41 protein-coding genes, 1 tRNA gene and 3 pseudogenes are annotated in these 44,939 nt (G+C 70.1%); 12 read left to right on the top strand and 33 right to left on the bottom strand.

Translation table 11 applies throughout. From position 1 onward, the window contains the following. Positions 1-205, bottom strand: a 205-nt coding sequence (locus AB0903_RS25615) for a hypothetical protein (RefSeq protein ID WP_366706586.1), incomplete at its 3' end; no start/stop codon positions are given. Positions 206-247: 42 nt separating this feature from the next. Here AB0903_RS25615 and AB0903_RS25620 point away from each other — a divergent pair. After that, positions 248-1,168: a Gfo/Idh/MocA family oxidoreductase gene (locus tag AB0903_RS25620; protein ID WP_366706588.1), complete on the top strand. Its 921-nt coding sequence runs from the start codon at positions 248-250 to the stop codon at positions 1,166-1,168. A 208-nt stretch (positions 1,169-1,376) separates the two neighbouring features. Here AB0903_RS25620 and AB0903_RS25625 read toward each other — a convergent pair whose 3' ends face one another. Then, positions 1,377-2,069, bottom strand: a complete 693-nt coding sequence (locus AB0903_RS25625) for a hypothetical protein (RefSeq protein ID WP_366706590.1) — start codon at positions 2,067-2,069, stop codon at positions 1,377-1,379. A gap of 174 nt (positions 2,070-2,243) precedes the next feature. Beyond that, positions 2,244-2,606: an arsenate reductase family protein gene (locus AB0903_RS25630; RefSeq protein ID WP_366706592.1), complete on the bottom strand. Its 363-nt coding sequence runs from the start codon at positions 2,604-2,606 to the stop codon at positions 2,244-2,246. 122 nt (positions 2,607-2,728) lie between these two features. On the opposite strand from AB0903_RS25630, the gene AB0903_RS25635 reads away from it, so the two are divergent. Then, positions 2,729-2,995 carry a hypothetical protein gene (locus tag AB0903_RS25635; RefSeq protein WP_366706594.1) on the top strand — a complete coding sequence of 89 codons (267 nt, stop codon included), beginning with the start codon at positions 2,729-2,731 and terminating at the stop codon, positions 2,993-2,995. A 27-nt stretch (positions 2,996-3,022) separates the two neighbouring features. Here AB0903_RS25635 and AB0903_RS25640 read toward each other — a convergent pair whose 3' ends face one another. Beyond that, the gene (locus AB0903_RS25640) at positions 3,023-3,916 is read right to left on the bottom strand and encodes an MOSC N-terminal beta barrel domain-containing protein (RefSeq protein ID WP_366706596.1); all 894 of its coding nucleotides are present in this window, start codon (positions 3,914-3,916) and stop codon (positions 3,023-3,025) included. 228 nt (positions 3,917-4,144) lie between these two features. Between AB0903_RS25640 and AB0903_RS25645 the strand changes: the two genes are divergently transcribed. Beyond that, a complete protein-coding gene (locus AB0903_RS25645) occupies positions 4,145-4,636 on the top strand; it encodes a YetF domain-containing protein (protein WP_366706695.1) in 492 nt (163 codons plus the stop codon). Between the two features lie 6 nt (positions 4,637-4,642). On the opposite strand, the pseudogene AB0903_RS25650 reads toward AB0903_RS25645, so the two are convergent. The 3 genes and pseudogenes from AB0903_RS25650 to AB0903_RS25660 form a co-directional block, all read right to left on the bottom strand. Continuing rightward, positions 4,643-6,369 (bottom strand): annotated as a pseudogene (locus AB0903_RS25650) (hypothetical protein); the annotation flags it as partial. Positions 6,370-6,488: 119 nt separating this feature from the next. After that, a complete protein-coding gene (locus AB0903_RS25655) occupies positions 6,489-6,692 on the bottom strand; it encodes an acyl-CoA carboxylase subunit epsilon (protein ID WP_366706598.1) in 204 nt (67 codons plus the stop codon). 71 nt (positions 6,693-6,763) lie between these two features. After that, positions 6,764-8,308 (bottom strand): acyl-CoA carboxylase subunit beta, encoded by a 1,545-nt coding sequence (locus AB0903_RS25660; protein WP_366706599.1) that lies wholly within the window; start codon positions 8,306-8,308, stop codon positions 6,764-6,766. A gap of 442 nt (positions 8,309-8,750) precedes the next feature. Here AB0903_RS25660 and AB0903_RS25665 point away from each other — a divergent pair, with 442 nt between their 5' ends. Genes AB0903_RS25665 through AB0903_RS25675 form a run of 3 tightly spaced genes read left to right on the top strand, consistent with a single transcriptional unit; the run spans position 8,751 to position 12,726 of the window. Next, positions 8,751-9,974, top strand: coding sequence for a cytochrome P450 (locus AB0903_RS25665; protein ID WP_366706601.1), 1,224 nt, complete (start codon positions 8,751-8,753; stop codon positions 9,972-9,974). After that, positions 9,968-12,217 (top strand): molybdopterin-dependent oxidoreductase, encoded by a 2,250-nt coding sequence (locus AB0903_RS25670; protein ID WP_366706603.1) that lies wholly within the window; start codon positions 9,968-9,970, stop codon positions 12,215-12,217. The genes AB0903_RS25665 and AB0903_RS25670 overlap by 7 nt, the downstream gene beginning before the upstream one ends. After that, positions 12,211-12,726 carry a sigma-70 family RNA polymerase sigma factor gene (locus AB0903_RS25675; protein ID WP_366706605.1) on the top strand — a complete coding sequence of 172 codons (516 nt, stop codon included), beginning with the start codon at positions 12,211-12,213 and terminating at the stop codon, positions 12,724-12,726. The genes AB0903_RS25670 and AB0903_RS25675 overlap by 7 nt, the downstream gene beginning before the upstream one ends. A 250-nt stretch (positions 12,727-12,976) precedes the next feature. Here the strand turns inward: AB0903_RS25675 and fabI are convergent, their stop codons facing one another. From fabI to AB0903_RS25745, 14 genes are read right to left on the bottom strand one after another with little or no spacing between them, the layout of a single operon-like run. Then, the gene (gene fabI / locus AB0903_RS25680; RefSeq protein ID WP_366706607.1) at positions 12,977-13,747 is read right to left on the bottom strand and encodes an enoyl-ACP reductase FabI; all 771 of its coding nucleotides are present in this window, start codon (positions 13,745-13,747) and stop codon (positions 12,977-12,979) included. Further along, positions 13,747-14,466, bottom strand: a complete 720-nt coding sequence (locus tag AB0903_RS25685; protein ID WP_366706609.1) for a beta-ketoacyl-ACP reductase — start codon at positions 14,464-14,466, stop codon at positions 13,747-13,749. Before AB0903_RS25685 ends, fabI begins: the two co-directional genes overlap by 1 nt. Continuing rightward, a complete protein-coding gene (gene fdxA / locus AB0903_RS25690; protein WP_366706611.1) occupies positions 14,466-14,792 on the bottom strand; it encodes a ferredoxin in 327 nt (108 codons plus the stop codon). The genes AB0903_RS25685 and fdxA overlap by 1 nt, the downstream gene beginning before the upstream one ends. Positions 14,793-14,822: 30 nt before the next feature. Further along, the gene (locus AB0903_RS25695; protein ID WP_366706613.1) at positions 14,823-16,061 is read right to left on the bottom strand and encodes a beta-ketoacyl-[acyl-carrier-protein] synthase family protein; all 1,239 of its coding nucleotides are present in this window, start codon (positions 16,059-16,061) and stop codon (positions 14,823-14,825) included. After that, complete coding sequence (locus tag AB0903_RS25700; protein ID WP_366706615.1) at positions 16,061-16,300, bottom strand: acyl carrier protein; 240 nt, start codon at positions 16,298-16,300, stop codon at positions 16,061-16,063. Before AB0903_RS25700 ends, AB0903_RS25695 begins: the two co-directional genes overlap by 1 nt. A gap of 45 nt (positions 16,301-16,345) precedes the next feature. Continuing rightward, positions 16,346-17,365: a beta-ketoacyl-ACP synthase III gene (locus tag AB0903_RS25705; protein WP_366706617.1), complete on the bottom strand. Its 1,020-nt coding sequence runs from the start codon at positions 17,363-17,365 to the stop codon at positions 16,346-16,348. Then, entirely contained in the window at positions 17,365-18,441 is a 1,077-nt protein-coding gene (locus tag AB0903_RS25710; RefSeq protein WP_366706619.1) for an acyl-CoA desaturase, read from the bottom strand. The genes AB0903_RS25705 and AB0903_RS25710 overlap by 1 nt, the downstream gene beginning before the upstream one ends. Next, positions 18,438-19,397 carry a VlmB-like protein gene (locus AB0903_RS25715; protein WP_366706621.1) on the bottom strand — a complete coding sequence of 320 codons (960 nt, stop codon included), beginning with the start codon at positions 19,395-19,397 and terminating at the stop codon, positions 18,438-18,440. The genes AB0903_RS25710 and AB0903_RS25715 overlap by 4 nt, the downstream gene beginning before the upstream one ends. Next, positions 19,397-19,960 (bottom strand): flavin reductase family protein, encoded by a 564-nt coding sequence (locus tag AB0903_RS25720; RefSeq protein ID WP_366706623.1) that lies wholly within the window; start codon positions 19,958-19,960, stop codon positions 19,397-19,399. Before AB0903_RS25720 ends, AB0903_RS25715 begins: the two co-directional genes overlap by 1 nt. Further along, a complete protein-coding gene (locus AB0903_RS25725; protein ID WP_073878923.1) occupies positions 19,957-20,439 on the bottom strand; it encodes a hypothetical protein in 483 nt (160 codons plus the stop codon). Before AB0903_RS25725 ends, AB0903_RS25720 begins: the two co-directional genes overlap by 4 nt. Before the next feature lie 3 nt (positions 20,440-20,442). Beyond that, complete coding sequence (locus tag AB0903_RS25730) at positions 20,443-20,958, bottom strand: SRPBCC family protein (protein ID WP_366706625.1); 516 nt, start codon at positions 20,956-20,958, stop codon at positions 20,443-20,445. Continuing rightward, the gene (locus tag AB0903_RS25735; protein WP_366706627.1) at positions 20,951-22,243 is read right to left on the bottom strand and encodes an aminotransferase class III-fold pyridoxal phosphate-dependent enzyme; all 1,293 of its coding nucleotides are present in this window, start codon (positions 22,241-22,243) and stop codon (positions 20,951-20,953) included. The genes AB0903_RS25730 and AB0903_RS25735 overlap by 8 nt, the downstream gene beginning before the upstream one ends. Positions 22,244-22,254: 11 nt before the next feature. Beyond that, positions 22,255-23,397 (bottom strand): acyl-CoA dehydrogenase family protein, encoded by a 1,143-nt coding sequence (locus AB0903_RS25740; RefSeq protein ID WP_366706629.1) that lies wholly within the window; start codon positions 23,395-23,397, stop codon positions 22,255-22,257. Positions 23,398-23,431: 34 nt separating this feature from the next. Then, on the bottom strand, positions 23,432-24,988 hold the full coding sequence (locus AB0903_RS25745; RefSeq protein ID WP_366706631.1) for an aldehyde dehydrogenase: 1,557 nt from the start codon (positions 24,986-24,988) through the stop codon (positions 23,432-23,434). Positions 24,989-25,287: 299 nt separating this feature from the next. Here AB0903_RS25745 and AB0903_RS25750 point away from each other — a divergent pair, with 299 nt between their 5' ends. Next, on the top strand, positions 25,288-26,301 hold the full coding sequence (locus AB0903_RS25750; protein ID WP_366706633.1) for a DUF2156 domain-containing protein: 1,014 nt from the start codon (positions 25,288-25,290) through the stop codon (positions 26,299-26,301). A gap of 378 nt (positions 26,302-26,679) precedes the next feature. Here the strand turns inward: AB0903_RS25750 and AB0903_RS25755 are convergent, their stop codons facing one another. After that, positions 26,680-27,174 (bottom strand): AfsR/SARP family transcriptional regulator, encoded by a 495-nt coding sequence (locus AB0903_RS25755; RefSeq protein WP_366706697.1) that lies wholly within the window; start codon positions 27,172-27,174, stop codon positions 26,680-26,682. 6 nt (positions 27,175-27,180) lie between these two features. Next, a pseudogene (locus tag AB0903_RS25760) lies at positions 27,181-27,453 on the bottom strand (winged helix-turn-helix domain-containing protein); the annotation flags it as partial. Between the two features lie 409 nt (positions 27,454-27,862). On the opposite strand from AB0903_RS25760, the gene AB0903_RS25765 reads away from it, so the two are divergent. Both AB0903_RS25765 and AB0903_RS25770 read left to right on the top strand, forming a co-directional pair. Beyond that, positions 27,863-28,513 carry a ScbR family autoregulator-binding transcription factor gene (locus AB0903_RS25765; RefSeq protein ID WP_366706635.1) on the top strand — a complete coding sequence of 217 codons (651 nt, stop codon included), beginning with the start codon at positions 27,863-27,865 and terminating at the stop codon, positions 28,511-28,513. 223 nt (positions 28,514-28,736) lie between these two features. Further along, positions 28,737-29,372 carry a TetR/AcrR family transcriptional regulator gene (locus AB0903_RS25770; RefSeq protein WP_366706637.1) on the top strand — a complete coding sequence of 212 codons (636 nt, stop codon included), beginning with the start codon at positions 28,737-28,739 and terminating at the stop codon, positions 29,370-29,372. A 114-nt stretch (positions 29,373-29,486) separates the two neighbouring features. On the opposite strand, the gene AB0903_RS25775 is transcribed toward AB0903_RS25770, so the two are convergent. The 6 genes from AB0903_RS25775 to AB0903_RS25800 form a co-directional block, all read right to left on the bottom strand. After that, entirely contained in the window at positions 29,487-30,179 is a 693-nt protein-coding gene (locus AB0903_RS25775) for an SGNH/GDSL hydrolase family protein (RefSeq protein ID WP_366706639.1), read from the bottom strand. Positions 30,180-30,417: 238 nt separating this feature from the next. Continuing rightward, entirely contained in the window at positions 30,418-31,119 is a 702-nt protein-coding gene (locus tag AB0903_RS25780) for an SGNH/GDSL hydrolase family protein (protein WP_366706641.1), read from the bottom strand. Between the two features lie 97 nt (positions 31,120-31,216). Next, a complete protein-coding gene (locus tag AB0903_RS25785) occupies positions 31,217-32,674 on the bottom strand; it encodes a DHA2 family efflux MFS transporter permease subunit (RefSeq protein ID WP_366706643.1) in 1,458 nt (485 codons plus the stop codon). Between the two features lie 109 nt (positions 32,675-32,783). Next, positions 32,784-34,277, bottom strand: a complete 1,494-nt coding sequence (locus tag AB0903_RS25790; protein WP_366706645.1) for a VlmK-like protein — start codon at positions 34,275-34,277, stop codon at positions 32,784-32,786. After that, positions 34,274-35,287, bottom strand: a complete 1,014-nt coding sequence (locus AB0903_RS25795) for a diacylglycerol kinase family protein (RefSeq protein ID WP_366706647.1) — start codon at positions 35,285-35,287, stop codon at positions 34,274-34,276. Before AB0903_RS25795 ends, AB0903_RS25790 begins: the two co-directional genes overlap by 4 nt. Beyond that, positions 35,277-36,188, bottom strand: a complete 912-nt coding sequence (locus AB0903_RS25800) for an SAM-dependent methyltransferase (protein WP_366706649.1) — start codon at positions 36,186-36,188, stop codon at positions 35,277-35,279. The genes AB0903_RS25795 and AB0903_RS25800 overlap by 11 nt, the downstream gene beginning before the upstream one ends. A 372-nt stretch (positions 36,189-36,560) precedes the next feature. On the opposite strand from AB0903_RS25800, the gene AB0903_RS25805 reads away from it, so the two are divergent. Beyond that, positions 36,561-38,066 carry an MmgE/PrpD family protein gene (locus AB0903_RS25805; RefSeq protein ID WP_366706651.1) on the top strand — a complete coding sequence of 502 codons (1,506 nt, stop codon included), beginning with the start codon at positions 36,561-36,563 and terminating at the stop codon, positions 38,064-38,066. A gap of 261 nt (positions 38,067-38,327) precedes the next feature. Here AB0903_RS25805 and AB0903_RS25810 read toward each other — a convergent pair whose 3' ends face one another. The 3 genes from AB0903_RS25810 to AB0903_RS25820 all read right to left on the bottom strand — a co-directional run bounded on the left by AB0903_RS25810 (position 38,328) and on the right by AB0903_RS25820 (position 40,395). Further along, the gene (locus AB0903_RS25810) at positions 38,328-39,419 is read right to left on the bottom strand and encodes a ferritin-like domain-containing protein (RefSeq protein WP_366706653.1); all 1,092 of its coding nucleotides are present in this window, start codon (positions 39,417-39,419) and stop codon (positions 38,328-38,330) included. A 100-nt stretch (positions 39,420-39,519) separates the two neighbouring features. After that, a tRNA-Gln gene (locus AB0903_RS25815) sits at positions 39,520-39,607 on the bottom strand. A 155-nt stretch (positions 39,608-39,762) separates the two neighbouring features. Continuing rightward, a complete protein-coding gene (locus tag AB0903_RS25820) occupies positions 39,763-40,395 on the bottom strand; it encodes a ScbR family autoregulator-binding transcription factor (protein WP_366706655.1) in 633 nt (210 codons plus the stop codon). Between the two features lie 669 nt (positions 40,396-41,064). Between AB0903_RS25820 and AB0903_RS25825 the strand changes: the two are divergent. After that, positions 41,065-41,933, top strand: a pseudogene (locus tag AB0903_RS25825) (hypothetical protein); the annotation flags it as partial. Between the two features lie 550 nt (positions 41,934-42,483). Here the strand turns inward: AB0903_RS25825 and glnA are convergent. Beyond that, positions 42,484-43,893, bottom strand: a complete 1,410-nt coding sequence (gene glnA, locus AB0903_RS25830; protein ID WP_366706657.1) for a type I glutamate--ammonia ligase — start codon at positions 43,891-43,893, stop codon at positions 42,484-42,486. Positions 43,894-44,100: 207 nt separating this feature from the next. On the opposite strand from glnA, the gene AB0903_RS25835 reads away from it, so the two are divergent. Beyond that, positions 44,101-44,568, top strand: a complete 468-nt coding sequence (locus AB0903_RS25835; RefSeq protein ID WP_366706659.1) for an RDD family protein — start codon at positions 44,101-44,103, stop codon at positions 44,566-44,568. Positions 44,569-44,939: the final 371 nt, after the last annotated feature.

Below are 44,939 nucleotides of genomic sequence, written 5' to 3' on the forward strand. Positions count from 1 at the left end.
GGGGCATGGCGCTCGCGGCGGGCCTGGCGCGGGGGTTCGCGGCGGGGTGCGTCTCCTGCCACGGGCCCGCCGGGACTCCGGTCGCGGAGGCGCCGGGACATGCGTCGCACGCGCCCGCCCGCGGCTTGTGGCGGGGCCCGACCTCGGGGCCGGGTGTCGCGAGTCCCGTGGCGCGGCCGGCCGGGGGCCCAACACCGTTCGTCACCGCGTTCTCCGGCATCTTCCGACGCCGTGCACACTGGTGCGCATGAAGAAGCAGACGCAGCAACCGCGTATCGGTCTCCTCGGCGCCGGGCCGTGGGCGCGGATGACGCAGGCACCGGCGCTGGCCGGGCACCCGGACGTCTTGTTCAGCGGAGTGTGGGGCAGGCGGCCCGAGGCGGCGGCGGAGCTCGCCGACGCGCACGGCACCTCGGCGTTCACGGGCGACGAGGGCGTCGACGCCCTGTTCGCGGTCAGCGACGCCGTTGCGTTCTCCGTGCCGCCGGATGTCCAGGCACCGCTCGCCGCCAGGGCCGCCGCGGCCGGATGCCATCTGCTGCTGGACAAACCGGTCGCCACGAACGTCGCCGCCGCGCGGGCCGCGGCCCGCGCGGCCGAGGAGGCCCGAGTGGCATCGGTGGTGTTCTGCACACTGCGGTTCACCGCCGAGACGGAGTCGTGGGTGGCCGAACAGGCCGCCGCCGACGGCTGGTTCACGGCGCACGCGCAGTGGCTCGGATCGCTGTACTCGGACGACTCCGACAGCCCGTTCGCGGCGTCGCCGTGGCGCCGGGAGAAGGGCGGGCTGTGGGACGTCGGCCCCCATGCGCTCTCCGCGCTCATCCCGGTCCTCGGCGACGTGACAACGGTGTCGGCGGGCCGTGGTCCCGCCGACACCGTGCATCTGGTGCTGCGGCACACCTCCGGCGCGTCCAGCACCGTGACGCTGGGCCTGAGCGCACCCGGGAAGGCGGCCGGGACGAGCCTGGTCCTGCTGGGCGAGCGGGGGAGGGCGGAGCTGCCCGAAGGATGGGGCGACCCGGTCACCTCCTTCCGCACGGCGGTGGACGCCCTCCTTGACGCCGTGCGCACGGGGCAGCCACCCGCCTGCGACATCCACTTCGGGGTGCGGCTCACGGAGATCCTGGCCGAGGCGGAGGAGCTGTTGGTCCAGGCGGCGCCGTAAGGCCGTGGCGGGGCGGGACAGGGAAAGGGTCGTAGCCGCAGGGCCGGCGGGGGCGTGTCCGGGGCCTGCGGCTACGACGGCACGGCGGCCGCCGGGATCAGGACGGTGCCGGTGCACCGCCGGGTGTCCGGCCCGGCGGCTGCTCCTCCCGGGACAGTGGAGGGGGAGCGGGATACGGCGTGCGTCCTTCGGTTCCGGCGGCGGCCCGTCAGCCGACGCGCTCGATACGCGCGTTGCGAATCAGGAACTTGCCCGCCTCACGGACCTCCTCGAAGGCCGCGTTGTTCAGCAGGGCGCAGCTGCCGGAGACCGAGGTGACCTCGACGGTCGTGGACTTGTCGTTGTCCAGGTTGGTCACCTTGAGCCGGGTGCCGAGGGGGAACTCGCCGCTGGAGGCGGCGGGCGCGCCGCCCTCGCCGGAGACCGTCACGGTGGAGCCGGCGCAGACGACCTCGCCCGTGGCGCCGCCTTCGGCGCCCGCATTGCCGCCGGCCTCCTCACCGCCGTTCCCGCCGCCCTGCCCGATGTTCTGCTCGGCACCCTCGTCGGCGGGCGGCTCCTCGGCCGGGGGCTGCTCCTCCGGGGGCTGCTCGGCCGGGGGTGCGGCTGCCTGGTCACCGCCGCCACCGTCGGCGGCGCAGCCGGCCGCCTCCTGCTGGACCTTGATCTGCGCGATCACCGCCTCCCGGTTGGCGATGCGAGCCTCCGACTGGGCGTCCGGGGCGGAGCGTTGTCCGGCGATGAAGTTCTCGTTGTTGCGGATCGCCTGGGCGAGGCCGTCGCACGCCACGGAGGCATTGCTTGTCCCGGTCATGACAATCACAGTCCCGCCGGCCATGGCCGCGGCGCCGATGAGGAGGGCGATCTTCTTCTTGCCGCTGAGGGTCTTCTTGCGTGACACGTAAGGGCTCCTGTCCCCGGCCGCGAGGGCGGCCGGATGGTTCCTTGTGCCCTTACGTACGAGTAGCCGCCGCCGAGTTCTCACCGGCCCCACCGGCCTCTTCCTTAACGTTCCTTAAGGCGCCGAGGGGCCCGCCGACCGCGCCGCCGCGACCGGCCGTCGCTCCGGATCCGGTCAGCCGCGGCCCATGGCGTCCCGTACCGCCTCCTCCGTGCGCCCCACCACCGCGGTGCCGTCCTCCGCCGTGATGATGGGCCGCTGGATGAGCTTCGGGTGCCGGGACAGCGCCGCGATCCACCGGTCGCGCGAACCGGCGTCCCTCGCCCAGTCCTTGACGCCCAGCTCCTTCGCGACCGCCTCGCCCGTGCGCGTGATGTCCCACGGCTCGAGGCCGAGGCGCGCGAGGACGGCGCGGATCTCGTCCTTCGACGGCACGTCCTCGAGGTAGCGGCGCACGGTGTATTCGGCGCCCTCCGCGTCGAGCAGGTCGATGGCGCTGCGGCACTTGGAACAGGCCGGGTTGATCCAGATCTCCATGCGCTTCACGGTACCCGCAGAAGAGTGCTCAAACGGCGTCTGGCCAGGGGAAATTGTCAGTGCCCGCCGGTAGAATGAACAGTAGTTCGGGATGGTCCCGCCACCGCGCCAGGAGGTTGCCGATGGCCGCTGCCACACTCACGACGAAGCCCCTGACCCCGCCCCAGAAGAAGCCGCTCCCGGCCGGACAGCCGCGCGAGTGGTACGTCTCCCACAACCGCCGCCTGAAGGCCATGCGCCTCGCGATCGCCCTGCTCGACTCCGGCGTCCACCACCCGGCGACCGCCGACAACCGCCGTATACGGGCGACGGCGGAGCGCATCGGCGCACATGCCCCGTCCGACACGACGTGCCGGATGGTCAGGGCCCTGATCCGCTACGGCCGCTGATCCGTCAGGGCCGCCGAACCGGCCGGCTCACGAGGCGGGGCGCCGGGGATCCGGCGCCCCGTCCTCGTACCACTCGGCGAGCACCTCGTCTCCGACGGCCAGCGTGCCGCCGCGCACCACGGCCGCCTTCGCGCCGAAGCTGACCTTGTTGTCGTAGACCGGCTCCCTGCGGTACGTGGCGAGTGTCCGCACCGGTTCGGGGCCGGCCCGCAGACCCGTGCGCTGGTCCACCAGCGGCACGGCACAGCGCATCGCCCTTACGGAGTGCGCGAGTTCGACGGTCCGGTCCACCCGCGCGCCGGCCTCCGTGCCCGCGAACCGCATCCGCCGCATCAGGTCCTCGTCGTGCGGCCGGGCGCATCCGTCCAGCACGATGTTGGCCCGGAAGCGGTCCATCGGCACCGGCTCCCTTCCGGCGGCCTCGATCCGCCTGTTCAGCCCGTCCAGCGAGGCCCGGGACACCGCGAGCACCGCGTGCGCGTCCGCGAAGGCGACCTTCCCCGCCGTGTCGCCCCAGCCGTCCCGGTCGAAGCCGTCCGGCACCCGCACCAGCCGCAACTTCTCCCCGAGCACCTCGGAGAACCACTCGGCCGCGTCCGCACCCTGGTCCACGGCCTGTCCGACCGGCTGGTCGAACAGGCTCACCGGCCGCCGCTCGCCCTCGGGGTCGACGGCCACGACCAGGCTCTCGACCCCGTCGGCGCTCAGCCGCAGCGCCCGCCCGCCGTCGACGATCCGGGGCCGGACCGCGGCCATGGCGGGCAGCTTGCGCTGGCTCCGGAAACCCCCGTCGACGGCGTCGACGACCATGAACGCCCGGTCGTGCTCCAGCCCCGTGGCACCCACCCGGACCGACTCCACACCGGTTCCGGCACAGCCCTTGACCGGGTAGTAGGTCAGTTCCCGCACAGTCATCCCCATAACGGGTGATCGTAGCGTTCGTCCCCTGCCGGAGGGACCGGCAGCGGGGGCCGGGGTTCCGGCAACGGCCCATGGCGGCTGACCGAACGCCCGAACTCGGCGGGGAACCGACGGCGGCCAGGCATCCGGCTGAATCGGGTTCTCCCCTCACATGGTCAAGGGGTGTGTCCGGGGTACCTGTCGTTCATGTTCTTCGACTCGTTCGACGACCTGGCACGCGTGCCGGTCATGGCCGGCCTTGCCTACGTACTTCTCATCACGGCCGTGCGGGCATCGGGCAAACGGGCCTTGTCCAAAATGAACGCCTTCGACCTCGTGGTCACTGTCGCCCTGGGCTCGACCTTGGCCACCATCCTGCTCAACCGCCAGGTCTCCCTCGCCGAAGGAGCGCTGGCACTTGCGTTGCTTGTCGCCCTGCAGTTCATCACCGCTTGGACATCAGTCCGCTTTGGATCCGTCCGGCGGCTGGTCAAGGCACAACCGACCCTCCTCCTGCGGGACGGGCACATGCTCCGCTCGGCCATGACCGAGCAGAGGGTCACACCGGACGAGGTGTGCCAAGCCATCCGCACACAGGGGATCGGGGCGATCGAAGACGTCGGAGCCGTCGTGCTGGAGACGGACGGCGGTTTCAGCGTCGTCCCGCGCAGCCAGTTCGGGTCGGGCAGCGCCCTGAACGGCGTCGCACGACCACAAGCAGCACCCTCTCCACCGGCGTGATCCGTGCTCGGCCAGGAGGGAGTCGAGCAGAGCGATGCGGTCCTCGACGCGGCCCAGGTCGAGGCTGAGCTGCGCCGCGTTGCTGTGGGAGCAGAAGGCGTCCGTCCGGTTGCCGCGGCGGAGCTCCAGCTCCGCGGAGCGCGTCAGGTGCCGCAGTGCCTCGTCGGGGCGGCTCAGGTGCATGCAGACCTGGGCCAGTTCACCGTGGAGGCGGGCGGTGTCGACGGTGTCGGCCGGCCAGTCGGCGGCCAGCCGCAGGGCCTCGGCCAGGTCCGCGTGTGCTGCCTGCGGGTTCTGGAGGCCGAGCTGGAGCCGGCTCCGCGGTGCGAGCGTGCGGGGCAGGTGCCAGGCGGGTCCGTGCGCCTTCAGCCGGTCGAGCAGGGCGTCGGCCTCGGTGACCGCGGTGGGCAGGTCGCCGGAGAGGGCGTAGGTGCCGGCCCGCAGCATCCCGGCGCCGGAGATCTGCTCGACGACGTCGTGCCGGGTGGCGAACGCGTGCAGCAGGTCCACCTCTGTGAACACCGGCGCGACGTGCTCCTCGCTCCCCGAGGTCTGCAGTCGCAGAGCGAGCGCGGTCGCCCGCAGCCGTATCAGGCGGACCTCGTGGTAGGGGTCAAGGCCGGGAGTCTCTTCGTCAGGCGGACGATGGACGCGTGGGCGGCGGTCAGCGCGGCGGCCTTCGCCTCGGCCTTGTCGGTGCCCTCCCCGGGCATCTCGGCGGTGGCGAGCAGGGCGCAGGCACGGGCGAGCGCCGCGTGGCCCGGCACTCTGGCGTCGTCGTACAGGCCGGCGGCCTCCTCGTGGAGGTCGGCGGCGTCGGTGTACTCGTCCTTCTCACCCGCCCGGCTCGCCTCGTCGGTCAGCAGGTCCGCGCACAGCTGTACGAGCGGCCCCACGGCAGGATCGTCGGGATGGGTGTAGTCGCGGGCGGCGACGAGCGTGCGCAGCCGCGCCCAGCAGGCGCGTGCGTCCGGGTGCCCCTGCCGGTCCAGCCTCCGTGCCCGGAGGATGAGTTCGGGCAGCGACTCGGGGACGGCGGCGGCCGTCGGCGCGGCGGGCGCGGCAACCGGGGCGGCCGGGGCCACGTCGTCGAGGCCGCGGCTACGCAGGGTCAGTTCCAGGGCGTCCAGGAGCGGGGCACGGTCGAGGCGGGCCCTGCGGCGGTCGGTGTGCGCCGTGGTCCCGTTGCGGGCGTCGAAGCGGGCGGCGAGGTCGTCCGCACGGCCTCGCACCTCGGCGCGCAGGCCGGCCACCGTCCAGGCGCGGCCCGCGTGTCCGGCGGCGGGCAGTTCGCCGTGGCCGAGGACCTCGACCCGGCGGAGGAGGACCTCCACGCCGGTGAGGAAGTCGGACAGGCCCAGCGGCGAGTCCACGTCGTCGAACAGGCTCCGGTTCTCGGCGAGCAGTTCCAGGCCGCGTGCCTCGTTGCCGGTCAGCGCGCAGAACTCCAGGTGCCGGCCGACCTCCCCGGCCATCGCCGGATTGCGGCGGCAGCTGCGGTAGCCGGCGAGGTGCAGTCCGCGGGCCCGGTCGGTGCGGCCGGTGCGCAGCAGGGGCAGCAGCGCGTACGAGACGGAGCGGGCCGGTTCCTCCTGACAGGACTCCTTCCCGGCCAGGACCGGCTCCCAGGCGCGCAGCGCCCGCTCGTCGTCGCCCGCCGCGAGGCGGTACAGGGCGCGCTCGCAGATCTCGCACGCCTCGCAGTCGCTGAGCCGGGTGCGGGTGCGGCCCGCTGAACCCTGGCTCATCCGGCTGCACCGCGACCGCTCACGCCCACACGGCAGGCGAGCACGACGGCGCCCCGCCGACGGGCCGGGCCGCGGCCGCCGTCGTCAGCGGTGCTGACCGGTTCTCAGCCCTGCCAGCTGTGGGGTGCGCGGAAGCCGGGGGTGCGCTCCAGGCGGCGCCAGCCGGCCGTGTCGCGGCCGCGGTGGGCGGGGGCGGGCGGCTGGGCGGCGGCACGGGCCATCAGGACGGCGGTGATGGCCGCCAGCTCCTCGGGGTCGGCGTGCCCCTTCTCGACGCGCAGGACGGACTCGGCGGAAGTCAGGCTCATGGTGGGGTGTCTCCGTCTTCTCGGCAGGGTGTCGTGGACCGTGCGGCGGATCGCGCCGCTGCGGAGGGCGACTACTGCGGGGGGTTGCCGTGCTTGCGGGACGGCAGGTCGGCGTGCTTGTTGCGGAGCACCGCGAGCGAGGCGATGAGCACCTCGCGGGTCTCGGTGGGGTCGATGACGTCGTCGACGAGGCCGCGCTCGGCCGCGTAGTACGGGTGCATCAGCTCGGCCTTGTACTCCTTGACCATGCGGGCGCGCATGGCCTCGGGGTCCTCGGCGTCCGCGATCTGGCGGCGGAAGATGACGTTGGCGGCACCCTCGGCGCCCATCACCGCGATCTCGTTGGTGGGCCAGGCGTAGGTGAGGTCGGCCCCGATGGGCTGGCTGTCCATGACGATGTACGCGCCTCCGTACGCCTTCCGCAGGATCAGCGAGATCCTGGGCACGGTGGCGTTGCAGTAGGCGTAGAGCAGCTTGGCGCCGTGCCGGATGATCCCACCGTGCTCCTGGTCGGCGCCGGGCAGGAAGCCGGGGACGTCCAGAAGGGTGATGACCGGGATGTTGAAGGCATCACACATCTGGACGAACCGTGCGGCCTTCTCGGACGCCTCGATGTCCAGCACCCCGGCCAGCGCCTGCGGCTGGTTGGCGACGATGCCGACGACCTGGCCGTCCAGCCGGGCCATCGCGCAGATGATGTTGCGGGCCCAGCGCTCGTGGATCTCCAGGTAGTCGCCGTCGTCGACGAGCTCCTCGATCACCTGGTGCATGTCGTACGGGCGGTTGCCGTCGGCCGGGACCAGGTCCAGCAGGACCTCGCTGCGCCGGTCGGCCGGGTCGTCGCTCTCGACGGTCGGGGGGTTCTCGCGGTTGTTGGAGGGCAGCATCCCGATGAGGTAGCGGACCTCCGCGATGCAGGTCTCCTCGTCGTCGTACGCGAAGTGCGCCACGCCGCTCGTCTCGGCGTGCACGTCCGCGCCGCCGAGACCGTTCTGGGTGATCTCCTCGCCGGTGACCGCCTTGACGACGTCCGGTCCGGTGATGAACATCTGCGAGGTCTCGCGGACCATGAAGACGAAGTCGGTGAGCGCCGGGCTGTAGGCCGCGCCGCCCGCGCACGGGCCGAGCATCACGCTGATCTGCGGGATGACACCGGAGGCGCGCGTGTTGCGCTGGAAGATGCCGCCGTAGCCGGCGAGCGCCGAGACGCCCTCCTGGATACGGGCTCCGGCGCCGTCGTTCAGCGACACGAGGGGGGCACCGGCGGAGATGGCCATGTCCATGATCTTGTGGATCTTCGTGGCGTGGGCCTCGCCCAGCGCCCCGCCGAAGATCCGGAAGTCGTGCGCGTAGACGAAGACCGTGCGGCCCTCGACCGTGCCCCAACCGGTGATGACACCGTCCGTGTAGGGCTTCTTGGCCTCCAGGCCGAACCCGGTCGCCCGGTGCCGGCGGAGCTGCTCGACCTCCTTGAACGAGCCCGGGTCCAGCAGCAGCTCGATGCGCTCGCGCGCGGTCAGCTTGCCCTTGGCGTGCTGCGCCTGGGTCGCACGCTCGCTGGGGCCGCGCCGGGCCTGCTCGCGCAGGGCCAGCAGTTCGGCCGCCCGGCCACGCATATCAGTCAGTTTTCCTCACCCTTTCCGGCTTTCCGTTTCTCCGCGCTTCCCGGTCCGACGCCGGACAACCTTCGACCCAGTGTGAAGTGTTCGTCTGACATCACGCTGAGACCCCTGTTTCAGCGGTCATCCGGCGCTCACGAAGGGCGCGTCACACCGTCGCGACCGCGTCGACGAACAGGTGAACACCTGCTGAGACGCCCATCTCAGCAGTCTGTAAGCGGACTGCCAGAGCGATCTGACACCGTGGCCCTGCATCGACAAGAACACCCGGAGGGGCAACCCGGCGCAGGTTGGAGTCCTGCTCTCTCCGCCATAGCCCGGAGTCCGCGAAAAGAAAAGCGCAAAACAATTCCGGGGCGCCGCGAAGAAGGCAGGAGAGCAACGAACGGAGTACGGGCAGTATCCGACGAGTTCATCCGAGCGAAGGGAGTACCCGCCCATGGCGGAGTCGACACAGGCCCGGCAACCGACCGCCCACGAACCGAAGTACTCGTATCCGATTCCCCGTACTTCACCCAACGAGCCCCCATGCCAATACGCGCAGCTGCGGGCCGAGGAGCCGGTCTGTCCCATCAGCCTGCCCACCGGGCACCCGGCCTGGCTGGTGACCCGCTACGAGGACGTGAAGACGGTCCTCTCGGACTCCCGGTTCAGCCGCGAGGCGCTGTTCCGTGACGGCGCTCCGCGCGCGCAGCTGGTCGAGCCCGACTCGTCGAGCCTGATCAGCATGGACCCGCCGCGCCACTCGGTACTGCGGAACCTGACGAACCGCGAGTTCTCGCCGCGCCGCGCGGAGGCCATGCGCCCGCGCATCCAGGAGATCGTCGACGGACTCCTCGACGACATGGCCGCGATGACCGGCCCGGTCGACCTGAACGCCACCCTGGCGCGCCCCCTCGCCCTGCGGGTCATCTGTGAGCTGCTCGGCATTCCGTACGAGGACCAGCATCTCTTCGGCGCCTGGTGCGACCACTTCATGTCGCTCACCAAGTACACGGCCGAGGAGATCGTGCGCTCCAACACCGAGATGCGCGACTACATCGCCAAGCTGGTCGAACAGAAGCGGGACAACCCCGGTGAGGACCTGCTGAGCAAGCTGGTCCATTCGATGGACAACGAACAGTCCATCACACACGCGGAGTTGATCAGCACCGGCGTCATGTTCCTGCTCGCCGGGCACGACACCACCGTGACCGTCACCGGCGGTGGCGCGGTGCTGCTGCTGCGCAACCCCGATCAGCTCGCCCTGATCCGGAGGGACCCGTCCCTGATGGACCAGGCGTGCGAGGAGATCATTCGTCTCGTCACGCCGGGCGACGGCACGTTCATCCGGATCACGCTGGAGGACGTGGAGCTCTCCGGCACCACGATCCCGGCGAACTCCGCGGTCATCGCGCCCATCAGTTCCGCCAACCGCGACGGCTCCGTCTTCGAGGACCCGGACACCTTCGACGTCCACCGCAAGGACAACAAGCACATCGGGTTCGCCTACGGCACGCACTTCTGCGCGGGTTCGGCGCTGGCGCGCGCCGAGGTGCAGATCGCCATGAAGTCCCTCTTCACCCGCTTCCCCACCCTGCGCCTGGACGTCGACCCGGAGGAACTGCGCTGGCGGATGACCGCCGCCCTCGGCGGCTACGAGGAGATCCCAGTCACATGGTAAGCGGCATCACCACCCATCACCGCATCTGCCCCCTGTGCGAGGCGGGTTGCGGGCTCAGCATCGACATCGAGGGCGGGCGCGCCGTCAAGGTGCGCGGCGCCCAGGACGACGTGTTCAGCAAGGGTTACGTATGCCCCAAAGGCATCGCCCTGGGTGATATCGACCAGGATCCCCAGCGCTGCCACGAGCCTCTGGTGCGCCAGGCGAACGGGGAGTTCGCCGAGGTCACCTGGGACGAGGCCTTCGCCGAAGTGGCACGCGGCCTCGGCCGGGTGGCCGAGAAGCACGGCAAGGACGCGGTGGCGCTGTACTACGGCAACCCCGTGATCCACACGGTGGGCATTCCGCTGCACGTGGCCGTGATGCGCCAGTTCATGGAAACCCGCAACGTCTTCAGCTCCAGCACGGTCGACCAGATGCCCAAGAACGTCTCTTCGGGGCTGATGTTCGGCGATCCGTGGGCGATTCCGGTGCCCGACATCGACCGCAGCGACCATCTGCTGATCCTCGGCGCCAATCCGATGGTGTCCAACGGGAGCCTGTGGACCGTGCCCGATCTGCCGGGCCGCATCCGGGCGTTGAAGGCGCGCGGCGGGCGGCTCGTGGTGGTCGATCCGCGACGTACCCGCACGGCGGACATAGCGGACCAGCACGTGGCGATACGTCCCGGAACCGACGCGTTGCTGCTCTTCGCACTCGTACACACGCTGTTCGACGAGGGGCTTGCCTCCCCCCTCACCCCCGGCCTGTACACCGGTGAGCAGCAAGTCCGTGAAGCAGCGGCGGAGTTCACACCGGAGGCAGTATCCGACGTGTGCGGTACGGACCCGGCCACCATCCGGGGCCTCGCCCGTGAACTGGCCGCTGCCCCCTCGGCCGCCGTGTACGCGCGCATGGGCACCACCGCCGCCGCGTTCGGCACCGTGACCAGTTGGCTGGTTGACGTGCTCAACGCCCTCACGGGCAACCTGGACCGGCCCGGCGGGGCGATGTTCGGCGAGGCGCAGCACAACGCGCTGCGCCCGACGGGGCCGCTGAAGCTGGGCCGCTGGCACAGCAGGGTGCGCGGACTCCCGGAGATCCTCGGCGAGTTCCCGGCGGCCACCCTCGCCGACGAGATCGACACCCCCGGCGAGGGGCAGGTGCGGGCGCTGGTGGCCATAGCCTGCAATCCGGTGCTCGGCGCGCCCAACGGCGAACGTCTGGACCGCTCGCTCGCGGACCTGGACTTCATGGTGGCGGTCGACCCTTACGTCAACGAGACGACGCGGCACGCGAACGTCATCCTGCCGCCGCCCCGCGTCATGGAGTCGGAGCACTTCGACATCGTGCTCTCCCGGCTCGCGGTGCGCCGGGTGGCCCGCTACTCGCCTCCGCTGCTGCCACGCGACGAGGGCCGGCCGAGCGAGGCACAGATCCTCGCCAAGCTCACCCTCATCCTCTCCGGTGCGGGGCCCGGGGCGGACCCGGCCGCGCTGGACTCGATGGTCATCGACAAGACGCTCGCGGCCGTGGTCTCGACGCCCGGATCGCCGCTGGCGGGCCGCGACCCCGCGGAGCTCAAGGAGCAACTGACCGGAGAGGACAGCACGGAGCACCGGATCGACCTGATGATCCGGCTCGGCGCCTTCGGAGACGCCTTCGGGCTGCGTCCCGACGGGATGAACCTGGCGGCGCTGCGCGAGCGGCCACAGGGGGTGGACTTCGGGCCGCTGCGACCTCGGCTCGCCGAGATCGTGGGCTCCGAGAAGGTGGAGCTGTTCCCCGAGCCGGTCGCGGGCGACATACCCCGCCTCGCCAAGTTCCTCGCGGGCAGGCGGGAGCGGAGGGAGGGCGGTTATCTGCTGGTGGGGCGACGCCATCTGCGCTCCACCAACAGCTGGACGCACAACATCGCCGCGCTGTCGGGCGGTACCAACCATTGCACCCTGGAAGTCAACACGCAGGACGCCCGCCGGCTCGGCATCGGGGCCGGTGACGAGGTGACCGTACGGGGCAGGGCAGGAGCGGTCGTGGCGCTCGCCGAGCCCACCGACCGGGTCGGCCCGGGCGTGGTGAGCCTGCCGCACGGCTGGGGCCACGGCCGGGACGGCACGCGGATGACGTATGCGGCGAAGGCGCCGGGTGTGAACGTGAACGCGCTCACCGACGAACTGGTCGTCGACCCTCTCTCGGGCAACGCGGTCTTCAACGCGGTGCCGGTGGAGGTCTCAGCCGGGCGGGGTGATCTGCACCAGTGCTGAGTACGGACGAGTTGCCCCTGGCTCAGCGCTGGGAGCTGCTGCTGCCCCATCGGGAGCGGCTGTACCGATTGGCCCGGGTCCGTCTGACCGCGCATCAGGACGCCGAGGACTGCGTGCAGGAGGCGCTGCTGCGGGCCGCAGGCCACCGTGACCTCGACGCGGAGCGCGTCGGTCCGTTCCTCACCTCGATTACACTGCGCCTGTGCGTGGACGTCTACCGTCGCAGGGAGCGCACCCGCAGATACCTGTACCAGCGTTCCTTCGCCCCGGAGACCGCGTCGGGACCGGAGGAGGCGGCTTGCGCGGCGGCCGAGGGTGTCTGGATGCTTCAGCAGGTGCAGCGCCTCGAGGGCAGGGAGCGCGAGGTCATCCTGGCCCGCATCGAGGGCACCAGCACCCGCGAGGCCGCGGGCCGCCTGGGGATCTCCACCAAGGCCGCGGAGGGCGCCTTCACCCGCGCCCGCGCCCGCCTCCGCCGCTGGCACGGGGCGAGCCTGACCGGCGGGTAAGGGGTCACAACGCCCTGGGCGCCGTGAGCATGAACCATGCTCACGGCGCCCAGGGCGTTGTGGCTCCGCACGGCTGTCCCGCGCCGGCCGTGCCGGTCCCCCGCCGCCGGTGGTCCCCGTGCCCGTACGAGGGCCACCGTCCTGGTCCGGCGACCGCCGGCCCCACCGCGCGAAGCAACCGCCCCGTTCCCGGCCGAGCGCCGGGAACGGGGCGGTTACTGCTGTCCGTGGGAGAGAAGGGAAAGAGGGCTCACGCACCGATCGCGTGGACACCGCCGTCGACGTGGACGATCTCGCCGGTGGTCTTGGGGAACCAGTCCGAAAGGAGCGCCACCACGCCACGGCCCGCGGGCTCCGGGTCCTCCACGTCCCACTCCAGCGGGGAGCGGCGGTTCCACACACCCTCGATGTCGGTGAAGCCCGGGATGGACTTCGCGGCCATCGAGTTGAGCGGGCCGGCCGCCACCAGGTTGCAGCGGATGTTCCGCTTGCCCAGATCCCGCGCCATGTACCGTGACGTCGCCTCGAGTGCCGCCTTCGCCGGGCCCATCCAGTCGTAGTGCGGCCAGGCGTACTGCGCGTCGAAGGTCAGACCGACCACCGAACCGCCCTCCTCGGACATCAGCGGCAGGCACGCCATCGTCAGCGACTTCAGGGAGTACGCCGACACGTGCATCGCCGTCGCCACCGACGCGAACGGTGTGTTCAGGAAGTTCCCACCCAGCGCGTCCTGCGGCGCGAAGCCGATCGAGTGGACCACGCCGTCCAGCCCTCCCAGCTCGGCACGCACCACGTCCTCGAGCCGGGCCAGGTGCTCCTCGTTCGCGACGTCCAGCTCGACCACCTCAACCGGCCGAGGCAGTTGCCGGGCCACCCGCTCGGTGAGGCTGGGGCGGGGGAACGCGGTCAGCATGACCTCCGCCCCCTGCTCCTGTGCCAGGCGCGCCGCGTGGAAGGCGATGGAGGACTCGAGGAGCACACCGGTGACCAGGATGCGTTTGCCGTGGAGAATTCCGCTCATCAGTGCCCCATGCCCATTCCGCCGTCGACCGGGATGACGGCTCCAGTGATGTACGAGGCTTCGTCGGAGGCGAGAAACACCACCGCCGCCGCGACCTCGTCAGGGCGCGCGTACCGGCCCAGCGGCACCCGCTCCACGATCCGCGCCCGCTGCTCGCCGGTCAGCGCCCGCGTCATGTCGGTGTCGACGTAGCCGGGTGCGACGACGTTGAAGGTGATGTCGCGCGACCCCAGCTCGCGGGCGAGTGAGCGGGCGAATCCCACCAGCCCCGCCTTCGAGGCCGCGTAGTTCGCCTGCCCCGCGGAGCCGAGCAGGCCCACCACCGACGAGATCAGCACCACGCGGCCCCTCCTTGCCCGCAGCATCCCGAAGGTGGCTGCCCGCACCACCCGGAACGCGCCGGTGAGGTTGGTGTCGACCACGGAGGTGAAGTCCTCCTCCGACATCTTGAGCAGCAACTGGTCGCGGGCCGCACCGGCGTTGGCGATCAGCACCTGGACCGGGCCCTGGTGCTCCTCGACCTCCTTGTAGGCATGCGCGACCTGCTCGGCGTCGGTGATGTCGCACGGGACGGGGAGGAAGCCCTCCGCTCTCAGATCCGCCGGGTCGCCCGTGCGGTACGTGACCGCGACCTTGTCGCCGACCGCGGCGAAGGCACGGGCGACGGACAGACCGATGCCGCGGTTCCCTCCGGTGACGAGGATCGAACGGCCGCCCATCAGTGCGCCACGTCCTGTGGTCCCAGAGCGGCCACCACCGTGGAGTCGTGGTCGTACGGCCCCGAGGAAGCGGCGCCGCCGGGGGAGCCGACGGTCTCGAAGAACTCGGTCGTGGACTGGTGGAAGTCGTGCCACTGCGCGGGGAGATCCGTCTCGAAGAAGACGGCCTCCACCGGGCACACCGGCTCACAGGCCCCGCAGTCGACGCATTCGTCCGCGTGGATGTACAGGGCTCGCCGGCCCTCGTAGATGCAGTCCACCGGGCATTCGTCGATACAGGACCTGTCCTTGACGTCGACACAGGGCTGGGCGATCACGTACGTCATGGGGATCTCATCCACAGGGTCGGGGGCGGGTCACGCCCGGGAGAAGGCGAGCACGGCGTTCTGGCCGCCGAAGCCGAAGGAATTGCTGACGGCGACCTCCACGGTGGCCGTGCGCGCCGTCTTGGCGACGACGTCCAACTCGACCTTGGGGTCCTGGCTGTCGAGGTTGGCGGTGGGCGGGATGACTCCCTGGCTGATGGTGAGGGCGGTGACGGCCGCTTCGATGGCGCCGGCGGCGCCGAGCGAGTGGCCCACCACGCCCTTGATGGAGGTGACGGCGGGCCGCTGACCCAGAACCCTGCGGATCAGCTTCGTCTCCGCCGCGTCGTTGAGCGGCGTCGACGTGCCGTGCGCGTTGACGTGGTCCACGGCGTCGGGGGCGAGACCGGCGTCGTCGAGGGCCGCCCGCAGGGCGAGTTCGGCGCCCGCGCCCGTGGGATCGGGGGCGGTGGCGTGATGGGCGTCCGCGGAGGCGCCGTATCCGCAGACATTGGCGTACACGCGGGCCCCTCGGGCCTTCGCGTCGGCCGCACGCTCCAGGACGAGGACGGCGGCGCCCTCCGCGGGGACGAAGCCGTCGCGGTCGACGTCGAAGGGACGCGATGCGGCACGCGGGTTGTCCTGGCGGCCGCTGAGTGCGCCCATCTGGCTGAAGCCGGTGATGATTGAGGGGATCAGACACGCCTCCGTGCCCCCGGTGATCACCACGTCGCACACGCCCTGGCGCAGCAGCTCGCGTGCCATGCCGATGGCCGTGGTGCCGGAAGCGCAAGCGGTGGCGGTGACGAAGTTGGGTCCGCGGGCGCCGTGTTCCATCGCCACGTACCCGGCCGACATGTTGACCGCCAGCATGGGGATCAGCAGCGGGGACACGTTCAGCGGGCCGTCGTCCAGGAGGACGTGATGCTGTTTCTCCCAGCTGCCGGCGCCGCCGATGCCGCTGCCGAGGACGACGGCGACCCGGGCGCCGTCCCAGCCGCCCGGGTCGAGACCGCTGTCGGCGACAGCCTCGGCGGCGGCGGTGATGGCGAACTGGCTGCTGCGGTCGTAGCGCCACGCCTTGCGCCGCCCGATGGCCTTGCCGGCGTCGTAGCCGGGAATCCAGCACCCGATGTGGGCGGGGATGCCGTCGAGGGCCGGGACCCCCGAGGCGACCGTGCCCTCGGGGTTCCGGATCACGTCCCAGGAAGCCTGGGATCCGATCCCCGCCGCGGTCACCATGCCGATACCGGTGACCGCGGCGTCGAACGAGCCGGTGGGGCCAGGCATCAGGCCACCACCAGCTTGCTCTCGATGACCGACACGGCCTGGCCGAGGGTGTCCTCGGCGCCGAGGTCGTCGTCGGACAGCTTGACGCCGAACTCCTGCTGGACCGTCAGGGTCAGTTCCACCAGGGCCAGCGAGTCGAGTTCGAGCTTGCTGAAGGTGTCCTCGGGGGCGACCTCGTCGGTCTCGAAGCCGAAGTTCTTGACCAGCAGCTGGACCAGACGCGGGTAGGTGTCGCTCATGGCGGTACTCCTTGCGAGGTGATGGCCTACACGGATGACGAACAGTCAGACAGGTGTGATGTCGGGCCACGTCAGGGTGGCCGCGCCCCAGGTCAGCCCACCCCCGAACGCGGCGAGCGCGGTGCGGTGCCCGGGTCGCAGGGCGCCCGCGGTGACAGCGTCGGCGAGGACCAGGGGGATGGACGCGGCGGCGGTGTTGCCCACCCTGTCCAGATGGACGGGGAAGCGCGATCGGGGCAGCCGCATCTGGTCGGCGACCGCGTGGATGATGCGCAGGTTGGCCTGGTGGGCGACGAACACGTCGGTGTCGTCGAGTGCCCACCCGGCCCGTGCCACGGCTTCGAGGGATGCCTCGGCCATCCGTTCCACCGCGTTGCGGAAGACCTGTGCGCCCGCCATACGGAAGTACGGGTCGGCTCGCTCCGTGTGCTCGGGGCGGATCGGGTCGCGCGAGCCGCCCGAGAGGATCCGGATCAGCTCGCTTCCGGTGCCGTCGCTGCCGAGGATCACCGGCCCGAGCGCGCCGGGTTCGTCCGGATCGCCCGCGCGCAGGACGACGGCGCCGGCCCCGTCCCCGAAGATCGCCCGGGTGGAGCGGTCCTCGGGGTCGAGAATGCTGGAGTACGTATCGGCCCCGATGACCAGGACGCTGTGCGCCGTGCCGGCGGCGATGAGGCCGCCGCCCACCGCCAGGCCGTACAGGAAGCCGGTGCACATCGCCGCCACGTCGAAGGCCGGCACGATGCCCAGGCCCAGGCGGGCCGCCACCGCCGGCGCGGTGGCCGGGCAGGAGTGGTCCGGGGTGCTCGTCGCCACGATGACGGCGTCCACCGCATCCGTCGAGGCGGATGTCGCGGCGGACTTGAGCGCCCGTTGGCCCGCCTCGACGGCGAGGTCGGAGGTGGCCGTGCCGTCCTCGGCGATGTGCCGCTGCCCGATCCCGGTGCGGCTGCGGATCCACTCGTCGGAGGTGTCCAGCTCCCTCGCCAGGTCCGAATTGGTGACCACCCGGGACGGCAGGTGGGTGCCCAGACCGCACACCACCGCCGCGCGCGCCGCCGCCATCAGGTGCCTCCGATCTGGAGTCGCGCGGTCCGCTCAAGGGCGGTGACCTCGTCACTGACCTCGGCGAGGTAGTCCGACACGTCGAGGTAGGAGCGCATCAGCGACACCTCTGCGTACGGCATTCCGTAACTGACCAGATACTCCTTGATCAGCGGCTGGGAGCGGCGCAGGTTGCGGCGCGGCATGGACGGGAACAAGTGGTGCTCGATCTGGTAGTTGAGGCCACCGTAGAAGAAGTCGGTGACCCGGTTCGGCCGGATGTTGCGGGAGGTCACCACCTGCCGGGTCAGCCAGTCCAGCTCCTCCGCCTCGCCGTCGCGTACGGGCAGGCCCTTGTGGTTGGGCGCGAAGAGCAGACCCATGTAGAACCCGAACAGGGCCTGGTGGACGACGATGAACGCGACGGCCTTGCCCGGCGGGAGGACCAGGAAGACGGCGGTGAAGTAGGCCGCCAGATGCAGGGTGAGCAGACCCAGGTCGGCGACCACGTGGCGCTTGATCACGCCCATGCGGGCGGCGATGTACCCGGAAAGGTGCATGCGCAGCCCTTCCATCATGATCACTACGTAGAACATCCAAGCCTGGTGGCGCACGATGAAGCGAGCCACGGCGCCGGTCTTCTTCGTGTGGTGCTTGGAGTCGAAGATCACCTGGCGACGTGTGATGTCGGGGTCGAGGGACAGGTGGTTGGGGTAGTTGTGGTGCTTGGTGTGGTGCCCCACCCACCAGCCGAAGCTGACCCCGGTGAGAAGGTTGCCGTGGATGAACCCGATGACGTCGCTGCCCTTGCGGGTGCGGAAGATCTGGCGGTGTCCCGCGTCGTGGCCGACCAGGTCGGTCTGGCCGAAGCACAGCGCCAGGAAGACCGCGGTGGCCAGCTGCCACCAGCTGTCGCCCACGAGGGCGAAGGCGGTCCAGCCCATGGCGAGCAGCAGCAGATTGACGGCGATCTTGAAGACGTAGTAGGCGGGCTGAGGATCCATCAGGCCGGCCCGCTTCACGACTTTGGTGACCTCGTCGAAGCGGGCCGTCGGGCTGTCGGCGCCGCTCGCGGCACCGGTCCCGGTTGACGTCATATCGCCTCCTCAAGCCCCATGTAGGCGAGCCGGGTGTGCTGCATCTTGTCGGCCCACGCCTTGCCGGTCTCCATGCGCTCCTCGGGAGTGGTGTCGGCCAGGCGCCGCCCCGGCCATGCCTCGTAGTCGCCCAGCAGGTGGCCGTGTTCGTCGATGCCCTTCTGGAACAGCGTCTCCCGGCGCAGTACTTGCTCGGTGGTGGGCAGCCGCCCCCACAGTTCGTAGCCCTCTGCCATCAACTCCAGGAGTCGCGGCTTGTCCTCGGGGTGCTTGAGCAGGTGCTCGCGCAGGATGGAGCTGCCCACGGTCAGGTGGCGGATCTCGTCGATGCCCGCGCCGCGCTCGATGTCGGCGGCCGCCGGGTCGAAGACCCGCCACTTGCGCTCGCTGAGCTCCGCGGCGGGGGCGAGGACACCCTCGACCAGGACGGTCAGGACCAGGACGCCGCCGATGAAGTCCTGCTCGTCGCGCAGCACCCTGAGGCCGAAGTTCTCCAGCGGTACGAGGATGGAGTCGCGATCCTCGGCGGCGAGCCGGTCCACCTCGGCCAGCAGGTCGTCGGGGGCGGTGCCCAGTTGCAGCAGGTGGCTGCGGAACACCATCGCGTGCCGCGCCTCGTCGATCAGCTGGGTGGAGTAGAACTCCATGCTGTCGTTGTCGGGTGCCAGGGCGACCATGTAGCCGATGGCCCGGGTCGCCTTCTCCTCGGCGATGGAGCGGAAGGCCAGTTCCTGCTTGATCGCAGCGTTGAGCGGACCTTCCTGCCGTACGACGTCCAGCGGCTGGACGTCGTCGGCGTGCCCGAGGATCCGGCCGCGCAGCGTTCCCTGCGGGACGGATCGCAACCAGTACGCCAGATCGCACGTCGCCGCCGAGAGCTCCAGGCTCAGTGCCCCGTCCATGAGCGAGGGGGCCTGCTCCCAGTCCGCCTCGGAGGGGATGTTCGAGGAGGTCATCACTGCTTCCTTTCGGTGTGCATCGGATTGACGGGGTTCGCAGCGTGCGGAGCGGAGGACGGGCCTGCGTGCAGCACGCCGGCGAAGTTGACCAGGGGGGTGCAGGCGGTGGCGGCGCCGGTCAGCACGCGAGCCATCACCAGTTCGTGATCGCCTGCGGCCACCGTCCGCTCGATCCGGCATTCGAGCCAGGACACGGCGCCCCGCAGCCGTGGCGCGCCGTGCGGCGACGGCTCCGCCCACGCCCGGGGCGGCAGCTGGGCGAGGCCCGTGGGCCGACTGCGCCTGGCGAAGTGCTGGGCGAGCCACTCGTGGTCGGCGGCCAGGCCGTTGGCCACGAACGCCTCGGCGGCGAGCAGGGATCTGAGGCCCCGGCTTCCCTGGCGCAGCGCGACGCAGACCATGGGCGGGTCGCCGGGGATCGTGGTCAGGGTGGAGATCGTGACCCCTTCGGCCTCGGCTGGGCCGCCGCAGGTGAGGACCGTCACGCCGGTGACGAAGTGCCGCATCGTGGTGTTCAGCGCGGCCTGGACGGCGGCCGGCACCGTGGCGGAGCTCGTCATGTGACCGTGCGCAGCGCGTCGTTGCCGCCCGTCGGGGCAGCGGTGGTGAACTCGCTGTGGAATCTGCGATACGCCTGGTGGGCCTCGGGTTCGAAGCGCAGTCCGAACGGCTTGAGGAAGTTCCCGAACAGGGCCCGGTCGCCGAAGAGATGGATGGCCAGGGCGAGCAGCGCCCACTCGGCGCCCCACAGCCAGATCCAGGCCAGCGCCACAAGGCCCTGGGTGACCAGGCTGTGCATGACGTTGTAGGCCAGGTAGTACCCCTTCGGGATGTCACCGTGCCCCTTGCGCCGGAACGCGATGGCGCCGGGGATGTAGCCGATGAGGTCGATGTAGAGGAACAGCCCGATCGCGACCCACCAGCGGATCTCGTCGAGGTGGGTGAAGAAGAGAACGACGGACACCACGAGTCCGAGGGCGTACTCGGCGCGTACGAGGCGGGCCGTGGTGGGCGTCATGAACAGGTTCTTGGTGTCCATGGCTCACTCCACCGGTGCGCCGGCGAGCTGGGCCTCGACCGGCGGACGGGCCACGGCCTGGGCCAGGACCTCGTCGCCGACGACGGTTCCCCTGCCGCCGAACAGCCCGATGACGACGCGGGCGATGGTCTCCTTGATGACCCGTTCGGCGACGGGATCGAGGATGCCGGCCAGACTGGGAATACCGAAGTCGAACTCGGCGCGGAAGTCGACCACACAGCCGTTCTCGGTGCCGGAGATCCGCCAGGTCCCTTCGAACGAGTCGAAGTCCCCGTCGAGCTGGGTGAACGCGATCGTCAGGCCGACCGGGTCGAAGTGGTCGGACTCGGTCCAGCGCAGGATGCCGTTGCGGAAGTAGACCTCCCAGTCGCTGGCCTCCTCGTCGGCGGTGATCTCATGGACGGTCACGGCGCGGACCACCGGGGCGAGCTCGGGGTACCGGGCGAACTGCCTCACCTGGTCGTACCCCCCGGCCGGTGAGGTCCCAGAAAGCTCGACGGCCACGTGAACACTACGCATGGGCGGAGTCACCTTCGAAAGTCGGTACGTATCGGGTCGCCTGCGCTCGGCAGGCGCGGTCGAATGCCTCGTACAGGAAGCGCGTGTCCGCGGCACTGAGCACGGCGGGCGGCGTGAGCCTGATCACCAGGTGCGAGTTGAGCGAGTGGTTGGCCACCACGCCCTGCGAGATCAGCTCGATGAGCAGATCGCCTGCGGGGCCGGGGATCGCGAACTCGATCCCGATGAGCAGGCCCCGGCCGCGTACCTCGCGCAGCACGGGACCGAAGTGGCGCTGGGCGATGTCGCGGACGGTGGTGAGCATCTCGGCACCGAGGTCGCGGGCGCGGTCGACGAGGCCGTCCTCCTCGAGAGCGGCGAGGGCGCCGCGTACGGCGGCCATGGCCATCGGCGTTCCGGAGAACGTCGAGGTGTGCAGATAGGGGTCCTTGTCGAAGGCCGCGAACGCCTTCGGGGTCGCGATGACCGCGGAGACGGGCAGGATGCCGCCGCCGAGCGCCTTGCCCGCGAGCAGCATGTCGGGCGTGATGCCCTCGGCGTCGGCGCCCCACCAGGTGCCGAGGCGGCCGAGGCCCGTCTGGATCTCGTCGAGGACGAGGAGCGCGTCATAGTTGCGGCACAGCTCCTGCACGGCGCGCAGGTAGCCGGGGGGCGGCAGTACGACCCCGGCCTCGCCCTGAAGGGGTTCGACGACGAAGCAGGCCCGCCCTGGCATGGTCCTGAGGAGTTCCTCCAGTGCGTCCGCGTCCCCGTAGGGCACGTGGTGGACGCCGGGCAGCAGCGGGCGGAACGGGTCCTGGAAGACGTCCTTGCCGGTCAGGCTGAGGGCGCCCATGGTCTTGCCGTGGTACCCGCCGTGGGTGGCGATCAGCTGGTCCTTGCCCCGGGTTCGGGCGATCTTGATGGCGGTCTCCACCGCCTCGGCACCGGAGCAGGCGAAGTGCACCCGCTCCAGGCCGGCCGGGGCCCTGGCGGCCAGGGCCTCGGCGGCCAGGGCGGCCTGGGGTTCGAGGAAGACCCGGCTCGCGACGGGATGGCGCCCCAGTTGCTCGGTGACATGGCGTACGACGGTGGGGTGCCGGGCGCCGGTGATCAGCACGCCGTAGCTGCCGCAGTTGAGGAAGCGGCGGCCGTCGTCGGTGAAGATCCAGGGGCCTTCGGAGCCGGTCTCGATGTGGCCGCCGAAGAGCTCGCCGAGGGTGGCACGGCCCTTGCTGAGGTTGGCGCGGTACAGCCGCCCGATGTGCTCCCGGTCGTGGACCGGCGAGTCCGTGGTGGTGGTCATGTGTCGGCTCCTCAGGCCAGTCGCAGCGGCTTGCCGCCGATGTGCTCGACGAACGGCTCGGCGAAGCTGGAGCGGGACGGTGGGTGGAAGGAGAGCCCGTTGGAGGCCGCTGCCAGATAGCCGACGTCGCCGCTGCTGATGAACGCCATCCCGCCCAGGAGTTCCACGGCCGTGCGCACGGTCTCACCGATGGCGTCCTGGGCTCCGTAGCGGGCCACCAGGGACTTGCCGAGCGCGGCGTTGCCCGTCTCTCCGTCCTCGATCATCCGGGCCACCCCTTCGAGCAGCAGGGCGGCCGTCTCCAGGCGGGTGACCAACTGCGCCCGCTCGGAGGCCGAGCCGCGCCCGCCGGTGGTGACACGCTCGGCGAGCGCGCTGGCGATGCCGAGATACGACGCGGAGATCAGCATCTCGAACCAGATGAAGCCGACGGTCTGGAGCTCGTCCAGCTCACCACCGTCGCCCAGCTCGGTCCGCATGACCTGCTTTTCGTCGACCAGCACGTCGGTGAGGCGAATCTCGTTGCTCTCCGCGCCCGCCAGCGCCCAGCTGGACCAGAACGGGTGGACGGTCACGCCCTCGGTCTGGCGGGGCACGAGCAGCACGGCCATCTCACTGGTGCCGTCCGGTCCGGGCAGCGCGACGCTCGCCGTGAGCAGGTCCATGGAGGAGGAGAGACTGCACGGCTTCTTGGAGCCGTTGATGCGGTAGCCCTTCCCGCACTCGTCCAGGCGGGCCTCCATGGTCGGCGCGAGGATGCCGCGCCCCGGCCTGCCCTCGGCGAAGCCGGAGGCGACCAGCAGGTTCTGCTCCACGATCCCCTCGAGCAGCGCCCACTCGACACCACTGGACTGGAGGCTGCCGGCGAGCGAGAAGAGCGTGGCGACCGAGAAGTGGTGCATCGTGGTGGCCACGGCGAGGGACGGCGACGCGGCGGCGAGCGCTCGGGTCACCTCGACCGCTTCCAGGGGGCCCGCGCCGAGGCCCGAATACGTCTTGGAGATGACCAGGGCGGATCCGCCGTGCGAGCGGAACAGCTCGATGGCGGGGCTGTCGGGCCGCTCCAGGTCGTTGAGCGAGTGCTTGGCGAGCGCGCCGAGCAGTCCGGGCAGATAGCGCTCGCAGGTGTCGCGGGCGGCATCCAGTGCACGCATGGGAACTCCTTCGCAGAGGCGGAATGCGGGGTGGCTACGAGGTCTTCTTCTCGCGCAGGGTCCGCCAGGCTCCGAAGACCGCGTCACGCGGACGCGAGCCGGTGGAGATGCTCACGCCCTGGACGTGGGAGGTTCGAAGGATCGGGTAGTTGGCCTCGCCGAAGACGCCGCCGGTCAGTCCCGTGCCGCCATGGGTGGGCAGGCAGGGCAGGAAGCCTATGTGGGAGTCATTCACCTTGAGCAGACCTCCGTTGCTCACCCGTGCCAGGAAGCGGTCCACGACTCGGGAGTCCGTGGCCCAAAGGGAGTTGCGCAGGCCGTAGGCGTTGGAGTTGACGAAGTCGATGAAACGCTCGAGGAGTTCGTCGTCTGGCTCCGGGTCCGCGACCACGATGGGCAGCAGCGGGAAGAACGTCTCGTGCACCACGGCTTCGACCTCGTGTGCGCGGTCCAGGCCGCGTACGACGATGACGGTCGGCTCCAGGAAGATGCCGTTGGGATCGCGACGCTCGTCCAGCTGCATGGCGTGCCCGCCGCAGGCCAGCTCGGCACCCTTGGCCAGCGCGTCGTCCAAGCACTTGAAGAACTTCTCGTTGCGCAGCACGGGCGTGAGCAGTACGTCGGGTTCGGTCGGGTAGCCCGGCCGGATGTGGCCGACCTTGCGGACCAGGGAGGCGATCAGGTCGTCGGCCACGTCGGGGTGGACCAGGACCTGGTTGGGGATCATGCACAGCTGTCCGGAGCCGTAGAAGCTCTCGGTGAGCGCCTCGGCTGCCAGCTCGAGGTCAGCGTCCTTCCAGACGGTCACGACATCGTTGCCCGCGAGTTCGAGGATGGGCTTCTTGCCCTCGGCCACGCAGCGCGCCTCGAACTTGGTGCCGTTCTCGCTGGAGCCGAAGTAGATGATGTCGTCGACGTCGGGGCTGGCGAGCCAGGCCGAGAGCATGGGGCCGGGGTCTCCGCAGACCACGTTGAGGGTGCCCGGCGGGGCGCCCACCTCGTCGAGTGCGGGGGCGACGATCTCCTGCATCACGTACATCACGCCGAGCGGGCCGCTGCGCGGGGCTCGGACGATCAGCGAGTTGCCGCCCATGATGGCGGTGACGCCGAGCAGTGCGCTCGAAAGCGGCGCGTTCTGCGGCGGGTTCAGGCACACCACGCCGTCGGGCCGCCGGCGCACCTGGAGCCGCCGCTCACCGCGGTGGAACTCCTGGAGCATCTGGGAGCGGTAGAACGCGATGGATTCGGGGCTGAAGCACTCCAGCATCCCGGAGACCTGCCACTGGGCGAGCATCAGGGGATGTCCCTCTTGGACGAGGATCTCCGCTATCTCCTCAGCCCGTTCGGCGAGCTTGCCGTGCAGCAGCGCGCCGAAGCGCCCGATGCGGTCGTCGAGGGGGAACGCACCCCAGGCGGGGGCGGCTCCTGCCGCGGCGTCGATCGCCCGCTGAACGGTGGCCCGATCAGCCTTGGCGACCCGCCCCACGACGACGTCGCGCCGGTCCTCGGTCGTGATGCGCCCCTGTTCCAGTTTCCGCTTGAGCGTCAGGCTGGCGAAGACATCATCCAGCAGGGTGCTGGAATTGATCACGTATACCCAGTCAGCACTTTCCAGCGGCTCACCCCCCACATAAGAGTGGTAGGTGCGCAGAGAAGCGGGTTCTTGGGGCGGAGCAGATTGGTTCTGCGACACCGGGCGAGACAGCTGTGTACTGCCCACGGACACTCCTCATCGTTCGAAAATCTGCCGACGCTAACCTCGCGGACGATACTTTCAGAAAGCTCTGATAGGTCGCTTAGATCTCACTGATACAAGCATTTCAGTATTTCATCTTCACCTTCTGTTACATTCCCGCATACGCATAGACGATATGACGATGGAGTGGACTGATGAGCCAGTCGGTGGAGTCTCCTCAAGGCGCTCAGGGGAAACTGGAGTCAGTTGTCAAGTCGATTCGGGATTACGGCGATAACCCCAGCGCCTTCCTTGCGGTCAACGAGGGGAACGAGCACTTCGAAGGAAGCGGCCAAGGGGTCATCACCTATCGCCGGGCAGGCGGGTACTTCATCCAGTTCGGCGGCGTGTTCGCCGCGAAGGAGCAGCAGCGCACACTGCTGGAGGAGTTCGGGCGGTACGCGCGCTCACAGCGACGCAAGATCGTCGGAATCCAGCTCCAGCAGACGGACGTCGGGCTGTTCGCGGCCGCGGGATTCACCGTGAACCAGGTGGGCTCCTCGTACTCGGTGCATCTGCCGGAGTTCACGCTGCGCGGCACGAAGTTCATGAAGCTGCGCAACAAGATATCGAGGGCGAAACGCAGCGGCCTCGAAGTACGCGAACTGCCGTACGACGAGGACGTCAGGAACCGGATCGGGGAGATCGACCGGCACTGGCTGCGCTCGAAGGGCAAGCACGTCAAGGAGATCGAGTTCCTGGTAGGGCAGGTCGGCGGCCCGGCACAGGAGTACCGCCGACTGTTCGTGGGGCTCATCGAGGACAGGCCGGTCGCCTACATCTCCTACTCCCCGGCCTACGGCAGCCGCCCGGGCTGGCTGCACGATCTGAGCCGGCGTCTTCCCGATGTGATGCCGGGGGTCATGGAGGCCATCAACGCCGCGGCGATCGAGCGTTTCACCGAGGAGCGCGCCGAGTGGCTGCACTTCGGCTTCACTCCGTTCACCGGCCTCGACCTCGCATGCGAAGTCCCCGGCAACAGCGCGCTGACGGGGAAGTTCATGCGGCTGCTCGCGGAGAAGGGGGGCTCGGTCTATCCGGCCGCAACACAGCTGGCCTACAAGGAGAAATGGGGGCCCCATTCGGTACTGCCCGAGTATCTGGCGTTCCAGGGGGGCGCCAGCTTCGGGGCGATCTGGCAGGTCCTGCGCGTGACCAAGTCCATCTGACCATTCCTGTGGCACGACGGCTCCCGGGTGGGCGGACGCCTCCCCGGTACTACGGCCGGAGATCTTGTGACGGGGCCGGCCTCCCCGCGCAGGGCGAGGGACGCCGGCCCCCGGCCGGCGGTCCGGGCGCCGCAAGCAGGCGCGCCCCAGAGCCCGGCTCCGGTGGATGGCCGGCCGCGACCGGTGCACGCTGAACCGCGCGACCAGCAGAAGCGCCGCCCCAGCGGCGACGGCACCAAGGGCGAGCGCCTCCACGTCCGGACCGCCCGCGCCGTGCAGGTCGTGAACGCGGAGCCGGTCGCGCCCTTCGCGCCCCGGGTCTGCGGGCACGGAGCCGGCGAGCCGCACGGGGGTCGGCCCGCCGGCCCGCCCAGCCCCTCAGCCGACCTCGTGCAGCAGGCTGGGCCCCTGACGCAGGATCTCGGACATGGTCCTCTGCAGGCCCGGCCCCGGCTCCAGGCCGAGGTCCGCGGACAGACGCTGGCGCACCCGGTGGAAGGTGCCGATGGCGTCGGCCTGGCGGCCGCATCGGTACAGGGCGATCATCAGCTGCTCGCACAGCCGCTCCCTGAGCGGGTGGCGTGAGAGCAGCTGCTCCAGCTCCGACACCACCTCGTAGTGGCCACCGAGCGCGAGCTTGGCCTCGACGAGGAGTTCCCTGGCCATGAGCCGCGTCTCCTCCAGCCGGGCGGCGGCGGTGCGGCAGATCATGCCGTGCCCGGCGTCGAGCAGCGCGGGCCCCCGCCACGTGTCGAGGGCGTTGGTGAGGAGGACGATCGCCTTCTCCGGCTCACGGGCCTTCACGCGGCTCGCCAGTTCGACGTTCAGGATGAACCGTGAGGCGTCGATGTTCTCCGGCGGAAGCACGAGCATGTATCCCGACCCCGATGTCCGGATCACATTCCGCATTTCCTCTTTCCCGCTGTGCTGTACCAATGCCCGGCGCAGCCGGGCGATGTGCCCTTGAAGTGAATTTGCCGCGCTGCGCGGCGGCTGCTCTCCCCAGAGTTCGTCAAGCAGAGCAGAGGAAGAAACCGTCATTTCGGAAGCGAGAGCGAGCGTCGCGATAATAGCCCTGAGCTTCTCACCCGGAATGCCGATCGGAATACGCTGATCGGTTACGGTCAATGGCCCGAGCAGCCCGATGCGCATCTTAAACCCCCGCGGTTCGGAACTGATGAATAGACGTGTTACATTGAACTCGACCACACGCACGGAAACGCCAGAAGAATTCTCAAGTACACATGGAGCGTCGCAGTCCTGACGCCCAGAGGAACGTGTGACCGTCAAGGATGAACTGCTTGGCCGGCGGGCGAGCCGGCTAAACCTTTCCGGACCGATGGATGTGACATCACCTTGAGCGAGCGATGGTTCGAACTCTGTATCGATCCCAGAACATACATGCGTGCTGGTTTTGATCACAACCCTTCCTTCGACTCAAAGTGAGAGCCATTTCAGGCCAACTCGAACAAGAATCAGCCAAGATTCAATCGCCTTGGACATCGGGTTCAAGCCTCGTTGGTCATGGCGGTACTCATCGACAGATTGAGAAGGAGAGTCAGTGACCAGACAGGAACGGGCGGCCAGGACCCGCCGGCTCATCCTGGAGGCCGGGGCGGAGGAGTTCTCCGAGCGCGGCTACGTGGCCGCGACATGCGTCGGCATCGCCGCGCGGGCGGGTGTCACCAGGGGGGCGTTCTACTTCCACTTCCCGTCCAAGCACCATCTGGCGAGCGCCGTACTGGACGAGTGGATCGCCCGCCCGGCCGCCGCGGGACCGCTGCCGTTCAAGCTCGAAGAGCTGAAGGAACGAGCGCTGGCGACGGCTCGCCAGCTGGAGAGCGACCCCATAGTGAGCGGCAGCTTCCGGTTGTGCCTGGAGCAAGGACTTGACACGACGCAACGACAGCGTCCGTATCTCGTCTGGACCGGACGCTACCGGCAGCTGCTCGAAGAGGCAGACAGACAAGGGGCGTTGCGACCCGATGTCGCCACCGGCGACGCCGCGGAACTCCTGGTCGGCGCCTTCGCCGGCGCCCACCTCGCCTCGCAGCTCCTGCCCGACGAGGCCGATCTGGGGCAGCGGGTGGTCTCCTTCATGCGTCACCTGCTGCCGAACATGGCGACCCCCGAGGCCCTCGACCGCATCGCGCTCGCCAGGAACGCCGGGACGGACACTGAGACCCGGACTGCCACAGAGCGGGGGGCGTGAAAGGCGGTGAGCCGCCAGGGGAACCCTCGCATCCGAGCCGCTCCCCGTACCCGACGGACGTCGCCCCCCATTGCAGATTCCGACTATCGGTACGTAACCTAAGGGCTGTCACTCACGTACGCGCTGCCGGGACGGTGACCCCCACCAGGGGAAACGTCGTGGCGGCGGCGGTCAGCTGCGACCCTGGTGGCGAAAGCCGGTCGTAAGGGAGGAGCGCAGGACCATGACTCAGCAGACGGTGACGCGGCGAACCGGACGCCGCACCCAGCAGGAGCGCTCCTCCACGACCACGCAACAGCTCCTCACCGCCGCGCGGAAGCTGTTCGCCCGGGACGGATACACCCTGACCTCGCTCGACGCCATCTGCGACGCCGCCGAGGTCACCAAGGGCGCGTTCTACCACCACTTCAAGAACAAGGAACAACTCTTCCGAGCGGTGTACGAACGCGAACAGCAGGACCTCTCCAGTGCGATCGCCCAGAAGTACTCGCATTACAAGGACCCCTGGGAAGCACTGTTCCAGGGAATGCGGGAATTCCTGGTCGGCTCCATGGAGCCCAGCACGCAGCGCATCACGCTCATTGACGCGCCGGGTGCGCTGGGGTGGGAGGCAATGCGCGAAATCCGCGCCGACTGCCGGCGCATGATGTTCTACGGCCTCTGCCAGGCCCTGGGCAAAGGGCGGTTTCCCCGGCACGAGATCGAGTCCCTGGCCTCGATGGTCTACGGCGCCCAGTGCGAGGCCGCCATGGCCATGGCGCACGCGGACGATCCCGACGGGCTCCTCGAAGCCACCCTGCGCCAGTTCCGCCACCTCTTCGACTCCGTCCGGCGCATGCCCGCCACGTTGGAGCCGTAGACCGATCGGCCGGAGGGTCCTCCTGCCGGAGTCCCGTCCTCGGGGTGCTCTCGGCCGCCGGCCCGGGCGGGTGCCTGCGGAGGCTCCTCGGGAACGCCGGGGCCCCCGCGGGCGTCAGCCGAGGGACAGCGGGCCGTACACGCCGAGGTGGACGCCCAGGCGGCGGATCGTCGCCGCGGCGGCGATGGCGTGGCCCCGTGCGTTGACGTGCCAGCCGTCCGCACCGAAGATGCCGGGGTCGCCGTCGGCGGGGTGGGCGCTCAGGTCGACGTGGATCGCGCCGTTGCGCAGCGCCAGGCCGTAGGTGCGCTCCGAGAGCAGTCGCAGGCGTCGGCGCAGGACGTCCTTGGGCACGTTTCCCGTGCTGCCCCTGCCGAACGGCGCGAGGATGACCACCTCGACGCCCGCGTCCCTCAGCGGTGCGATGATCCGCGCCAGTTCCGCCTCCGTCGCGTCGGCGTCGAAGGACTCGCGCAGCACGTCGCTGCTGCCCGCGGCCACGGCTGCGAGAGCGGGCCGGAAGGTCAGCGCCTTGCCGAGTTGCCTGGCGCGCACCTCGGCGGCGACCGGGTCCCGCTGGGCCAGGTTGAGGTAGGCCAGGTCCGGATGGACCGTGCGCAGCGCGGCGGCCAGGCGGTACGCCCAGGAAGCGTCGTCATACCCCTCGCACGGTTCCCCCGGCCCTTCCGCGAAGGCGTCGCCCAGTACGACGAGCCGCCGCCAGGGCGCCTGCGCCAATAGCTCTGTGGACATGCCCGGGGCAATGCAGTAGGGGTCGTACTGCTCGTCGGCAGAGCGCGCTTTCACGGTGTCCTCACCTTCCTTCTGTCGGCGTCCTTCACCTTGGTCTTGCGGCCCGGAACGGCCTTCATGGGACGAGCTTCGGACGGTCGGCACCCCCTTCATCCACATTCCGGCCGGGAGTCCGCCGATATGCCGGGTCCGAGCTCCTCCTCCGAGCAGGAACCCGGCGGCCCCGGCGGGGCGTACCGTTACGGGGAGCGAACGGTACGCCCCGCCGGGACCGGGGCTCGGAGGCGGCGGATCAGGCCTTCTTGGCGGCGAGGTGCTTGCCCAGCGTGCGGATCACTTCGGTCGCGACGACCGCGTGCCCGCGCACGTTGAGGTGAAGGCCGTCGGTGGCGAAGATCGGCTCCTTGCCCGCAGGGTGGCTGGGAAGGTCGACGTGAAGGCCACCCATCCGGTGCGTCACCGCCTGGGTGAGGTCGGAGAACTGCTGGAGCCGCTGCTTCATGACCGCCTTGTACTTGTCGGCGACGTACGGCGTCCAGGTGTTGTCGAACAGGCCCATCGTCACCACGGTGCAGCCCCGGCTGCGCAGCGCCGAGACCATACGGGCCTGCTCCGTCTCCACGGCCGCCGTGTCGAAGTGCTTGCCCAGCAGGTCGTTTCCGCCCGCCACCACGATGGCGATGTCCGGCTTGAAGTCCAGCGCCGGGTCGAGCTGAGTGGCCCTGATCTTCGCTGCCGGGAGGTCCCGCACGCCGAAGTTGTGGTACTCGAGCTGCGGGTTGATCTGGCGCAGCGCGGCTGCGACGCGATCGGCCCAGCTGAGGTCGGCATAACCCTCGACGGGCTCGCGGGTGCCCTCGACGATGCTGTCGCCGATGGCCGCGTACCGGGTCCAGGGGGCGCCCTGGAGCTGGGCGGCGATCTCCTCCACGGTCAGGATGTGCGGGTCCTGCAGCTCCTGCGTGCGGTCCGGGGGCATCTCCGTGCTCGTCATGACTGACATCTCCTTCGGGTGAGACGGCTGTTGGGCCTGGGGAGTGTTGTGGAAGCCCGCGTCGTCCGCCCGGAGGGCGGGCCCGGCGGGACAGCCCTCAACTCGCGGCGTCGGTGGTCGGGGTCTTCTGTTCGCCGGTGGCCTGCTCGGGGGGCGTGGCGGCGGGCGGGGCCGGCGGCAGCTTGATGGTGAGGCCGAGCCCGAGGAGGGCCACCACCATCGCTGCGCAGGCGGCGATCAGGTAGATGCGCTCGAAGTCGGCGATGTCCTTGAGGGCTCCGGAGACCACGGTGGCCAGGATCGCGATGCCGATGGCGCCGCCGATCTGCCGGGCCGTCTGGTTCAGGCCCGTTGCCCCGGCGAACCGCAGCGGCGAGACGGAGAGCGCGGCGGCCGTGGACGTACCGGTGGTGATGGCGCCCATGCCGATACCCGCCAGAACACCGAGCGGGAGCCAGTAGGCCAGGAACATCGAGTGGTCGGGGAGCGTGAAGGCGAGCAGGAAGCCGGTGCCTGCCAGGATGACCGCGCCGCCGGCGGTGGCGAGCCTCGGCCCGTACGCGGGCGGAAGTTTGCCGACCCGCATGGCGACGATGGTCGCCGCGAACGCGCCAGGTGTCATGGCGAGTCCGGCTTCCAGCTCGGAGTAGCCCCACACCTGGGTGACGTACAGGACGCCGACCAGGAGCCACGAGAAGAGCGCGATGCCGTAGAAGAACGCGGCGGCGTTGGCCAGGGCGAACGTGCGACTGCGCCACAGGGAGACTTCCAGGGCGGGGGCCGGGTGCTTGGCGGAGCGCAGCAGGCACAGGGCGATCAGGATCGGGCCCACGGTGACGCAGAGGAGGCTGGATGCCTCGGTCCAGCCCCACTCGCCGCCCTTGCTGATGCCGAGGCAGAACAGGCCGACACCGGCGCCGAGCATGATCGTGCCCAGGACGTCCGGGAGCTTGCGCTCGGTGCCCGGGGCCGTCGTTCGCGGGATCGCGGCGGCGCCGTAGAGGAAGAGCAGCCCGAAGGGGATGTTGATCAGGAAGAGGGAGCGCCAGCCGAAGCTGTCGACCAGAACGCCTCCGACAGCGGGACCGACCGCCGCCGCCAGGGCCGCCGCGGCGCTCCACTGGCCGATGGCCGCGCGGCGGCGCTCGGGCGGGGTGTCCATGAGCACGATGGCGAGCGAGGCGGGGATCATCGCGGCCGCGCCGAACCCCTGGATCGCACGGGCCACCAGGAGGATGTCGAGGTTGGGCGCCACGGCGCACAGCAGCGACGCCGCCGTGAAGACGCTGATGCCCGCGAGGAAGAGCGTGCGCCTGCCCAGTGCGTCCGCGAGGCGTCCCGCCGGGGCGAGGAGGGCCGCGAAGACGATCGCGTAGATGGTGATGACCCACGACAGGCTCTGGAACACGGAGCCCGTGAAGTCCTCGCGCAGGTCGGGCATCGCGAGGTTCACGACGGTGACGTCGAGCACTGCCAGGAACGAGGCTCCGGACGCCAGGAGCAGTAACGACGTTGTTGACCGTCGCTGTGGAGCGCCGGCATCGGTAGTAGCCACGGGACACACCTCTTTCTTAGATACCGTTGGTAGGAATGTATTTAGCCTCGACAAAGGGTGTCAACGAGCCCCGGACGACGTGACCCACTTCACATACCAACAGTAGGTATTAATCCGCGAGGCGCAAGACCTGGCGCAGCACCTCTGAGAGTTCCCTGGCCGTGAGCTCCTCCAGACGCGCCAGGGCGTCGGCCGCGGCCTCGTCCACGCCCGTGCGCAGCAACTTCTCGCGCACCAGGGCCGGATGGTCCTGCCAGGAGGCCGACCCGACGGCTCCTGTCCCGGCGGCCAGCTCGCAGGTCTCCTCGCGCCCGTCACGCATCCGCACCGTCATGCGGCAGCCCAGCATCTTGGTGGAGTCCTCGAAGGAGGCGACGGGCGGACCGAGCTCCTCCAGAAGCGTCTCCATGGGTATTCCGGGCAGCTCCGTCTCCCACTCCAGGGCGCGCCGCCCGGCGTGGCGCAGCGTCTCGCCGACCGGGGCGGTGGACATCACGCCCCGCCTGCTCAACTCCTCGTCCGCGTACAGCCGCACCCGCTCTGCGAGCTGCCAGCGGCCCTCCTCGGCCAGGCCCGGAGGGGCGAGGTCGGCGACGGTGAGGCCGCCGGTGAGCAGGGCGGTGGCCACGTTGTACCCGGCGCTGAGGTTGAGGGCGGGCAGGGAGGTGGCGGCGCCCCGCACATAGCCGTCCGCGTGCCCGCTCATCACCATGGTCATCCTGGGCACGGCGACGTCGACCGAGGCGATGCCGGCCGGGCCCGCGGGGCGCAGCCTGCGATGCAGTTCGGCGGCGCACTCGACCAGCGCGTCCAGATGGACACCGACGGGCAGCAGCTTGAAGGAGAGGGTCTCGGTGTGCCAGCGCTCGCCGAGGCCGTACGCCACGAGCTCGGGCACGGCCGCCCCGGCGAACACCGCGAGGAGCCCCTCGGGATGCTCGATCACGTCGTCGCGGCCGGTGAGCCCGGCCAGCGCTGCGGCGCAGGCGTCGATCGCCGTGCGCACGGGGGCGGCGGCGGACAGCACCTTCGCGTCGCTGGCGAGCACGGCGGGGCGCAGCGCGCGCGGGGGCGCGGCCAGCGCCAGGCCCCAGGCGTTCAGCAGCTTCTCCGCGTCCGCGCCCACGCCGTGCAGATGGGCGGCACAGGCCGCCACGAGATGAGTGTGGCCGGCCCACTGGCCCCGGAACGGGCCCAGCGTGCCGGCGGCGGTGACGCGGGCGGCAGCCTCGTTGGCGGCGGTCACGGCGGTGATCAGGGCGGGCCCGGACAGCGCCTGGCGCCTCTGGTGGGCCACCGGGACGCCGACGGCGGCGTGCGAGACGTGGCCCGCGTACAGGGTGTCCTCCAGATAGAGGCTGGAGGACAGCGCCGCCATCAGATGGGCCGTACGAGCCGGATCGCCATCGGCGTCGAGGGGGCCGTACGCCGTGAGGAGGGTGCGGCCCACCGGGTGTGCGGCGGTGGCACGGACCGCCGCGAGGTGGGAGACGACCTGGCTGGTGACGATCGGGCCGACACGAGCGGGAATGTCCTCGTACCGCAGCCCCGCGGTCCACTGCGCGAGGGCCCGGGTGGGACCCCCGCCGCTCGCACCGGTCATACGACGCCCTCGGCGTGCTCCGCGAAGCTCGACGCGCGCGGGGAGCCCGGCATCGGCATCGGCATCGGCGCCGGCGGGGCGAGGACGGGAAGGACGGCGGGGAGCACGTCGATGGTGTAGCGCGAGGCTTCGCCCGTGCAGAGTTCACCGTCGTGCTCGAAGGAGAGCTGCCGGCCGTCGGTGCGCTCGACGACGAAGCGGGAGCCACGCTCGTACACAACGCCGGGGCGCCCGATATGGCTGCCGTCCCGGGTCAGTCCGGCCAGCTCACGGACGCCCATCGGTCCGCCCACCACGCAGACGTCAAGCAGGCCGTCGTCGATGACCGAGTGCGGCAGCAGTTTGAACCGGCCCGCCCGGTGGCGGCCGCCGCCGATGTTCACCAGGGCGACGGGGCCTTCGTGGACGATCCTTCCGTCCACGCTCACCCGGCCCTCGTAAGGCGTGTACGTGCTCATGATCTGAGCGACGGCCTGCTGGTAGCGGTCACGGCCCGGGATCTCGAGCATGCCGTGGGCCGCTTCCAGGGCGTCCGCGACCAGGCCCGACCCCGCGCCGAGCAGCGCCAGGACGTCGATCTCCCGGATGTGCGCCATGTCCACCCAGCGCAGATGGGGGTGCTTGCCGGACAGGGCCTGGTCGAGGACCTGTCGCCAGGGGGCGTCACCCCAGATCTCCTGGTAGAACGAGTTGCCGGTACCGAAGGGGATGTTGACCATCGCGGGCCGCTTCCCCCCGGGCTGTCTCAGACCCGAGCGGGCCAGACCCGACGCCACCTCGCGGGTCGTGCCGTCGCCGCCGAGCACGATCACCGCGTCAGTGTGCGAGGCGGCGGCCCTGGCGGCACGCTCCTCGGCATGACCCTGATATTCGGTGTGTACGACTTCGAGGTGCGGCACCATGCCTTCGCAGTGTGCGACGACCTGGTCGATGCGCTGCCGATCGCGGGCCCCGGCCCGGGGGTTGGCGATCAGCAGGGTGTGGGCCGCCCAGCTCGGTTCAGTCACCATGGCCGCCCACCTCCCGTTCGGCGCGGCGCGCCGTGACCAGCCCCATGAAGTCGTCGTCGCTGCAGTACGGGTCGCTGCCGCCGTAGCGTCGGACCAGGTCGGTTACGCGCAGCTGTTCCACAGGTTCGAATCCCGCGTCACGGACCGTGTCGGCGGCGGAGTGCGGGGTCAGGCCGTTGATGTACGGCTCGCCCTGTTCGGCCACCTGGCGCGCCATCTGCAGGGCCCCCTCGTAAGGGCTCGTGCCCTCCACCACGGCCTCGTCCATGTAGTCGAAGAGCAGCAGGCTGCCGGGCGCGACGGTGTCCGCCAGGTCGGCGAGGGTGGCTCGGCACGCCTCGGGCGGCAGGAAGAACGTCACCCCCAACCACCCCACTACGCAGGGCGTGTCGACGTCGAAGCCGTGCGCGGTGAGCTCCGCACGCAGCGAGGCGCCCGCAGTGAAGTCGAGGGGCACCGAGGTGACCGGGGACGTGAGGTCCGCCGCGGCGAGCGCCTCCAGCTTGGCCGTCTGCGTCGCGGGGTGGTCCACCTCGAAGAACCGCACCGTGTCGGGGCCGGTGTAGCGCAGCGCCGTGGTGTCGTACCCGGCGCCGAGCAGCACCACCTGGCGCACCCCCGCGTCGACCGCGAGTGCGACCAGATCCTCGAAGTAGCGCTGACGCAGCAGGATTTCGGCGATGAATCCGCCGTGCGCCCGGTCCAGGCGCTGCAGTCGGCCGAGGGCCTCCTGCGAGGTGACGGGCGGGGGAACGGTGACGAACAGGTGCGCGAAGGTGTCGCCGAGCAGTCGCCTGCCCGGCTCGATGACGGCGTCGGAGGCGCGGGCGCGCGCGGTGAGGTGGGCCGTCTCGCTTGAGTGCCCGGACTGCAGCCGGGTGGGTGGAGGTGCGGCTGTCACGGCAGATGCCTCGCTCAGATGTGGGTACGGGTGAGGGGCGAACACTCCTGTTACGCGGGCGGCCACCGCACCCCTCAAAACAGTTCAGCCACCCGGGACGGCGGCACGCGACGTGATGTCCGGTTCGCTGCTTCGGGTGGGCGGGACGGACCGGTCGCGGGCTCACCGGCCGGCCATGGCCCGGGTGAACGGCCCCCGCGTTGCTCGGAGCCGTCCCGTGACCCCTGGCGGGCGCACGACGACAGCCACGGCAGGGACGGCATCACAACACCTGCCGCCCACCGGGATGAGGGGTGGGGCCCTCTCGCGCGTAAGACACGCATAGGCACCGAGCACGACGTGAGAGCACCCGAGAGGATTGAGGGAGACCCAGTGACGACACTCACGGAAGAGCTGGCGGGATGGGCGAGCGCGCTGCGCTTCGACGAGATACCGGACGACGTCGTCACCACCGCCAAACACCAGATCCTGTCCCAGATGGCCGCCGCGCGGGCCGGCCTCGACCACCCCTTGGGCCGGCGGTTCGTCCAGGGCTTCGGCGCACCGTTCCAGGACGACCCGGCCCGGTCCGCGTTCGTGCTCTCCGGTCTCGGATCCTGGCTCCACTTCGACGACACGGCCTACGCCGGACATCTGTCCAACTCGACCGTGGCCGTCCCCCTCGCGTACGCCACGAGACAAGGGCTCACCGGGAAGCAACTGATCACCTCGATCGTCGTCGCGAACGAGACGGCGGCGCGGATCACCGCCGCCACGACGCTGGGGCCCTTCCGGGGCCAGAGCGCCGCGTTCACCCATGTCACCGGGTCCATAGCCGGGCGGCTGCGCGGCGAGAACGCGTCGGCGCAGCGGTGGGTGGACACACTCGGTCTCGGCTTCGGGCTGCCTCCCCGTACCGTGCCGGTGGGCTTCCTCGACGGCGACGCCAAGCTCTTCGGCGCGTCGACCCCGGTGCGCGTAGGGCTCGACGCCTGTGACGCGTCGGCCGTGGGCCTCGCGGGCAGCCCGGTGATCTTCGAGCACCCGGAGGGGTTCCTCTCCCGGTTCGCCACCATTCCGCTTCCCGAGGCCGTGGTGGCCGGGCTCGGCACGCGCTGGCACACCCGCACGACGTCCTTCAAGGTGCACCCCGGGGGGCCGGGCATGGACTCCGCCATCGATCTGGGCCTGGAACTGCACCGGGAGCTGTCCTCGCCGGACCGTCCGCTGCGCGCCGCCGACATCGCCGAGATCAGCGTCGACACCTCCCTGTACACGGCGGTGGTGGAGCGCCGGGCCGCCGAGTACCTGCGTGGCGCCCTGTCCCCGGTGAGCGCCCTGGTGTTCTCGCTGCGCTACACGCTCGCCACCGCCCTGATCACGGGACAGCTGAGTACCGGCGACTTCACGGAGAAGGCGATCGAGGACACGGAGCGGTGGTCGCTCGCCGACCGGATAGACGTTCGCCTGGACCGGGACATGACACGGGAGCTGTTCCACTGCGAGGTGCCCTTCGGCGAGGCGCTGCGGCAGGCCGGGGGACGGGGCAAGGAGTGGCTGCGGCAGTTCGGTGCGGGCTGGGAGGGCGACGGGCAGTGGCTCGTCGACCTGGTGGGCGAACTCCCGCCGCCGAGCCGGGACTTCAGCGACGCCCGCAAGGTGACCGGGGCACGGGTGTACGTACGCCTGAAGGACGGGCGCAGCGTCAGCCGGGAGCTGATGGTGCCCATGGGGGCCATCGGCGGTGAGGGCCGCCCGCCGATCGCGGGGGTGGTGCGGGACAAGTGGCTCGGCACGGGGGGCCGCGAGGAGTTCGCCGACGGTATCGACCGCCTGGAGGGGGCGTCGGCGGACGAGGTGGGGCGGCTGCTGACACTGATCTTCGACAACGCCTCCTGAGGCGCGCGGGGGCCGGCCGTCGAGGACGACGAGGGGAGGGGCCCGGTGCTCACACCGGGCCCCTCCCCTCGCTGTCGGTGCCGGAGACGGAGCACATGGCCCGGCTCGGAGGACCGCGTGTGCGATGCACCGGTTTCACCTGACGTGACGTGACGTCGCGGAAGCGGCGCGGGGCCGGTGGTCCGTCGTGGACTGCACCGGCCCCGCACCCTCATCGCCGTGCGGCCCCCGAATCCAGCGCGCCGCACGGAAGCTCCGGAATCAGCTGCCGCCGGCTCCGCCGGACATGCTGAGCGCACCCTCGGCGATGGCCTCGTGGACCTCGGCGCGCCTCGCCTCCATCTCACGGCGTTCCGCGTCGAGGGCTTCGGCCTGGAGTTCGTCGGACTCCATCAGTTTGACCAGGTCGGCGCCTGCGAGATCCAGGACGCCCATGTCGTCGTACGCCTGCCGGATCCTGGGACTCCACAGGCCGATGTCCTTGACGCATGGCACGATGCGGGTGAAGAGCAGGGAACGGAACGCCCGCATGCGCGGACCGTTGTTCATGTACTCCATGCACTCCTTCATGTCGAACCCGAGGTTCTCCCAGACCTCCTGCATCCGCAGCCGGTCCCGCATCAGGTAGCAGCCCTCGATGATGAACTCTTCGCGCTCCGCCAGTTCCTGACTGCTCAGGTTCTTGTAGTAGTCCCGCAGAGCCAGCCTTCCGAAGGCGACGTGCCGGGCCTCGTCCTGCATGATGTACGAGAGGATCTGCTTGGGCAGCGGCTTGGTGGTCTTGTCCCGCAGGATCCCGAAGGCGGCGAGCGCGAGCCCCTCGATGAGGACCTGCATGCCGAGATAGGGCATGTCCCAGCGGGAGTCCCCCAGGGCCTGGCCGAGCAGCTCCTTGAGGTGAGGGCTGATCGGGTAGGTCATCTCGATCTTCTCCTGCACGAACCGGGAGAAGAGCTCCACGTGCCGGGCCTCGTCCATGACCTGGGTGGAGGCGTAGAACTTCGCGTCCATCTCGGGGACGGATTCCACAATGCGCGCGGAACAGATCATCGCGCCTTGCTCTCCGTGCAGGAACTGGCTGAACTCCCAGGCTGCCATGTGCTGCCGCAGTTCCTGCTTCTCCCGTACGTTGAGCTTGGAGTACTGCTTCGAGCCGTACAGGCCGAGCGTGTGCTCAGGGGTTCCGAGGGCGTCGTAGGGGTCGACTTCGAGGGACCAGTCGATGCGCTTCGCGCTGTCCCACTGCTTGTCCTTGCCCTTTTGGTAGAGGTTCATCAGGGTTTCGCGCTCAGAATCGTATTCCCATGTGAAACGACTCGTGCCCTGCATGGGGAAGTTCCAGGCGAGTTCCATAAGAATGTCTCCTGCGGTCGCGACGAGCGCTGCACGGCGACGTGTCCGGCGAGATGTTCACATCGCCGGACACATCGCCGTCCGCGTCTTGCAAGCGCGGCGGAGAGAGCAGGATTCGAACCTGCGAGGGGCAAGAGCCCCGGCCGGAACAAGTCCGGGCCCCGTTAGGCCGCTACGGGAATCTCTCCTTACGTCCACCGGTGTTTCCCGGTGACAAGAACAACAGTGACAGACGGCTCTGACATGTCGCTGAGACGGGAATCTCAGCAGCTCGCGGCGGACTTCCCGCAACCGCCGCGGCCTGCCGCACGCATGCGGAACCGCGGAACGGGGTGACCAGTTCCTACATCTCCAAAAGCTTGATTCCCCGGTCCTGGTCGATGTCCAGTTCGGCGTAGACGTCCGGGACAGCGATGTCGGACATGACGTTGCGCAGCAGGAGCACGATCCGCCGTTCCATGCCCGTGTCGGCGTCGTCGATGACGGTCTGGGACATGAGCTGCAGCCCCACGCAGGCACTGACCAGGAACTCCGCCGTCTCCCGCACCGACACGTGAGCGGACAGCTCCCCTTCCTCCCGCGCCGCTGCCAGCAACTCCTCGTTGAACACAATGCGTTCGAGCAACCAGCTTCTGCGCAGTTCGTCGTCGAGCCCCTGCTCCAGGCAGAGCCGGAAACACCCGCGCTCACGGGCGTCGTTGCGCAGTCTGCTGGTCAGGACGAGATGTCCGTCCACGAGCTCCTGGAGCCGGAACTCCTGTGGCGCCACCAGCCCCTGCCGCGGGCTCCGGTCCCTGAAGAGAGCCCGGGCGACGTCCTCCTTGGAGGAGAAGTGGAAGTAGAACGCCCCCTTGGTCACCCCTGAGTGCGAGAGGAGGTCGACCACCGTCGCCCTCTCGTACCCCAGCGCGGCGAACAGCTTGCCAGCCGCGTCCAGGATCTGCCTTCTCGTCCTCTTCGCGCGCTCTTGCCGCACCTCTTCACTCTCTTTCTGCGGGCGTCACACCTGGCAAATGCTCACGTTCAGGGCCGCTCAAGAGCCGCCGGAACAGAAGCCTCACGCTGGAATTCGGGGCGTCTCGTCGCACATCGCCGTCCGTGAAGCAGATCCGGAAACGTAGCCGCTCCGTCCGGCTGCCGTACAGGTCTTTGTCCAGTCACGAGGGCTTCCACGCTGATGAATCACTTCCCGCCTGATCACGGCCGGTGGGTGGATAGGCCGCGGGGCGAGAGCTGACCGCAGCAGGCTTTGCGTCTCGACGGAGTGACGGGCCCTGAGGGCTGCTTGCGGAATCCCGCGCAAGTGTACTCGCGTCCCGTGATTCCGTCGGTCTCAGTTGATGCCGTGTGGCTCGTTCCCGTTCCCTCCGCAAGGGCTGTCCCGCTATTCCTGGTGGATCGGCACGCGGCGTCGGATGCGGTGCATCGCAAGGCGCAGGGGCGTCCGCATACCGGATGTGTGTGGACGTTCCAACAACGCGGCGGGGTGCCATAGCTGTCGTCGCGCGCCCGCCGGGAACAGCGGGACGGCCGTTGCGCAGCGACTCTCGCGCCGAAGCCTCGCACGCAAAACACTTGACCCTGACGCCGGGTCACGAAGGCGGGTGCCGGACGCCAGGAACGCAGCTCTCGGAGGGGGACCCGTATGGGGGACAGTCATCGGGCGGAAGCGATGAGGCTGCCGGCGCGCGCCGTGAAGGAAGAGGCGCGACGCACGGGTGGCCGGACCGACCCCGGTGTGCTGATGGCGCGGGCGACGGCAGCACTCGACACCATCGCCGCCGGGGCGCGCGAGGAGCACGCCGCGTACACGCAGGCGCTCGACGCGGCGGCGGCCGGTGAGCGGCCGCTCTCCGAGCGGCTCACCAAGGAGACGCTCGGAACACCGCTGCTGGTGACGGGGGTTGCGGCTGGCGCCGCGTTCGGGCGGACCTGGCGTTCGGGACGTCCGCCGGCCCCGCCCTCGGCGCGGGTGCGGTCGTCGCCGTGGCCGGCGCCGCCACGACCGTGGCGAAGGCGACCGTCTCGCACTGGCCCGCCGCCCACCGGTGCGCCGGTGCGGCCGGGCAGCCGGGCAGCTGGGCAGCCGAGCAGTTGCGCCTCCAGTGGCTGACCGCGCTGGAGGTGCGGGGCATCCGCCCGTACCTGGACCAGCAGCGGATGCCGGCCCCCGCCGCCCGCACCCCGAAGAACCAGACCGCCCCCGTGGTACGGCAGTTGCGCGCCGGCGACCGCAGTGCGGCCGCCCGGACCCGGGTCGCGCTGGAGCAGTCCTTCGGCCATCTGCCCAGCGCGGACGGGCCGTTCACCGGGCGGCGGGCCGAGCTCGCGCAGATCGCCCAGTGGGTGCACGCCGCCCGCGCCTCCACCCGGACTCTGCCGGTCGTCGTCGTGCTGCACGGTCAGCCGGGGTCCGGGCGCACCACGCTCGCGGTGCGGGCGGCGCACGTGCTCAAGGACCAGTTCCGGGGCGCCTGCGTGGTCGACCTGCGGGGCCAGGTCAGCGGGGAGAGCGGGACTGCTGCACGGATTGGTGACACCTGACCTGGCTTGCTGAGAGGCGGCCTGGAAGGATGTTGCAGTGCCCAAGCCGTATCCCAAGGAGTTTCGCGAGGACGTCGTGCGGGTCGCGCGCAACCGCGAGCCCGGCGTCAGAGACGCCTGGCCCGATTGACCCCCGTCGAGTACGAGACCATCATGACCCCAGCCGCAGCCCTGGCTGCATAAACCCCGCTGTCACCCAACCCTGCAGCAGTCCCTCCACTTCCGACACGCGCTATGGACATCTGAAAAGGGCCAAGCCAGCGGCCTACGGCGTCAGGCGCCGCAGGTCACCGACCTGGCCGGTTGCGCGTTAACCAAGAAAGACAGGGCCGCTACCCCCACCATGGGGGCAGCGGCCCTCGCAACGTTCTGACATCACGTCAGCGAATCGGCTGGGCGGTGCACACTCGGTGCACAAGGGGGCGGAAAGCAAGCGGTGACAGTGAGAACTGCTGAGAAGGGTTCTCGCCGGTCACAGCCTGTTCGCAGAGCTTCCACCCAGGTCGCCCGACCCCGCCCCTTAGATGTCGAAGTACAGCTCGAACTCGTGCGGGTGCGGGCGCAGCTGGATCGGGGCGATCTCGTTCGTGCGCTTGTAGTCGATCCACGTCTCGATCAGGTCCGACGTGAAGACGCCGCCCGCCTGCAGGTACTCGTTGTCCGCCTCGAGGGCGTCGAGGACCGCCGGGAGGGAGGTCGGGACCTGGGCGACGCCCGCGTGCTCCTCGGGGGCCAGCTCGTAGAGGTCCTTGTCGATCGGCTCGGCCGGCTCGATCTTGTTCTTGACGCCGTCGAGGCCCGCGAGAAGCAGCGCCGAGAAGGCCAGGTACGGGTTGGACGACGGGTCCGGGGCGCGGAACTCGACGCGCTTGGCCTTCGGGTTCGAGCCGGTGATCGGGATACGCATCGCGGCGGAGCGGTTGCGCTGCGAGTAGACCAGGTTGACCGGGGCCTCGAAGCCGGGGACCAGGCGGTGGTACGAGTTCACCGTCGGGTTGGTGAAGGCCAGCAGCGACGGGGCGTGCTTGAGGATGCCGCCGATGTAGTAGCGGGCGGTGTCGGAGAGGCCCGCGTAGCCCTGCTCGTCGTAGAAGAGCGGGTCGCCGCCCTGCCACAGGGACTGGTGGACGTGCATGCCCGAGCCGTTGTCACCGAAGATCGGCTTCGGCATGAAGGTCGCGGTCTTGCCGTTGCGCCAGGCGACGTTCTTCACGATGTACTTGAAGAGCATCAGGTCGTCGGCCGCGGCGAGCAGCGTGTTGAACTTGTAGTTGATCTCGGCCTGGCCGGCGGTGCCGACCTCGTGGTGCTGGCGCTCGACCTGGAGGCCGTTCTTGTCCAGCTCCAGGGAGATCTCCGCGCGCAGGTCGGCGAAGTGGTCGACCGGCGGGGCCGGGAAGTAGCCGCCCTTGTAGCGGACCTTGTAGCCGCGGTTGTTCTCGATGGCGCCGGTGTTCCAGGCGCCCGCCTCGGAGTCGATGTGGTAGAAGGACTCGTTCGCCGAGGTCTGGAAGCGCACGTTGTCGAACACGTAGAACTCGGCCTCGGGGCCGAAGTACGCGGTGTCGGCGATGCCGGTGGAGGCGAGGTACGCCTCGGCCTTCTTCGCCACGTTCCGCGGGTCACGGCTGTACTGCTCGCCGGTGATCGGGTCGTGGATGAAGAAGTTGACGTTGACCGTCTTGTCGCGGCGGAACGGGTCGACACGGGCCGTCGACAGGTCGGCACGGAGCGCCATGTCGGACTCGTGGATGGCCTGGAAGCCGCGGATCGACGAGCCGTCGAAGGCGAGCTCCTCGGCCGGGTCGAACGCCGCCGCCGGGATCGTGAAGTGCTGCATCACGCCAGGCAGGTCGCAGAAGCGGACATCGATGAACTTGACGTCCTCGTCCGCGATGAACTTCTTGGCGTCATCGGCGTTCTGGAACATCCAACTCCTCCTACTCCCACCCGGGAGGGGCGGGGTTGCAGCTCGTCCGTGAGGCCAGTGCGGTGGCACACGCTGGTATCGACCGTAAGCGGACGGCATTTCTCCAGCATGACCCATTTGTTTCGACGAAGTTAACCGGGCGAGGGTCACAGTGCGGGGACGGCCCCGGGCGCAGGTGGGTGAAACGGGGCGCAGTACCGTGGACGGGTGGACAACAGGCATGCAATCGGATCGTGGCTCTCCGGGCCCCGCGCGGCCGCGGAGGACATGGGCGTCGACTTCGGATACCGGGGCCAGCGGCTCGGTCTGCCGGAGGAGGGACCGGGCTCCGTCGCCCCCCTCGGGCGCCGTTTCGGAGCACTCTTCATCGATTGGGGACTGTGTTTCCTGATCGCATACCAACTGTTCGCGGGGCGTGATCAGCAGGCGGCCGGGAACTGGGCGCTCGTCATCTTCTTCACGCTGAGCGTGCTCACCGTCGGCACTGTCGGCTTCACGCCCGGCAAGCGGTTCCTCGGCCTGCGGCTGGTCTCCGAGAACGGCGGCCGCCTCGGCTTCGGGTGGGTCCTCGTACGCAGCGTGCTGCTGTGCCTCGCGATCCCGGCGCTTGTCTGGGACCGGGACGGGCGCGGGCTGCACGACCGTCTCGCCCGCGCGGTCCAGGTGCGGATCTGACTCCTGCGCCGCCCGTGTGACGCTGCTGCCCGTGTGACGCTGCCGCTCGTGTGACCGCTGCCACCCGCGTCGAGCTGCCACCCGCGTGTGAAGCTGCCACCCGCGTGGAGCTGGGGGACCCGTCCAGGCGCGCCGCGCTCTGCCGCTCACCCGTGTGAGGCCGGGCCCGCGCGCACGGCGGACCGCCGCCCGGCGCGACGTCGCGCGCACCCGGTCCGCCGGGACGAGGCTCCGACGGTATGAGGCGGCGAGACTCCGCCGATGGCATGAGGCGGGGAGAGTCGCGGTTCCTCAGTGGCACGGGGATGCAGTTGAAGGACGGCACCACGTCGCTGGCCTTCGACGACCGCAACGGACTGCAGGTCCCTCTC

The sequence above is a fragment of the Streptomyces sp. NPDC048389 genome (assembly GCF_040706335.1).
Taxonomy (GTDB): Bacteria; Actinomycetota; Actinomycetes; order Streptomycetales; family Streptomycetaceae; genus Streptomyces.

What these genes read in the sequence shown, in the direction of transcription:
- AB0903_RS25630 (WP_366706592.1), bottom strand. Translation starts at nt 2,606, where the DNA reads ATGGAGATCTGGATCAACCCGGCCTGTTCCAAGTGCCGCAGCGCCATC.
- AB0903_RS25710 (WP_366706619.1), bottom strand. Translation starts at nt 18,441, where the DNA reads ATGACGTCAACCGGGACCGGTGCCGCGAGCGGCGCCGACAGCCCGACG.
- AB0903_RS25640 (WP_366706596.1), bottom strand. Translation starts at nt 3,916, where the DNA reads ATGGGGATGACTGTGCGGGAACTGACCTACTACCCGGTCAAGGGCTGT.
- AB0903_RS25725 (WP_073878923.1), bottom strand. Translation starts at nt 20,439, where the DNA reads ATGGACACCAAGAACCTGTTCATGACGCCCACCACGGCCCGCCTCGTA.
- AB0903_RS25810 (WP_366706653.1), bottom strand. Translation starts at nt 39,419, where the DNA reads ATGGAACTCGCCTGGAACTTCCCCATGCAGGGCACGAGTCGTTTCACA.
- AB0903_RS25755 (WP_366706697.1), bottom strand. Translation starts at nt 27,174, where the DNA reads ATGCTCGTGCTTCCGCCGGAGAACATCGACGCCTCACGGTTCATCCTG.
- AB0903_RS25685 (WP_366706609.1), bottom strand. Translation starts at nt 14,466, where the DNA reads ATGGGCGGCCGTTCGATCCTCGTCACCGGAGGGAACCGCGGCATCGGT.
- AB0903_RS25695 (WP_366706613.1), bottom strand. Translation starts at nt 16,061, where the DNA reads ATGCCTGGCCCCACCGGCTCGTTCGACGCCGCGGTCACCGGTATCGGC.
- fabI (WP_366706607.1), bottom strand. Translation starts at nt 13,747, where the DNA reads ATGAGCGGAATTCTCCACGGCAAACGCATCCTGGTCACCGGTGTGCTC.
- AB0903_RS25635 (WP_366706594.1), top strand. Translation starts at nt 2,729, where the DNA reads ATGGCCGCTGCCACACTCACGACGAAGCCCCTGACCCCGCCCCAGAAG.
- AB0903_RS25720 (WP_366706623.1), bottom strand. Translation starts at nt 19,960, where the DNA reads ATGACGAGCTCCGCCACGGTGCCGGCCGCCGTCCAGGCCGCGCTGAAC.
- fdxA (WP_366706611.1), bottom strand. Translation starts at nt 14,792, where the DNA reads ATGACGTACGTGATCGCCCAGCCCTGTGTCGACGTCAAGGACAGGTCC.
- AB0903_RS25750 (WP_366706633.1), top strand. Translation starts at nt 25,288, where the DNA reads ATGAGCCAGTCGGTGGAGTCTCCTCAAGGCGCTCAGGGGAAACTGGAG.
- AB0903_RS25660 (WP_366706599.1), bottom strand. Translation starts at nt 8,308, where the DNA reads ATGCGTGGCCGGGCGGCCGAACTGCTGGCCCTGCGCGAGCAGGCCCGG.
- AB0903_RS25770 (WP_366706637.1), top strand. Translation starts at nt 28,737, where the DNA reads ATGACTCAGCAGACGGTGACGCGGCGAACCGGACGCCGCACCCAGCAG.
- AB0903_RS25795 (WP_366706647.1), bottom strand. Translation starts at nt 35,287, where the DNA reads ATGGTGACTGAACCGAGCTGGGCGGCCCACACCCTGCTGATCGCCAAC.
- AB0903_RS25780 (WP_366706641.1), bottom strand. Translation starts at nt 31,119, where the DNA reads ATGACGAGCACGGAGATGCCCCCGGACCGCACGCAGGAGCTGCAGGAC.
- AB0903_RS25730 (WP_366706625.1), bottom strand. Translation starts at nt 20,958, where the DNA reads ATGCGTAGTGTTCACGTGGCCGTCGAGCTTTCTGGGACCTCACCGGCC.
- AB0903_RS25740 (WP_366706629.1), bottom strand. Translation starts at nt 23,397, where the DNA reads ATGCGTGCACTGGATGCCGCCCGCGACACCTGCGAGCGCTATCTGCCC.
- AB0903_RS25620 (WP_366706588.1), top strand. Translation starts at nt 248, where the DNA reads ATGAAGAAGCAGACGCAGCAACCGCGTATCGGTCTCCTCGGCGCCGGG.
- AB0903_RS25700 (WP_366706615.1), bottom strand. Translation starts at nt 16,300, where the DNA reads ATGAGCGACACCTACCCGCGTCTGGTCCAGCTGCTGGTCAAGAACTTC.
- AB0903_RS25735 (WP_366706627.1), bottom strand. Translation starts at nt 22,243, where the DNA reads ATGACCACCACCACGGACTCGCCGGTCCACGACCGGGAGCACATCGGG.
- AB0903_RS25645 (WP_366706695.1), top strand. Translation starts at nt 4,145, where the DNA reads ATGGCCGGCCTTGCCTACGTACTTCTCATCACGGCCGTGCGGGCATCG.
- AB0903_RS25670 (WP_366706603.1), top strand. Translation starts at nt 9,968, where the DNA reads ATGGTAAGCGGCATCACCACCCATCACCGCATCTGCCCCCTGTGCGAG.
- glnA (WP_366706657.1), bottom strand. Translation starts at nt 43,893, where the DNA reads ATGTTCCAGAACGCCGATGACGCCAAGAAGTTCATCGCGGACGAGGAC.
- AB0903_RS25705 (WP_366706617.1), bottom strand. Translation starts at nt 17,365, where the DNA reads ATGGCGGCGGCGCGCGCGGCGGTGGTGTGCGGTCTGGGCACCCACCTG.
- AB0903_RS25790 (WP_366706645.1), bottom strand. Translation starts at nt 34,277, where the DNA reads ATGACCGGTGCGAGCGGCGGGGGTCCCACCCGGGCCCTCGCGCAGTGG.
- AB0903_RS25665 (WP_366706601.1), top strand. Translation starts at nt 8,751, where the DNA reads ATGGCGGAGTCGACACAGGCCCGGCAACCGACCGCCCACGAACCGAAG.
- AB0903_RS25655 (WP_366706598.1), bottom strand. Translation starts at nt 6,692, where the DNA reads ATGAGCCTGACTTCCGCCGAGTCCGTCCTGCGCGTCGAGAAGGGGCAC.
- AB0903_RS25715 (WP_366706621.1), bottom strand. Translation starts at nt 19,397, where the DNA reads ATGACCTCCTCGAACATCCCCTCCGAGGCGGACTGGGAGCAGGCCCCC.